The 56,399-nt window shown below is 66.2% G+C and carries 57 protein-coding genes (1 of these 57 cut by a window edge); 39 read left to right on the forward strand and 18 right to left on the reverse strand.

The features are described from left to right. The 15 genes from QQK63_RS04435 to eutC all read left to right on the forward strand — a co-directional run. Positions 1–283, forward strand: the final stretch of a protein-coding gene (locus QQK63_RS04435; RefSeq protein WP_277827147.1) for a branched-chain amino acid ABC transporter permease. Its footprint begins 641 nt before the window's first position; 283 of the gene's 924 nt are visible here — the last part of the coding sequence; its start codon lies off the left edge, out of view; the stop codon is at positions 281–283. Further along, positions 280–1,263 (forward strand): branched-chain amino acid ABC transporter permease, encoded by a 984-nt coding sequence (locus tag QQK63_RS04440; RefSeq protein ID WP_277827145.1) that lies wholly within the window; start codon positions 280–282, stop codon positions 1,261–1,263. Before QQK63_RS04435 ends, QQK63_RS04440 begins: the two co-directional genes overlap by 4 nt. Next, entirely contained in the window at positions 1,256–2,005 is a 750-nt protein-coding gene (locus QQK63_RS04445) for an ABC transporter ATP-binding protein (RefSeq protein WP_277827143.1), read from the forward strand. The genes QQK63_RS04440 and QQK63_RS04445 overlap by 8 nt, the downstream gene beginning before the upstream one ends. Then, positions 2,002–2,688 carry an ABC transporter ATP-binding protein gene (locus QQK63_RS04450; protein WP_277827141.1) on the forward strand — a complete coding sequence of 229 codons (687 nt, stop codon included), beginning with the start codon at positions 2,002–2,004 and terminating at the stop codon, positions 2,686–2,688. Before QQK63_RS04445 ends, QQK63_RS04450 begins: the two co-directional genes overlap by 4 nt. Positions 2,689–2,848: 160 nt before the next feature. After that, positions 2,849–3,583, forward strand: coding sequence for a FadR/GntR family transcriptional regulator (locus QQK63_RS04455; protein WP_277827139.1), 735 nt, complete (start codon positions 2,849–2,851; stop codon positions 3,581–3,583). Continuing rightward, complete coding sequence (locus QQK63_RS04460; RefSeq protein WP_277827137.1) at positions 3,580–4,584, forward strand: ABC transporter ATP-binding protein; 1,005 nt, start codon at positions 3,580–3,582, stop codon at positions 4,582–4,584. Before QQK63_RS04455 ends, QQK63_RS04460 begins: the two co-directional genes overlap by 4 nt. Then, positions 4,581–5,660 (forward strand): ABC transporter ATP-binding protein, encoded by a 1,080-nt coding sequence (locus QQK63_RS04465; protein ID WP_277827135.1) that lies wholly within the window; start codon positions 4,581–4,583, stop codon positions 5,658–5,660. Before QQK63_RS04460 ends, QQK63_RS04465 begins: the two co-directional genes overlap by 4 nt. Before the next feature lie 37 nt (positions 5,661–5,697). After that, positions 5,698–7,209 (forward strand): ABC transporter substrate-binding protein, encoded by a 1,512-nt coding sequence (locus QQK63_RS04470; RefSeq protein WP_277827133.1) that lies wholly within the window; start codon positions 5,698–5,700, stop codon positions 7,207–7,209. Positions 7,210–7,282: 73 nt separating this feature from the next. Next, a complete protein-coding gene (locus tag QQK63_RS04475) occupies positions 7,283–8,227 on the forward strand; it encodes an ABC transporter permease (protein ID WP_277827131.1) in 945 nt (314 codons plus the stop codon). Beyond that, entirely contained in the window at positions 8,224–9,102 is an 879-nt protein-coding gene (locus tag QQK63_RS04480; protein WP_277827129.1) for an ABC transporter permease, read from the forward strand. The genes QQK63_RS04475 and QQK63_RS04480 overlap by 4 nt, the downstream gene beginning before the upstream one ends. A gap of 49 nt (positions 9,103–9,151) precedes the next feature. Continuing rightward, positions 9,152–10,942: a gamma-glutamyltransferase family protein gene (locus tag QQK63_RS04485; protein ID WP_277827127.1), complete on the forward strand. Its 1,791-nt coding sequence runs from the start codon at positions 9,152–9,154 to the stop codon at positions 10,940–10,942. A gap of 12 nt (positions 10,943–10,954) precedes the next feature. Then, positions 10,955–11,710: a DUF1028 domain-containing protein gene (locus QQK63_RS04490; RefSeq protein WP_277827125.1), complete on the forward strand. Its 756-nt coding sequence runs from the start codon at positions 10,955–10,957 to the stop codon at positions 11,708–11,710. Positions 11,711–11,774: 64 nt separating this feature from the next. After that, complete coding sequence (locus QQK63_RS04495) at positions 11,775–13,046, forward strand: MFS transporter (RefSeq protein WP_277827123.1); 1,272 nt, start codon at positions 11,775–11,777, stop codon at positions 13,044–13,046. Positions 13,047–13,096: 50 nt separating this feature from the next. Next, positions 13,097–14,473 (forward strand): ethanolamine ammonia-lyase subunit EutB, encoded by a 1,377-nt coding sequence (locus QQK63_RS04500; RefSeq protein WP_277827121.1) that lies wholly within the window; start codon positions 13,097–13,099, stop codon positions 14,471–14,473. Then, positions 14,470–15,219 (forward strand): ethanolamine ammonia-lyase subunit EutC, encoded by a 750-nt coding sequence (eutC, locus tag QQK63_RS04505; RefSeq protein ID WP_277827119.1) that lies wholly within the window; start codon positions 14,470–14,472, stop codon positions 15,217–15,219. Before QQK63_RS04500 ends, eutC begins: the two co-directional genes overlap by 4 nt. A 7-nt stretch (positions 15,220–15,226) precedes the next feature. On the opposite strand, the gene QQK63_RS04510 is transcribed toward eutC, so the two are convergent. Further along, positions 15,227–15,976, reverse strand: coding sequence for a TSUP family transporter (locus tag QQK63_RS04510; RefSeq protein WP_277827117.1), 750 nt, complete (start codon positions 15,974–15,976; stop codon positions 15,227–15,229). 295 nt (positions 15,977–16,271) lie between these two features. Between QQK63_RS04510 and QQK63_RS04515 the strand changes: the two genes are divergently transcribed. The 5 genes from QQK63_RS04515 to QQK63_RS04540 are packed head-to-tail and all read left to right on the forward strand — an operon-like array spanning position 16,272 to position 21,184. After that, positions 16,272–17,081 (forward strand): glycosyltransferase family 32 protein, encoded by an 810-nt coding sequence (locus QQK63_RS04515; RefSeq protein WP_277827115.1) that lies wholly within the window; start codon positions 16,272–16,274, stop codon positions 17,079–17,081. Positions 17,082–17,109: 28 nt separating this feature from the next. Further along, positions 17,110–18,234, forward strand: a complete 1,125-nt coding sequence (locus QQK63_RS04520; protein WP_277827113.1) for a glycosyltransferase family 61 protein — start codon at positions 17,110–17,112, stop codon at positions 18,232–18,234. 10 nt (positions 18,235–18,244) lie between these two features. Next, complete coding sequence (locus QQK63_RS04530; RefSeq protein ID WP_336618804.1) at positions 18,245–19,105, forward strand: glycosyltransferase family protein; 861 nt, start codon at positions 18,245–18,247, stop codon at positions 19,103–19,105. Positions 19,106–19,107: 2 nt separating this feature from the next. Further along, positions 19,108–19,989 (forward strand): glycosyltransferase family 2 protein, encoded by an 882-nt coding sequence (locus tag QQK63_RS04535; RefSeq protein ID WP_277827109.1) that lies wholly within the window; start codon positions 19,108–19,110, stop codon positions 19,987–19,989. 4 nt (positions 19,990–19,993) lie between these two features. Beyond that, entirely contained in the window at positions 19,994–21,184 is a 1,191-nt protein-coding gene (locus QQK63_RS04540; RefSeq protein WP_277827106.1) for a glycosyltransferase family 2 protein, read from the forward strand. A gap of 15 nt (positions 21,185–21,199) precedes the next feature. On the opposite strand, the gene QQK63_RS04545 is transcribed toward QQK63_RS04540, so the two are convergent. Beyond that, positions 21,200–21,640 carry a DUF1178 family protein gene (locus QQK63_RS04545; RefSeq protein WP_277827104.1) on the reverse strand — a complete coding sequence of 147 codons (441 nt, stop codon included), beginning with the start codon at positions 21,638–21,640 and terminating at the stop codon, positions 21,200–21,202. Positions 21,641–21,682: 42 nt separating this feature from the next. After that, complete coding sequence (locus QQK63_RS04550) at positions 21,683–22,177, reverse strand: NUDIX hydrolase (protein ID WP_277827102.1); 495 nt, start codon at positions 22,175–22,177, stop codon at positions 21,683–21,685. 85 nt (positions 22,178–22,262) lie between these two features. Here QQK63_RS04550 and QQK63_RS04555 point away from each other — a divergent pair, with 85 nt between their 5' ends. From QQK63_RS04555 to QQK63_RS04580, 6 genes are all read left to right on the forward strand, one after another. Then, the gene (locus QQK63_RS04555; protein ID WP_277827100.1) at positions 22,263–22,799 is read left to right on the forward strand and encodes a glutathione peroxidase; all 537 of its coding nucleotides are present in this window, start codon (positions 22,263–22,265) and stop codon (positions 22,797–22,799) included. Next, positions 22,796–23,935, forward strand: coding sequence for an acetoin utilization protein AcuC (locus QQK63_RS04560; protein WP_277827098.1), 1,140 nt, complete (start codon positions 22,796–22,798; stop codon positions 23,933–23,935). Before QQK63_RS04555 ends, QQK63_RS04560 begins: the two co-directional genes overlap by 4 nt. An 84-nt stretch (positions 23,936–24,019) precedes the next feature. After that, positions 24,020–24,205 (forward strand): hemin uptake protein HemP, encoded by a 186-nt coding sequence (gene hemP / locus QQK63_RS04565; RefSeq protein WP_277827096.1) that lies wholly within the window; start codon positions 24,020–24,022, stop codon positions 24,203–24,205. Positions 24,206–24,291: 86 nt separating this feature from the next. Then, the gene (locus QQK63_RS04570) at positions 24,292–24,786 is read left to right on the forward strand and encodes a BLUF domain-containing protein (protein ID WP_277827095.1); all 495 of its coding nucleotides are present in this window, start codon (positions 24,292–24,294) and stop codon (positions 24,784–24,786) included. A gap of 116 nt (positions 24,787–24,902) precedes the next feature. Beyond that, positions 24,903–25,724: a GAF domain-containing protein gene (locus tag QQK63_RS04575; RefSeq protein ID WP_277827093.1), complete on the forward strand. Its 822-nt coding sequence runs from the start codon at positions 24,903–24,905 to the stop codon at positions 25,722–25,724. Between the two features lie 14 nt (positions 25,725–25,738). Continuing rightward, positions 25,739–26,053: a hypothetical protein gene (locus QQK63_RS04580; protein WP_277827091.1), complete on the forward strand. Its 315-nt coding sequence runs from the start codon at positions 25,739–25,741 to the stop codon at positions 26,051–26,053. Between the two features lie 99 nt (positions 26,054–26,152). Here the strand turns inward: QQK63_RS04580 and QQK63_RS04585 are convergent, their stop codons facing one another. Beyond that, a complete protein-coding gene (locus QQK63_RS04585; protein ID WP_277827089.1) occupies positions 26,153–27,661 on the reverse strand; it encodes an NAD(P)(+) transhydrogenase (Re/Si-specific) subunit beta in 1,509 nt (502 codons plus the stop codon). Between the two features lie 19 nt (positions 27,662–27,680). After that, complete coding sequence (locus QQK63_RS04590; protein ID WP_277827812.1) at positions 27,681–29,255, reverse strand: Re/Si-specific NAD(P)(+) transhydrogenase subunit alpha; 1,575 nt, start codon at positions 29,253–29,255, stop codon at positions 27,681–27,683. 225 nt (positions 29,256–29,480) lie between these two features. On the opposite strand from QQK63_RS04590, the gene QQK63_RS04595 reads away from it, so the two are divergent. Together QQK63_RS04595 and QQK63_RS04600 are read left to right on the forward strand one after the other, a co-directional pair. Then, positions 29,481–30,242 (forward strand): SDR family NAD(P)-dependent oxidoreductase, encoded by a 762-nt coding sequence (locus tag QQK63_RS04595; protein WP_277827087.1) that lies wholly within the window; start codon positions 29,481–29,483, stop codon positions 30,240–30,242. 189 nt (positions 30,243–30,431) lie between these two features. After that, a complete protein-coding gene (locus QQK63_RS04600; RefSeq protein ID WP_277827085.1) occupies positions 30,432–31,715 on the forward strand; it encodes a DUF3422 family protein in 1,284 nt (427 codons plus the stop codon). An 86-nt stretch (positions 31,716–31,801) separates the two neighbouring features. On the opposite strand, the gene QQK63_RS04605 is transcribed toward QQK63_RS04600, so the two are convergent. Next, a complete protein-coding gene (locus tag QQK63_RS04605) occupies positions 31,802–33,427 on the reverse strand; it encodes an AMP-binding protein (RefSeq protein WP_277827083.1) in 1,626 nt (541 codons plus the stop codon). Beyond that, positions 33,420–33,815 carry a hypothetical protein gene (locus QQK63_RS04610; protein ID WP_277827081.1) on the reverse strand — a complete coding sequence of 132 codons (396 nt, stop codon included), beginning with the start codon at positions 33,813–33,815 and terminating at the stop codon, positions 33,420–33,422. The genes QQK63_RS04605 and QQK63_RS04610 overlap by 8 nt, the downstream gene beginning before the upstream one ends. A gap of 98 nt (positions 33,816–33,913) precedes the next feature. On the opposite strand from QQK63_RS04610, the gene moaA reads away from it, so the two are divergent. Then, complete coding sequence (moaA, locus tag QQK63_RS04615) at positions 33,914–34,918, forward strand: GTP 3',8-cyclase MoaA (protein WP_277827079.1); 1,005 nt, start codon at positions 33,914–33,916, stop codon at positions 34,916–34,918. A 5-nt stretch (positions 34,919–34,923) separates the two neighbouring features. Then, complete coding sequence (locus QQK63_RS04620; protein WP_277827077.1) at positions 34,924–35,379, forward strand: hypothetical protein; 456 nt, start codon at positions 34,924–34,926, stop codon at positions 35,377–35,379. Between the two features lie 24 nt (positions 35,380–35,403). Here the strand turns inward: QQK63_RS04620 and QQK63_RS04625 are convergent, their stop codons facing one another. The 5 genes from QQK63_RS04625 to argE form a co-directional block, all read right to left on the reverse strand. Next, positions 35,404–36,657, reverse strand: coding sequence for an META domain-containing protein (locus QQK63_RS04625; RefSeq protein WP_277827075.1), 1,254 nt, complete (start codon positions 36,655–36,657; stop codon positions 35,404–35,406). 103 nt (positions 36,658–36,760) lie between these two features. Next, entirely contained in the window at positions 36,761–37,924 is a 1,164-nt protein-coding gene (locus QQK63_RS04630; protein ID WP_277827073.1) for a M20 aminoacylase family protein, read from the reverse strand. A 20-nt stretch (positions 37,925–37,944) separates the two neighbouring features. Beyond that, positions 37,945–39,108, reverse strand: coding sequence for a M20 aminoacylase family protein (locus QQK63_RS04635; RefSeq protein ID WP_277827071.1), 1,164 nt, complete (start codon positions 39,106–39,108; stop codon positions 37,945–37,947). Positions 39,109–39,118: 10 nt separating this feature from the next. Next, positions 39,119–40,291: a M20 aminoacylase family protein gene (locus QQK63_RS04640; protein WP_277827069.1), complete on the reverse strand. Its 1,173-nt coding sequence runs from the start codon at positions 40,289–40,291 to the stop codon at positions 39,119–39,121. A 4-nt stretch (positions 40,292–40,295) separates the two neighbouring features. Further along, on the reverse strand, positions 40,296–41,456 hold the full coding sequence (gene argE, locus QQK63_RS04645) for an acetylornithine deacetylase (protein WP_277827067.1): 1,161 nt from the start codon (positions 41,454–41,456) through the stop codon (positions 40,296–40,298). A gap of 225 nt (positions 41,457–41,681) precedes the next feature. Between argE and QQK63_RS04650 the strand changes: the two genes are divergently transcribed. The 8 genes from QQK63_RS04650 (at position 41,682) to QQK63_RS04685 (ending at position 50,699) form a co-directional block, all read left to right on the forward strand. After that, complete coding sequence (locus QQK63_RS04650) at positions 41,682–42,689, forward strand: ABC transporter ATP-binding protein (RefSeq protein ID WP_277827065.1); 1,008 nt, start codon at positions 41,682–41,684, stop codon at positions 42,687–42,689. Continuing rightward, a complete protein-coding gene (locus tag QQK63_RS04655) occupies positions 42,682–43,719 on the forward strand; it encodes an ABC transporter ATP-binding protein (protein ID WP_277827063.1) in 1,038 nt (345 codons plus the stop codon). Before QQK63_RS04650 ends, QQK63_RS04655 begins: the two co-directional genes overlap by 8 nt. A 28-nt stretch (positions 43,720–43,747) precedes the next feature. Then, entirely contained in the window at positions 43,748–45,448 is a 1,701-nt protein-coding gene (locus tag QQK63_RS04660) for a peptide ABC transporter substrate-binding protein (RefSeq protein ID WP_277827060.1), read from the forward strand. A 95-nt stretch (positions 45,449–45,543) separates the two neighbouring features. Next, complete coding sequence (locus tag QQK63_RS04665) at positions 45,544–46,551, forward strand: ABC transporter permease (RefSeq protein ID WP_277827058.1); 1,008 nt, start codon at positions 45,544–45,546, stop codon at positions 46,549–46,551. Continuing rightward, on the forward strand, positions 46,544–47,476 hold the full coding sequence (locus QQK63_RS04670; RefSeq protein WP_277827056.1) for an ABC transporter permease: 933 nt from the start codon (positions 46,544–46,546) through the stop codon (positions 47,474–47,476). Before QQK63_RS04665 ends, QQK63_RS04670 begins: the two co-directional genes overlap by 8 nt. Before the next feature lie 99 nt (positions 47,477–47,575). After that, entirely contained in the window at positions 47,576–47,902 is a 327-nt protein-coding gene (locus tag QQK63_RS04675) for a DMT family transporter (RefSeq protein ID WP_277827054.1), read from the forward strand. A gap of 79 nt (positions 47,903–47,981) precedes the next feature. Further along, positions 47,982–48,446, forward strand: a complete 465-nt coding sequence (locus tag QQK63_RS04680) for a (2Fe-2S)-binding protein (protein WP_277827052.1) — start codon at positions 47,982–47,984, stop codon at positions 48,444–48,446. A gap of 3 nt (positions 48,447–48,449) precedes the next feature. Beyond that, complete coding sequence (locus tag QQK63_RS04685; protein WP_277827049.1) at positions 48,450–50,699, forward strand: xanthine dehydrogenase family protein molybdopterin-binding subunit; 2,250 nt, start codon at positions 48,450–48,452, stop codon at positions 50,697–50,699. A gap of 56 nt (positions 50,700–50,755) precedes the next feature. On the opposite strand, the gene xseA is transcribed toward QQK63_RS04685, so the two are convergent. Both xseA and QQK63_RS04695 read right to left on the reverse strand, forming a co-directional pair. After that, positions 50,756–52,324 carry an exodeoxyribonuclease VII large subunit gene (gene xseA, locus QQK63_RS04690; RefSeq protein ID WP_277827047.1) on the reverse strand — a complete coding sequence of 523 codons (1,569 nt, stop codon included), beginning with the start codon at positions 52,322–52,324 and terminating at the stop codon, positions 50,756–50,758. A gap of 3 nt (positions 52,325–52,327) precedes the next feature. Next, entirely contained in the window at positions 52,328–52,630 is a 303-nt protein-coding gene (locus QQK63_RS04695) for a hypothetical protein (protein WP_277827045.1), read from the reverse strand. Here QQK63_RS04695 and purD point away from each other — a divergent pair. After that, on the forward strand, positions 52,623–53,885 hold the full coding sequence (gene purD / locus QQK63_RS04700) for a phosphoribosylamine--glycine ligase (RefSeq protein ID WP_277827043.1): 1,263 nt from the start codon (positions 52,623–52,625) through the stop codon (positions 53,883–53,885). The genes QQK63_RS04695 and purD overlap by 8 nt on opposite strands. Before the next feature lie 58 nt (positions 53,886–53,943). On the opposite strand, the gene QQK63_RS04705 is transcribed toward purD, so the two are convergent. The 4 genes from QQK63_RS04705 to fdxA all read right to left on the reverse strand — a co-directional run bounded on the left by QQK63_RS04705 (position 53,944) and on the right by fdxA (position 56,263). Continuing rightward, positions 53,944–54,630, reverse strand: coding sequence for a D-lyxose/D-mannose family sugar isomerase (locus QQK63_RS04705; RefSeq protein ID WP_277827041.1), 687 nt, complete (start codon positions 54,628–54,630; stop codon positions 53,944–53,946). Positions 54,631–54,744: 114 nt separating this feature from the next. Next, a complete protein-coding gene (locus tag QQK63_RS04710; RefSeq protein ID WP_277827039.1) occupies positions 54,745–55,014 on the reverse strand; it encodes a YMGG-like glycine zipper-containing protein in 270 nt (89 codons plus the stop codon). Between the two features lie 121 nt (positions 55,015–55,135). Next, positions 55,136–55,648: a CarD family transcriptional regulator gene (locus tag QQK63_RS04715; RefSeq protein WP_277827037.1), complete on the reverse strand. Its 513-nt coding sequence runs from the start codon at positions 55,646–55,648 to the stop codon at positions 55,136–55,138. A 279-nt stretch (positions 55,649–55,927) separates the two neighbouring features. Then, entirely contained in the window at positions 55,928–56,263 is a 336-nt protein-coding gene (gene fdxA, locus QQK63_RS04720; RefSeq protein ID WP_277827035.1) for a ferredoxin FdxA, read from the reverse strand. Positions 56,264–56,399 lie beyond the last annotated feature (136 nt).

Consider the following 56,399-nt stretch of genomic DNA (forward strand, 5'->3'; position numbering starts at 1 on the left):
GTCGGTTCAGGTCGGCATGGGAGAGCCCGTGCTGATCCTCGCCTTCGTCGTCATCGTCATAGGGGGCATCGGCTCGATCAAAGGGGCCTTCGTCGGCGCGCTGATCGTGGGGCTGACCGATACGCTGGGCGGCATCTTCCTGCCCGAACTGTTCAAGCTGGTGATGGAACCCGCAGCCGCCACGCAGGTCGGTGCCTCGCTCTCCTCCATGGCGATCTACCTGTTGATGGCGATCGTCCTGATCTGGAAGCCCACGGGCCTTTACGGGGCGCGCACCGCATGAGCCGGGAATGGATCGTCAACGCCGCCCTGATCGCGGGGCTGATCGCCGTGCCGCTCTGGGCGCATCTGTCGGGCGAACCCTTTACCATCACGCTGGCCACCCGCGCCGTGATCTTTGCACTTGCCGCCGTGGGTCTGAACCTCGCGCTCGGGCTGGGCGGCATGGTCAGTTTCGGGCATGCCGTCTTTTTCGGGCTGGGCGGCTATTCCATGGGCATCCTTGCCCATCACGCGCAGAATTTCCTGCCGCTTTATGACGGTTTGTTCCTGATCGAGGGCACGAAATCCATGCCCGTGATCTGGCTCGTGGCGATCCTCGTCTCGGCCCTTGCCGCGCTTTTGATCGGCCTCCTGTCGCTTCGGACCTCGGGCGTTTATTTCATCATGATCACCTTGGCCTTCGGGCAGATGTTCTACTATTTCGCCATCTCCTGGCGCGCCTATGGCGGTGAGGACGGTCTGTCGATCTGGGTGAGGAACGGGTTTCCGGGGCTGAACACGCTCGACCCGATCCAATTCTACTGCCTGTGTTTCGCGCTGTTGTGCGCGGCGCTCTGGCTGTCGGCCCGGATCGCGCGCTCGCCCTTCGGGCTGGTCCTGAACGCCGCGCGGCAGGTGCCCGCGCGGGTGGAAACCGTGGGGCTCGACGGGCAGCGGGCGAAACTCGTGGCCTTCGTCATCTCGGGCGCGATCACGGGATTGGCCGGCGCGCTCTTTGCCGATCTCAACCGCTTCGTCAGCCCAACGATGTTCAGCTGGCACATGTCGGGCGAGATCATGATCTTCATCATCCTCGGTGGCGTCGCACGGCTTTTCGGGCCAGTCGCGGGGGCGGTTCTGTTCGTCGCGATGGAACATGTGCTGGGCGATCTCTGGGATCATTGGCACATTCTTCTGGGGGGCCTCCTTCTGGTCATCGTCTTGTTCGGACGCGGCGGGGTGATCGGTCTTCTGGCCGGAAAGGCGCAGAGCCATGACTGATCCGGTTCTCGAGGTGCGCGGCTTGACCAAGCGTTTCGGGGCGCTGGTGGTGTCGGACGGCATCGACCTGACGCTGAAACGCGGCGAGATCCACGCCGTCATCGGCCCGAACGGGGCGGGCAAATCGACCCTCATCGCGCAGATCTGCGGCGGCCTTGCCCCCGATGCGGGCACCATCCGCCTCAAGGGCCGCGATGTGACCGCCCTGCCCACCCGTACCCGCGCGCGGATGGGGCTTGCGCGCACCTTCCAGATCTCGGCGCTGGCGATGGAGGATACGGCGCTTCAGAACGCGCTTCTGGGGGCGCTGGGCGCTGCGGGAACGCCGTGGCGGTTCTTCGGCCCCGCCCTATCGGACCCAGCCCTGCGCAAGGTGGCCGAAACCGCGCTCGACCGCGTAGGCCTGTCGGACAAGGCGGGGCATCGCACCGCGGAACTCTCCCACGGTGAACGCCGCCAGCTCGAAGTCGCGGTGGCCCTGACGCTACGGCCCGCCGCCTTCATCATGGACGAGCCCATGGCCGGTCTCGGGTCCGAGGGCGGCGCGCGGATGACCGCGCTTCTCGACAGGTTGCGGCACGAGGCCCCGATCCTTCTGGTGGAACACGACATGGACGCGGTCTTTGCGCTCGCCGACCGGATCAGCGTTCTGGCGGGCGGCCGCGTCATCGCCAGCGGCCCGCCTGACGCGATCCGCACAGATACCGCCGTACGCGAAGCCTATCTGGGGGACGAGGCATGAGCCTTCTGACGCTCGAACAGGTGACCGCCCGCTACGGCGCCGCGCAGGCGCTTTTCGGCGTAGACCTCAGCCTCGACGAGGGCGAGGTGCTGGCGCTCATGGGCCGCAATGGGATGGGCAAATCGACGACGGTCAAGACGATCTGCCGGATGCTGCCCGCCGAAGGGCGGCTGGTGTTTGACGGCCATGACCTAGCGCGACTGTCGAGCCATCAGGCGGCGCGTCTGGGCATCGGCCTTGTCCCCGAGGGGCGGCGCTGCTTCCGCGACCTGACCGTTGCGGAAAACCTGATCGTGGCGGCCCGTCCGGGGCATTGGGACATGGCGCGTATCGGCGCGCTGTTTCCCCGGCTCGCCGAACGGCAGGGGCAGCGCGCGGCGACGCTGTCGGGCGGCGAACAGCAGATGCTCGCCATCGGCCGCGCGCTCATGACCAATCCCCGTCTCCTGATCCTCGACGAGGCGACCGAGGGGCTCGCCCCCCTGATCCGGGCCGAGATCTGGGCCGTGATCGCCCGGCTCAAGGCCGAAACCGGGCTTGCCATCCTCGTCATCGACAAATCGCTCCGGGAATTGCGGCAGGTCGCCGACCGCGCCGCGATCCTTGCGCGCGGTCAGGTGGTCTGGACCGGGGCGATGGACGCCCTCGATCACGAGACTTCCTTGCGCCACGTCGGCGTCTGACAGGCCCGACGGCGCTCGCCTGCACATTTTTTCACCAAACGCCCAAGCCGCACACACGCAAGGCGCGAAGATGGCGGGAATCGCTTGACCGACCCCCAGCCCGAACCAATCGTGGAATGGTTCGCTCCTATGCGGCTTTGGTTCAACTCGAGGTGGAAAATTGCGCGACGAGCTTCCACGATCCGACCCGGCGGCCGACAACGCCTCGGTCGCGCGCAAGCATATCCGCGAGCTGATCCGCACCGGCGCGCTTGAGGCCGAGGGGAAGCTTCCGACCGAACGCGATCTTTGCGCCCGGTTCGGCATCAGCCGCCGCTCGGTCCGCCGCGCCCTCGACGCGCTCGAAGCCGAAGGGCTGGTCTGGCGGCGTCAGGGAAAAGGCACCTTCGCGGGCCAGCCACCCGATCCCAACGGGCACCTTGCGGCCCGGATCGCGCCCGATGCCGACCCCCTCAGCGTGATGGAGGCACGTCTGGCGCTGGAGCCGGAACTGGCGGCGCTGGCCGCCCGCCGCGCCACGGGCGAGGATGTGGCGCGGATGCGCGCGCTGGCCGAACGCGCGGGCCACGCCCGCGACGCGGATGCCGCCGAACTCTGGGATGGATCGCTCCACCGCATGATCGCGCGGATCGCAGGCAACCCGATCCTCAACACCGCCTTCACCCTCATCAACGAAGTGCGGCAGGAACAGCGCTGGCAACAGGAACGCCAACAGGCCCGCTCGCCCGAACGGGTGGCCGAATACGCGCGTCAGCACGACAGCATCATCGCCGCCATCGACGCCCGCGACGAAGAGGGCGCGCGCGCCGCGATGCGCGCCCACCTATCCGCGCTCAAGGCCAATCTGGAACGCCTGCGCGACCAAGACATGACAGACCGGGGGACGACGGAATGACCGACGCACCGCTTCTGGAACTGGAAAAGCTGACCATCGCGCTCAAGGGCGTGGATCAGCCCATCGTCGACGATGTGGGCTTCACTCTGTCGCGTGGTGAAACGCTCTGCATCGTGGGCGAAAGCGGCTGCGGCAAAAGCCTGACCTCGCTCGCGCTGATGGGCCTGTTGCAGACCCCGCCGCTCCGGGTGACCGGCGGCACGGCACATTTCGCGGGCGAGGATCTCTTGTCCATGGGCACCGCCCGCCTGCGCCAGATCCGCGGCGGCAAGATGGCGATGATTTTCCAGGAACCGATGACCTCGCTCAATCCCGGCCTCAGGATCGGCGAACAGATCGCGGAATCCGTGCGCCGCCACAAAGGCCTGTCACATCAGGATGCCCGCGCCCGCGCGCTGGAAATGTTGCGCCGCGTCCGCATCCCCGCCCCGGAAAAGCGGCTGGACGAATACCCCCACCAACTGTCGGGCGGGATGCGCCAGCGCGCCATGATCGCCATGGCGCTGGCCAATGACCCCGAGCTTCTGATCGCCGACGAACCCACCACCGCGCTCGACGTGACGATCCAGGCGCAGATCCTGCGACTGATGCGCAGCCTGCAACAGGAAACCGGTGCCGCCATGGTTCTCATCACCCATGACCTCGGCGTCGTGGCCGAAATGGCCGACAAGGTCGCGGTCATGTATGGCGGCCGCATCGTCGAGGCGGGCAGCGCCGAACAGGTTTTCACCGATCCCCAGCATCCCTACACGATCGGGCTCATGTCCTCGATGCCGTCGCTGGGCGCGCGCGCCGGTCGGCTCGTCACCGTGCCCGGCACCGTGCCGCAACCCGCCCAGATGCCGCCCGGCTGCCGCTTCGCCACCCGCTGCCCCTTTGCGACATCGGCCTGCACGCTGGTGCCCTCCCTGACCGATCTGGGCGGGGGCCACCGCGTCGCCTGCGCCCATGCGCCCCTCACCGCCCTCGAGACCCCGGCCCTGCGGAGCACCGGCACATGACAGCGATCCTCTCGACCCGAGACCTCCGCAAGGACTTCGTGACCGCCAAACCGCTCTTTGGCGAGGCGACGGTCGTGCGCGCCGTGGCGGGCGTCTCGCTCGACATCGCCGAGGGCGAGACCTTCGCCATCGTGGGCGAAAGCGGCTGCGGGAAATCCACGCTTGCCCGGCTTCTCCTGCGCCTGATCGACCCCACGGCAGGCGAGGTCTGGTACAAGGGCGAGGATCTGGCCAGCCTTCCGCCCGCCCGCCTCCGCGCCCTGCGCCGCGAGCTGCAATTCATCTTTCAGGACCCGTTTTCCTCCCTCAATCCGCAGATGACCGTCGGTGCCCTGATCGAAGAACCGCTGCGCACCCATGGCATCGGCACGCCGCCCGAGCGTCGGGCCAAGGTGGCCGATCTCTTGACCCGCGTGGGCCTGCGCCCCGAACATGCCGACCGCTACCCGCACGAGTTTTCCGGCGGCCAGCGTCAGCGGATCGGCATCGCCCGCGCGCTGGCCTCGGGGCCGTCCGTCCTGATCGGGGATGAACCCGTAAGCGCGCTCGATGTCTCGATCCAGGCGCAGGTGGTGAACCTGCTTGAGGATCTGAAACAAGATTTCGGCCTGACGCTTATCGTCATCGCCCATGACCTCGCCGTGATCCGGCACATGGCCGACCGTGTGGCCGTCATGTATCTGGGCGAGGTGGTGGAATGCGGGCCTGCCGCCGATCTCTACGCCAACCCGAAACACCCCTATACCGAGGCGCTTCTGGCCGCGATCCCGGTCGCCAGCTACGGCGCGCGCGCCGCCCGCACCATGGTCGAGGGCGATCCCCCGAACCCAATCTCGCCACCGCCGGGCTGCCGGTTCCACCCGCGCTGCCCCTATGCGACCGACCTGTGCCGCAGCGAACGGCCCGCGCTCACCGATCTGGGCGCGGGACGCAGCGTCGCCTGCCACCGCGCGGCGGACCTGTCGCTCGACGGTCTGGACGATGTGGCCCAATCCCGCACACCCGCCGCCCGCGACCGCTTCGCGCTCTACGCGCGGGCGATGGCGGACAAACCACACCAAAAAAGCCCGGAATAGGGCGATTTCACCCCTCAACAGACGGAGAAAAGAACTGATGGCACTCAAGAAAAACCTCGCGCTCGCGCTGGCCTTCGGGCTGGTGGCTGGCGCCGCTCAAGCGCAGGACCTGCGCATCGGGCTTCAGGACGACGCCGATGTGCTCGACCCTGATCAGGCGCGCACCTTCGTCGGCCGGATCGTGTTTGAATCGCTCTGCGACAAGCTGGTCGACATCACCCCCGATCTGGAAATCATCCCCCAACTCGCCACGGCCTGGGAATTTTCCGAGGACGGCATGACGCTGACCATGTCGCTGCGCGAAGGCGTGGTCTTCCATGACGGCACGCCCTTCAATGCCGAAGCGGCGATCTACAACCTCAACCGCAGCCGCACCCTGCCCGAAAGCCGCCGCGCCTCCGAGGTCAGCTCGATCTCGGACATCGAAGCGGTGGACGACAGCACGATCCGCATCACCCTGTCGGCCCCCGATGCGACGCTTCTGGCGCAGCTGTCGGACCGCGCGGGCATGATGATCTCGCCCGCCGCCGCCGAGGCCGCTGGCCTCGACTTCGGCCTGAACCCGGTCTGCTCCGGCCCCTACAGCTTCGTCGAGCGCATCCAGCAGGACCGTATCGTCCTGTCGCGTTTCGCCGATCACTGGAACGCCGATGCCTATGCCTTCGAGACCGTGACCTTCCTGCCGATCCCCGACACGACCGTGCGTCTGGCCAACCTGCGCGCGGGCGATCTGGACATGCTGGAACGTCTGGCCGCGACCGACCTCGCCTCGGCCTCTTCCGACGCGGCGCTGGAAACCGCACAGGCGACCTCGCTCGGCTATCAGGCAATCACGATCAACGTCGGCAACGGCGAGAACGCGAACGGCCCGCTGGGCACCGACGCCCGCGTGCGTCAGGCGCTGTCGCTGTCGATCGACCGTTCCGTGATCGCACAGGTGGTCTTCGAGGGCGCTGTCGCCCCCGGCAACCAGCCCTGGCCGCCGACCTCGCCCTGGTACAACGCCGATTTCCCGATCCAGGACCGTGACGTGGAGGCCGCCCGCGCCCTTCTGGCCGAAGCCGGCTATCCCGATGGCGTCGACATCAGCGTGCAGGTCGCCAACAACCCCGTGCAGCAGCAGGTCATGCAGGTGGTTCAGGCCATGGCCGCCGAGGCGGGTATCCGCATCTCGCTCGAGGCCAAGGAATTCGCCACGCTCCTCTCCGACCAGTCGGCAGGCGCCTATACCGCCAGCCAGGTCGGCTGGTCGGGCCGCGTCGATCCCGATGGCAACATCCACCAGTTCGTGACGACCGACGGCGGCATCAACGATGCGGGCTATTCCAACGCCGAGGTTGACGGCTTCCTGAACGGGGCGCGGGTCTCCAACGACGTGGCCGAACGGCGCGCGGCCTATAACGGGGCCTCGGCCATCCTGATGCAGGATCTGCCCATCGTCTACCTGTACCACCCGGTCTGGATCTGGGCGATGGAAGCCGGCATCGACGGCTTTGTGCCCTACCCCGACGGCATGATCCGCCTTGCCGGCGTGACCATGGCCGAGTGAGCCAAAGCTGAACCGGCGCGCGGGCGGCACCCCTGCCCGCGCGCCACCTCCCTCCAACCTGCGGAGACGCCCGATGCTCGCCTTTCTCGGACGACGCCTGCTGATCGCGATCCCGACGATCATCCTGATCTCGATCTTCGTCTTCACGCTTCAGAAACTGCTGCCGGGCGACCCCGTCTTGGTTCTGGCGGGCGAGGAACGCGACCCGGCGGTGCTGGAATACCTGCGCGAGCAATACCGGCTGAACGATCCGATCATCGTGCAGTATTTCCATTGGGTCGGTAACGCGCTGCAGGGCGATCTGGGCATTTCGCTGCGCACCCAGCAGCCGGTGCTGGAACTGATCGGACAAAAACTGCCCGTGACCATTCAACTGGCCGTCATGGCCCTGATCGTGGCCATCGCCATCGGCGTGCCCGCAGGCGTGCTGTCGGCCTACAAGAAAGGCACATGGATCGACTGGGTCGCCAATGTCGTGGCGCTGTCAGGGCTTTCGGTGCCGAACTTTTGGCTCGGGATCATGCTGATCTTGCTCATTTCGGTGAAACTTGGATGGCTGCCCGCCTCGGGCTACCAACCGTTTTCCGACGATCCGCTGGAATCCATCCGCACCATGCTGATGCCCGCCTTCGTGCTGGGCACGGGGCTGGCCGCCACGCTGATGCGCCATACGCGCTCGGCCATGCTGAGCGTCCTGAAATCCGACTATATCCGCACCGCGCGCGCCAAGGGTCTGGCCGAACGCGTCGTGCTCATCAAACACGCCCTGCGCAATGCGCTCGTGCCCATCGTCACCGTCACCACGCTCCTTTTCGGGGAATTGCTGGCGGGCGCGGTCCTGACCGAACAGATCTTCACCATCCCGGGTTTCGGCAAGCTGGTGGTCGATGCCGTCTTCAACCGCGATTACGCCGTGGTGCAGGGGATCGTTCTGTGCACCGGCGTCGCCTTCATCTTCATGAACATCCTTGCCGATGCGGCCTATCGCATCCTCAACCCGCGCATGAGGGACGAATGAGCAGTATCGCCACCAATCCCGCAGCACCCGAGACCCTGCCGCGCCGCCAAAGCCGCGTCTGGCGCAAGTTCCGCTCGAACAAGGCTGCCGTTCTGGGCGGCATCATTGTGGGCTTCTTCGTGATCGTGGCGCTCCTGGCCCCGTTCCTGCCGGTGCCGGGGCCCGCCGTCACCGATTGGGGCGCGGTGCGCCAAGGCCCGTCGGCGGCCCATCCTTTCGGCACCGACGAGATCGGGCGCGACGTGATGTCCCGGATGATCTGGGGCGCGCGCGCCTCGCTCACGGCGGGCGTCATCTCGGTCGCCATCGCGGTCCTGATCGGCGTGCCCCTCGGCGTGCTCTCGGGCTACCTGCGCGGCTGGACCGATGCCGCCATCTCCCGCGTGACCGAGGCGCTTTTGGCCGCGCCTTTCCTCATCCTCGCCATCGCGCTCGCGGCCTTTCTCGGGCCGTCGCTGACCAATGCGATGATCGCCATCGGCCTCTCCGCCGTGCCGATCTTCATCCGCCTTGCGCGCGGCCAGACCATGGCCGTCATGACCGAGGATTACGTCGAGAGCGCGCGCGCCGTGGGCCTGACCCATCTGGCGCTCATCACCCGCTACATCCTGCCCAACATCTTCCCCCCGATCCTCGTGCAATCGACGCTGACCATCGCCACCGCGATCATCGCCGAGGCGTCGCTCTCCTTCCTCGGCCTTGGTCAGCAGCCCCCCGCGCCCAGCTGGGGCTCGATGCTCAACGTGGCCAAGAATTTCCTCGAACAGGCGCCGTGGATGGCGCTCTACCCCGGTGCCGCGATCTTTCTCGTGGTGCTGGGCTTCAACCTGCTGGGCGACGGCTTGCGAGATGCGCTCGACCCGCGTGACCACTGATGCGCGCGTTCTGCGCGACCACTGATTTCAGAGAGAGACGGACAACATCATGACCTTCACCACCCGCCCCGAGATCACCGGTACCTTCGGTGTCGCCACCTCGACCCATTGGATCGCCTCGGCGGTCGGCATGAAAATCCTCGAACAGGGCGGCAATGCCTTCGATGCTGCCGCCGCCATGGGCTTTGTCCTCAACGTGGTGGAGCCGCATCTGAACGGCCCGCTTGGCGACATGCCCCTCATGATCCGCACCGCCGGGGCCCCGGCGCCGCGCATGATCTGCGGTCAGGGCACGACGCCCGCCGGCGCTACCATCGCACATTACAAATCCGAAGGGCTGACGCTGATCCCCGGTTCAGGGTTGCTCGCCACGGTGATCCCCGGCGCCTTCGGGGCCTTCATGCTGATGCTGCGCGACCATGGCAGCCTGCCGCTCCGCCACATCCTTGAGCCCGCGATCCACTACGCCCGCCACGGCCACCCGATGCTGCCGCGCGTGGCGAACACCATCGCGGGCCTTGCCGATTTCTTCCGCGACGAATGGCCGACGTCCTACGCAACATGGCTGCCGGGCGGCAACGCGCCTGCGGCAGGCGCGCTGTTCTGCAACCCCGATCTCGCCGACACATGGGAACGCCTCGTGACCGAGGCGGAAAAAGCCACCGGCCGCGAGGCGCAGATCGAGGCCGCGCGCCATGCCTTCTACGAAGGCTTCATCGCCGAAGCCATCGACAGCTACATGGCTGAGGCCTGCGTGATGGATGCCGCCGGCGGGCGGCGCAAAGGCGTCCTCAACGGGCAGGACATGGCGACATGGCACGCCAGCTACGAGGATCCGCTGTCCGTCGACTATCAGGGCTGGACCGTCTGGAAGGGCGGCATGTGGACCCAAGGCCCGACGCTCCTGCAATCCTTGCGGATGCTCGAAGGGATCGACGTCGGCGCGATGGACCTGCGCGGGGCCGATTTCGTCCATACCGTGACCGAGACGATGAAACTCGCCTTCGCCGACCGCGAGGCCTATTACGGCGATCCCGACCACACCGACCTGCCGGTGGATACGCTCCTGTCCCGCGACTATGCCGCCCAGCGCCGCGCGCTGATAGGGGATCGCGCCTCGCGTGACCAGCGGCCCGGCCAGATCGCGGGGTATGAGGCATGGGCGCGCGCCGCCGTGGAACGCGCGGGTCGCGACATGGCGACAGGGCCCGGCGTCGGAGGGGGCGAACCCACCATGGCGCATCTGACCGAACGGCGCGGCGATACCGTCCATCTCGATGTGATCGACCGCTGGGGCAATTCGGTCTCGGCCACGCCCTCGGGCGGCTGGCTGCAATCCTCGCCCGTGGTTCCGGGCCTCGGGATGCCGCTCAATTCCCGCGCCCAGATGTTCTGGCTCGACGAGGGCCTGCCCACCTCGCTGGCGCCCGGCCGCCGCCCGCGCACGACGCTCTCCCCCTCCATGGGCCAGGCGCCCGACGGCACGGAACTGGCCTTCGGCACACCCGGCGGCGACCAGCAAGATCAGTGGCAGCTGATCTTGTTCCTGCGCCTCGTCCACGGGCAGATGAACCTGCAAGAGGCGATCGACGCGCCCCTGTTCCACACCGGGCATTTCCAGTCGTCCTTCTACCCGCGCGGCACGCGGCCGGGTCACCTGATGGCCGAACCCGCCTTCGGCGAGGCCGTGCTTCAGGCGCTCCGCGACAAGGGCCACGAGGTCGAGGTCTCCGAACCTTGGGCGGTCGGGCGTCTCACCGCCGCCTCCCGCGATACCGGCGGCATGCTCAGGGCTGCGGCGACCCCGCGCCTGATGCAGGCCTATGCCATCGGACGCTGAGGGGGGGCAGAGATGACCTATTCCATCGTCGCGCGTGACCCCGAAACCGGCCATTACGGCGTGGCCGTTGCCAGCCGCTTCTTCGCCGTGGGCGCGCTGGTGCCCCATCTGCGGGGCGGCAAATGCGCGGTCGCCACGCAGGCTTTCGTCTCCCCCATCTGGGGGATGGAGGCCGCCGACCGCATGGCAAAGGGCGAGGCCGGGGCCGATGTGCTGGCCGACATGGTCGCGCGCGACGGCGGCCAGCATATCCGCCAGGTCCACATGATCGACAGCACCGGCCATATCGCAGCCCATACGGGCGCCAATTGCGTCGATTGGTGCGGCCATGTGGCGGGCGACGGCGTCTCTGTCGCGGGCAACATGCTGGCAGGCCCCGACGTGATCGCGCAGACGCTTGCCGCCTATCAGGCGCACATGCACCTGCCGCTCGCCCAGCGCCTGATGACCGCGATGGAGGCGGGCGAGGTCGCGGGCGGCGACAAGCGCGGCACGCAATCGGCCGCACTCGTGATCCACAGGACAGAGGATTATCCGTGGCTGTCGCTCCGTGCCGATGACCACATCGACCCCTTGGGCGAATTGCGCCGCCTCTACGACGTGGCCCACGAACGCTTTGTCCATGTCGCGGACGCCATGCCGACGCGCGACAATTTCTCGGGGACGACCGACCGCAGCGGCATCGACGCGGCCATCGCCGCCGAGGAGGCGAGACGCCGCGCCGCAGGTCGCGTCAGCCGCTCCTTCGCCACCGATCTGGGGGCCTGAGACCGGTACGGGTGGCACTCACCGGCCTTTGCCTTAGGTATCCTTGCCAAAAGGAAGCGCCGTCATGATCGCCACTCGTACCTTCGCCCGCCTGACCGGGACAGCCCCGGACGACCTGCCTGATGAGGAGGCAAGGAACGGCCTCATCCATGTGGCCTCCCTGACCCTGACCAAGACGGCCGATGCGCTGATCGACCCAAAGCTGGTTCTGTCGTGGCTTATGTCCGCCCTCGGCGCGCCGGGCGCGATGATCGGCGCGCTGGTGCCCCTGCGCGAGGCGGGCGCGCTCTTGCCGCAACTCGCACTGGCCCGCTACGTGGAGTCCAGCCCCCAACGCAAACGGATCTGGGCAACGGCGGCGGCCCTTCAGGGGCTTGCCGCGCTCGGCATCGCCCTTGCCGCCCTGACGCTCGACGGCGCCGTTGCGGGTGGCGCGATCCTCGCCTGCCTCGGACTGCTCGCCATGGCGCGGGCGGGCGCATCGGTCAGCCAGAAAGACGCGCTCGCGCGCACCATCGCCAAGGGTCGGCGCGGCACCGTCACGGGCATCGCTGGATCGGTCGCGGCAACAAGCGTGCTGGCCGTGGGCGCGCTTCTGGCCACGGGTCTTTTCGAGACGGCGATCACCCCCCTTGCCGTGCTGGTCGCTGTGGCGGGCGCGGCCTTTCTGGTCGCCGCCGCGATCTTTCTGCGGCTTCGCGAACCGTCCCGAACGCCCGAAGACGCGGACAGGGATGGCGGGCTCTCCGCCCTCGTCGAACCGATCCTCAGCGATGGCCAGTTGCGGCTTTTCGTGGCCTCGCGTGTCGCGCTGGCGGTCACGGCGCTGGCCCCGCCCTTCATCGTGCTCCTGTCGGCCAGCTCGGCACAGGCGTCGCTGGGCGACCTCGGGCCGCTTGTCATCGCCTCGACCTCGGCCTCCATCTCGGCGGCCTATGTCTGGGGACGGCTGTCGGACCGCTCCAGCCGCCAGACCCTGATGGCTGCGGGCGCACTGGCCGCGCTGGTCTTCGCGGCCATCGCCACCCTTGCCCTGAGCTTCGGCGGCCTTGGCGGCGCTTGGGGCGCGGCGGGGGCGATCTTTGCCGCGCAGATCGCCTACGAGGGCGTCCGCGCGGGCCGCAAGCTGCACCTCACCGACATGGCCGAGGATGCGTTCCGCGCCCGCTACACCGCGCTTTCGAACACGCTGGTCGGCGTGGCGCTCTTGGCGGGCGGTCTCTTCGGACTGGTGGCGGACCGGTTCGGCCCCGCCGTCGTGTTGCTGCTTTTCGCGGCAATCGCGGCCATCGGCGTTGCGCTGGCCCGTGGTCTGGACGAGGTTCAGACCGACTGACCACCGCTTGCCCCTTGCCCGCGACGCGGCAGAAGTGCTCAGCTTGCGCCATGGCCTATCACATCGACCTGAACGGCACGCGCTACAACTTCCCCTCGCTCAAGGGGCTGCTCGCCCGCGCCTCGCCCGAACGCAGCGGCGATGCGCTGGCCGGTCTCGCCGCCGACGGCCCGCTGGAACGGATCGCCGCGCAGCATTGCCTGGCCGATGTGCCCCTGTCCGATTTCCTCGCGGACGTGCTGGAGGTCGAGGGCGATGGCGTCACCGCCCTCATCATGGCGCAGCATGACACCCGGGCCTTTGCGCCAGTCGCCTCGCTCACCGTGGGGGGCTTTCGCGACTGGCTCCTCGATCCCGCCACGACGGGCCAAACGCTGGCCCGCCTCGCCCCCGGCCTGACGCCCGAAATGGTCGCCGCCGTCTCCAAGATCATGCGCGCCCAAGACCTGATCGCCGTCGCCGCCAAGGTCGAGGTCGTCACGCGCTTTCGCTCGACCATCGGCCTGCGCGGCCGCCTGTCGACCCGCAACCAGCCCAACCACCCGACCGACGACAGCCGGGGCATCGCGCTCTCGGCGCTCGACGGGCTTTTGATGGGCGCGGGTGACGCGGTGATCGGGGTGAACCCCGCCACCGACAGCCTGCCCGATTACATCCGCATCTGCGAGGTTCTGGACGCAATCCGCACCCAGCTTGAGATCCCCACGCAAACCTGTTGCCTCGGCCACGTCACAACCGCCCTCGCCGCGATGGAGGCCCGCGCGCCCGTCGACCTCGTCTTCCAATCCGTCGCCGGCTCGGACAAGGCCAACGCGGGCTTCGGCGTGACCCTCTCCCTGCTGGATGAAGCCGCCGAGGCCGTGGCGTCCCTGAACCGCGCGCCACCCGGCGCGAACCTGATGTATTTCGAAACCGGTCAGGGCGCGGCGCTGTCCGCCGATGCCCATCACGGCATGGACCAGCAGACGATGGAGGCGCGCGCCTATGCCGTGGCCCGCCGCTACCGCCCGCTTCTGGTCAACACGGTCGTGGGCTTCATCGGCCCGGAATACCTCGCCGATGGCAAGCAGATCACCCGCGCGGGGCTCGAGGATCACTTCTGCGGCAAGCTTCTGGGCCTGCCGATGGGCGTCGACGTCTGCTACACCAATCACGCTTGGGCCGATCAGGACGACATGGATATTCTCCTGACGGCGCTTGCCACGGCCGGCGTGAATTTTGTCATCACTGTGCCGGGCGGCGACGACATCATGCTCAATTACCAAAGCCTGTCCTTCCATGACGCGGCCTATATCCGCGACACGCTGGGACGGCCGCCCGCCCCCGAATTCGCCGAATGGATGGCCCGGCACGGGATCGGCACGCCAGACGCCGACCTGCCCCCGCTCGATGCCGCCCTGTCGCACCTGCGGCTGCCCGCAGCATGAGCCCGAAGCCCCCCAGCCCCCGCGACGAAATCCGCGCCCTGACCGAGGCGCGGCTGACCTTCGGCCCCCGCGGACGGGCCATTGCCACGCCCGAAGCGCTGGCCTTCGCGCTCGACCATGCCCGGGCGCGGGCGGCGGTCGCGGCGGAACTGGACCTGCCCGCCCTGGCCTCGGCCCTCGGCCGGCTCGGGATGGCCCATCGCACCGTGACCAGCGCGGCGGGTGACCGCGCGACCTTCATCCGCCGCCCCGACCTCGGCCGCCGCCTCCCCGAGACCGAGGCGGCGCAGCTTGCCGATGCCTATCCCTGCGACGTCGCTCTGGTGTTGGGTGACGGGCTTTCCGCCACAGCGGTGGCGCTGAACGGCGTGGCCTTCCTGTCCGCGCTCTTTGACCGGCTGACCGCGATGGGCCTGCGGCTTTCGCCCGTCATCCTCGCCCGGCAGGCGCGCGTTGCGCTGGGGGACGGGATCGCTCGCGCCATGGGGGCGCAAACCGTGGTGATGGCGCTTGGCGAACGGCCCGGCCTGTCAGCGGCCGACAGCCTTGGGGCCTATGTCATCCACCTGCCCCGCCCCGACACGCCCGACAGCGCGCGCAACTGCATCTCGAACATCCGCAACGCGGGCCTTCCCGTGGCCGAAGCCGCCGATCAGGCCGCGCGCCTGATTGCTGCGATGCGCGCCACGGGCCAAAGCGGCGTCGATCTCAGCCGCGCCATGGCGGCAGGCACGCTCCCCCGCTGACAGCCCCTCAACCGGTCAGCCCCTGCCAGATCAGCCGCAACGAGATCAGCACAAGGATCACATCCAGCGCCCGCTTGAACCCGTGATCGCTGATCCGGTTCAGCACGAACCGCCCCATCAGCGTCCCTGCCAGCCCCGCCGCGATCAGGGCCAAGATCACCATCGCCCAAGGCCCGAAGGCAAATCCCAAAAGCCCGAAGATCACCACCTTCAACCCGTGCTGCACCGTCATCAGCGTGGCATGGGTCGCCACATGGTCATGGCGCGGCAGGGACAGCGATTTGGTGTAATTCGCGACGAACAGCCCCGTCGCGCCAAAGAACATCGTCAGGAAACTCGACACGCCCCCCGTCAGCCACGGCCAGCGCGACAACCAGCGCGGCGGCTTGGCAAAGACCGAATAGATGACAAAGGCCCCGACCCCGATCTGGACGACATTGGGCGGCAATTCCACAACCACCGCGCCGCCGACACCTGCCCCCACCAGCGATCCGATCAAGAAACCGGGGATGACGGCCGCCCAGCTGATGTTGCGCCAAAGCATGATGGCCCGGCCCCCGTTCGACCCCAGCTGGACCACCCCGTGAACCGGGATCAGCGCCGCAGGTGGCACGAGACTTGCCATGATAGCCAGCAAGAGCCCGCCGCCGCCGATGCCCATCGCCACGGTGATCAGCGAGGCGATGAAGCTGAAGACCATGAGAACCCAGAATGACAGCTGCGACAGCCCTTCGGGCAGGACAAAAAGAAGATCCATCGCTCAGGGGTCTCCGGGGAATGGCGGCGCCGCATCGTTGGCTGCATACTGTTGTATACCGTTACGAAGTCAAGCCCCCGCCGCGCAGCCGCGACACCACCCCGCCCGACGCAACGGGCGCGCGACAGCCGCGCACGATCACCCCACGCCGGCATTGCACTTGGGCCACGTCTCTTTCGATGTTCCGCAAACTCCTTGCCTTGATTGGGGAAACGAGGGACAAGATATCAACCAAAGAGCGGGCCAACCCGCACCCTCCGGGCAGTAGTTCCGGGCAGTAAAAAAGGGACAATCCGTGCAACTCGACCGTCGCCCCGTCGCCTCCCTCTGGATCGGGGAAAAACTCCAATATCTCAATCAGCTGTGCCTCGTGTCGCATCTACGCCATGGGCATCCGGTCACGCTCTACTGCACCGATACCGTGCAAAATGTGCCCGAGGGCATCGTGGTGCGCCCCGCCTCTGAAATCATGGACATTCCCATGGATATCGTGGCCGAAACCTCCGCAAGCTTCCTGTCCAACGTCTTCCGCTACAAGATGATCCGCCAGACGGGCGCGATCTGGATCGATTGCGACGCCTTCTGCCACCGGCCCTTCCCCGACGATCAGGACTGGATCTTCGCAGGCCACGGCATGCGGGGTGCGCTCAATTGCGGCGTCGTGGGCCTGCCGCGCGACTGCGAACTGATGGACCGGCTGCTCGATTATTACGACAACCTGCCCGACGCTCCGCCGTGGTGGAACAAGCAACAGCGCAAGAAGCTGGAAAAGCAAAAGGACGCGCCCCACGCGGTCAAGATCTACCGCACCGAACGCACCGCCTTCGGCCCGCAGGCCTTCACGTGGTTCGCCCAGCAGACCGGCGATTTCGACCGCGCCATGACACCCGATGTCCTCTATCCGGTGCCCTTCCAGCTCAACGACATCTTCTACGACCCCCATGGCCGCGTCGAAGGCTGGTTCACCGACGCGACCCTGTCCGTCCATCTCTATACCAACGGCACCAAACCGTGGTGGCGGCGCAACGTGCCGCTCGAAAACTCCTATGCCTGGCGCATGTGCCAGGAGGTCGGCATCGATCCTGCACAGGCGTTGGAAGACTGACATCAAAGGCGCAAAGGAGGCAGTTTCCATGCCCACCCCCGAGCCGCATCTCGATTTCGATCCGGACCGACCGATCAACTGGACCCCCGTGGTCCATCGCGACGTTGTCATGGTGCCGTGGGGCGACAACCCGCCCGGCGGCGCCAAGCGCGCGGCGGGCCTGTTTGATGCGCAAAACCGCTTTCTTCCCGAAGGCCATTGCTGGCGTTACCCGTTCGATCCGATCACCGTGGAACCGGTCCCGCCCTTGGCCGAGGGGCGGATCGAACGGCTCGAAGGGCGCTGGATGTTCGGCGGCCTGTTCTACGGGCATTTCGGCCATTTCCTCGTGGAAACGACCTCCCGCCTCTGGGCGACGGGGATGTTGGACGATCTCGACGGGCTGGTCTTCTACCCCAAACGGCTCCTGACCCATGAACGGCGCATGTTTCGCGAAACCATGCCTTTCTTCGAACTGTGCGGCCTGACCACGCTGGAATTGCGCGTCCCGCAAAAACCCGTCGTGATCGACGAATTGCTGACCCCGCCCCCCGGCTTCGGCATGGGCGAGATGATGGCGGGCCGCCCCGACTACCGCGACTGGATGCGCGCGAACATGGGCCGCGCCATCGCCCCCAACGGACCCGAGGCGATCTATGTCTCGCGCTCGCGCCTGCCCTCCAAACGCGGCTCCATCCTGATGGAGGATCGTCTCGAAGCACTTCTCGAGGCCGAGGGCTACACGATCATCCACCCGCAGGAAGAAACGCTCGAACGCCAGATCGAGATCTGGAAAGCCGCCCGCCGCGTCATCGCGCTCGACGGATCAGCGCTGCATTTCGGGGCCATGCTGCTGGCCGAGGGCACAGAGGTCGCGATCCTCAACCGCGGTCCCTCCCAGAACATCGAGGATTACATCCTCCAGTTCCGCGCCTTCGCCGGCATCGACCCGCTCCGGATCGACGCGCTCACCGGCTACTTCCATCCCGCCGACCAGCGCGTCGTGAAACGCGAGGTCATGGCCACCCTCGATTTCGAGGCCGTCGGTGCCGCGCTGCGCCGGGGCGGCTTCATCCGCTCCGACGCCGCATGGCAGAACCCCACCCGGGACGAGATCCTTGCCGCCGCCGCCAAGGAGGCGCCGGATGGCACCCTCGACTGGACCGAGATCTGAGGACCCCGCCATGCCCAAGGACTTCGCCTGCGCACTCACCCATGTCCGGCACGAGGATGCCTTCCTCGAGAAATGGATCGCCCATTACGGCGCGATCGTCGGGCGCGAAAACCTCCATGTCGTGATCGACGGCGACGATTGGGAGCCAACGGTCGACCTCACCGGCATCCAGACCGAGGTGATGCTCGACGCGCCCCGCCGCCGCATCCAGAACGACCGCTTCATCGCCAAACAGATGTCGGGCCGCGCCAACACGCTGCGCAAACGCTACGAACATGTCATTCGCGGCGATTGCGACGAATACGTGGTGATCGACCCCGAGGCCGGTCTCGACTGGCCCGAGGCCTTGGCCGAACTGGGCGAAGACGGCTACATCTTCGCGCTCGGCGTCGACGTGGTGCAGGGGCCGGGCGAAACCACACCCGTCGACCCGGCCCTGCCGATCCTTGGCCAGCGGCGGCAGGGCTTTGTCGCGGATGTCTATTCCAAACCCTTCGTCATCTCCCGCTGGGCCAATTGGTCGGGCGGCGCGCACAGGCTCTTGAACCGCAACGTGCGGATGAGCGCGCATTTCACGCTCTTCCACATGGCGCTCTGCGACCAGACCATCGCCCGCGCCCGGATGGAGGCGCGCGGCGGCACCGCCCAGCACGCCAGCTTCGTCGACCACCAGACCCTCCGCCTCAACGCCATCGCCGAAGCCGCACCTGCCCCCCTCGACTATGCCGAGGCGCGGGCCATCGGGCTTGCGCAATTCCCCGTCGAAGCGGACGGCAGCCCCGCTACCCGCCCGCGCAAATCCACCGATCCCCGCGCGACCGACAAGGGCCTGCCGGTCATCATCCCCGACCGGTTCTTCGGGCTGGTCTGACCATGGGCCTGCCCCCCCTCACCGTCGCCACCATCGCGCGCGAGCCGCTGCCCGTGCTCGACCGCTTTTTGCGCTGGCATCTGGCGCAGGGGGCCGCGCGGATCATCCTCTTTCTCGACGATCCGGACGACCCCGCGCAGCACCGGCTGACCGGCGACCCGAGGGTCGAGATCCGCCTTTGCACCCCCGATTTCTGGGCAGGTCTGGGGCTGGAACCCGACGCCCGCTTCACCCGCCGCCAACGCGCGGTGATGGGCATGGCCTACCGCGACGTGGCCGAGGGCTGGGTGATGATCCTCGACGCGGATGAACTGATGTGGATGCCGGGCCGCACCCTGCCCGAGGCGCTGGCGACCCTACCCCCCGACGCCCTGTCGCTCCGCGTCGCGACCGCCGAACAGGTGACGCTGTCCGATGGGATGGAGGCCTTCCGCCTCCCCATCCCGCGCGCCACGGTGAACGAGATCTACGGCGCAGACGCCGATCTGTTCCGCCCCCGCTTCGGCCTTGTCGGCCATCCCGAGGGCAAATCGATCCACCGCGCGGCCCTTCCCGGCCTGCGCCTGAAACTGCACTGGGCCGAAACCGAAACCGGCGAAACCCTCCCCGGCCCACTCTGGGGCGCGGCGGACAATGCCTATCTCCTCCATTACTTCGCACCCGGCTACGCGCCTTGGCGCGCCAAGATGGATTGGCGCGCGGGCGCACATGGCTTCGCCGGACCGCTCAAGGACCGTCTTTCCGCCATCGCCGCCCTGCCCGACCCCGAACCGGGCTACCGCGCGCTTTATGACCGCATCCACCACCTGACCACGGCGGAAGCCGCGGCGCTCGATGCGGCGGGCGGGCTCTTGCGCGCCGCCCCGCCCCTGCCCCTCGCCTGAGCCGATGGCACAGACCCACGCCAGCATCCTTTCGATGATGAAGGACGAAGGCCCGCGCCTTCTGGAATGGCTCGCCTATCACCGGCTGATCGGCTTCGACGCGATCTGGATCTACACCAACGATTGCCGCGACGGCACCGACACGATGCTCGACCGCCTCGCGGCGATGGGGCTTTGCCGCCATTGCGCCAACGTGGTGCCATCCGGCAAGAAACCCCAACCCCATGCCCTGACGCTGGCCGAGAAAAACCACGCCCTTCTCGACACCGACTGGCTTTTGCCCATCGACGCCGACGAATTTCTGCACATCAAGACAGGCGACGGAACGCTTGCGGCCTTGCTTGCCGCCTGCCCCACCGGGACCGAAGGCATCGCAGCCAACTGGCGCATGATGGGGTCGAATGGGATCGCGGCATGGTCCCCCGACCCGATACTGCCCCGCTTCACCCGTGGCGCGCCCGAGGATTTTCGCCGCGGCTGGGGCGTCAAGACGCTCTTCAAACCCTATCCGCATCTCAAACTCGGCATCCACCGCCCCGGCGTGAAAGGGGCCGCGCATCACCCCGACCGGCTGGAAAGGCTGCGCACCCGGCACTGGGTCAACGGATCGGGGCTGCGCCTGCCGCCCAGCTTCATGGCCGATGGCTGGCGCGGATCGGCTGCAACCTACGGCTACGATCTGGCCGAGATTGCCCATTTCGCCGTCCAGAGCCGCGAGGCGTATCTCCTGCGCGGCGACCGGGGCAACGTGAACCTCAAACCGGACAAATACGACGCGACCTATTTCGCCGTCTTCGACCGGAACGAGGCGGCGCTGCCGGGCCTCTCCGCATGGTCGGACAGGATCGCGGCGCTCGTTGCCGATTGGCTGACCGACGCGACCTTGCGCCGCCTGCACGACCAGAGCCGCGATTGGCACCACATCCGCCTTGCCCAATTGCGCGCCACCCCCGGTCATGCCGGGCGGATGGCGGAACTCGCACGCGCCGCCGATACGCCCATCGCGGCACTTGATGGCATCCTTTTCGTCCAACCCCTCGCCCCGGAGGGCAAGGCGCTGGTGGGCAAGATGCGCGCGGCGGGCATTCCCGACGCCGACATCGCCCGCCAGATCGCCGCGCGCGTGGCCCAACTGGAGGTCGAGCGCGACGCGCGCGAGGTGGCCGAGCTTCGCGCCATGGGCCTCCGGTCCTAGGGCGGCTTGTCGGGCCTAGTTGGTCTTGTCGGGCGGCAGGATCGGCAGGGGGGCGATGGGGATACCCTCCTCGATCAGGGCGCGCGCCTCTTCGGGCTTGGCCTCGCCGTGGATGGGGCGCGCATCGGCCTCCCCCAGATGCATCGCCCGCGCCTCGGCGGCGAAACGCCCGCCCACATAGGTCGAGTTCTTCGCCAGATGCTCGCGCAAGGCGCGCAACATCTGCTCGGCGGGATGGGCGGGTTCCGACAGGGGCCGGGCGGGCGCCGGGGCCGCAGGTTCCGGCGCATCGGTCCCGGACACGCGCGGGGCCATCAGGGCCTTCGACACCTCGGTCCCGCCGCAGATCGCGCAAGACACCAGCCCCTTCTCGGCCAGCGCGTCATAGGCGGCAGCCGATTGGAACCAGCTTCCAAAGCTGTGGTCTTGCGAACATTTCAGCGTGTAGCGGATCATGATCTGTCAAAGCTATGCGGTTGCGAGCCGGGATCAAGCGCCTCAACGCAGCGCTTGCGGATCGAAGGTTTCGATCATCTGTTTCAACTCGGCCTCGTCCACCCTCTGCGCGGCCTTCTTGCGGCTCATCCACTTGACCTTGCGCTGGCCCGCCTCGGGAAAAACCTCATCCACCTGCGAGATTTCCATGGGAAAGACCAGGACCACGCAAGGGATCGACAATTCCTCGTCCAGCCACTTGGAGTAGGAATAAAGCCCCAGCACAGTGTCATGCACCCGGCCCCGCAACCCCGCCTCTTCCCAGGCTTCCTGCGCCGCCGCCTCCGACGGGCGCATCCCGTCCATCGGCCAGCCCTTCGGGATGATCCAGCGCCCGGAATCAAGCGAGGACATCAGCATCACCTCCACCCCGCCCTTCTTCTTTATCCTGTAGGGCAGCACGGCGAATTGCGTCCGCGTCTCGCGCTTGGCGGCGGACGGAATGCGCAACGGCGCTTGGATGGTGGGTTTGCGGACCATGGCGCAGGGGTATCGCATGGCCGCCGCCCCCTTGCCAAGCCCGGCTTGACGGCCACCGCCCCGGCCATACTTTCCAAGGCGACGCCCGACCGGAGAATGCCAGATGAACCGCCGCAGCCTGATCGCCACCCTTACCGCCCTCCCTGTCCTCGGGCTGGCCCGCGCGGGCGTGGCACAAGAAAGCTTTCGCTTCGACTCCATCGATGGCGGCACCTATGACATGGCCGAATGGCGCGGGCGGCCCGTTCTGGTGGTCAACACCGCCTCGCTCTGCGGCTACACCCCCCAATACGACGACCTTCAGGCCCTCCACGACGATTACGGCCCCCGCGGCCTTGTCGTTCTGGCCGTCCCCTCCGACGATTTCCGGCAGGAATTGTCCAGCGACGAGGCCGTGGCCGAGTTCTGCGAGGTGAACTTCAACCTCACCCTCCCCATGACCACGATCACCTCGGTGCGCGGGTCGGGGGCGCATCCCTTCTACCGCTGGCTGCGCGACACCTACGGCTTCGAACCGGGCTGGAATTTCAACAAGGTGCTGCTCGATGGCGAGGGGCAACTGGTCCAGACCTTCGGCTCGAACACCCGCCCCACCAGCCGCCGCATCCTTGGCGAGGTCGAGGCGCTGATCGGCGCGTGACCAGCCCGCTGTTCCTCGGCTCCGAGATCTATCGCTGCTCCAGCTACGGCGGCTGGCACCCGCTTCGCGTGCCGCGCGTCTCGACCGTGATGGATCTGGCCCGCGCCATGGGCTGGCTGCCCGCGGACCAATACCGCACCAGCCCCCGCGCCAAGCCGCGGGCGCTGACGATCTGGCACACACCCGAATATGTCGCGGCCCTCGAACGGGCCGAGGCGGAACAGGCCGTGACCGACCCGATCCGCGACCGCCACGGGATCGGCACCAACGCCAACCCGATCTACCCCGAAATGTTCCGCCGCCCCGCCACCGCTGCCGGTGCCTCGCTTCTGGCGGTTGAATTGCTGGCCCATGGCGGCACGATCTACCATCCCGGCGGCGGCACCCATCACGGCTTTCCCGACCGCGCGGGCGGCTTTTGCTACCTCAACGATCCCGTCCTCTCGATCCTGTCGCTGCGCCGCGCGGGCGCGGCCCGCATCGCCTATGTCGACATCGACGCCCATCACATGGACGGCGTCCAATACGGGCTGGCGGGCGATCCGCAAACCCTCCTGATCTCGGTCCACGAGGAACGCCGCTGGCCCTTCACCGGCCCGATCGAGGATGACGGGGGCGGCAATTGCCTGAACCTGCCCGTGCCGCGCGGGCTCAACGACACCGAAATGGCCGCGATCCGCGACCGGCTCATCCTGCCCGCGCTGGCCGCGTTCCAACCCGATGCCATCGTCTTGCAATGCGGCGCCGATGCCGTGACCGAAGATCCGCTGTCCCGCCTCACGCTCTCGAACAACGCCCATTGGGATATCGTCGCATCCCTCAAGGCGTTCGGCTGCCCGCGCCTCTTGGTTCTGGGGGGCGGCGGCTACAACCCGTGGTCCGTCGGACGCCTCTGGACCGGCGTCTGGGCCACGCTCAACGGCCACGAGATCCCCGACCGCCTGCCCGAGACAGCCGAACAGGTGCTGCGGTCCCTGCGCTGGGAAAACCCGCCCAAACTGGGCCGCAACCCGCCCGATCACTGGTTCACCACGCTCCGCGATGCCCCACGCCCCGGCCCCATCCGCCCCGAAATCGCGGCGCGGATCGATCACCTGACCCTGCGGCCTGCCGCGCGCGGACAGTTATCCGACTGAAAAACTCTGGAATTGACATACCCGATTCTTTTTGTCAGTTTCTCCGGGACACAGACGCGCAACAACAACCCCGGAGCCCGCGCCATGAGCTTTCACGGACACATCACCGACACCGCCGAGGCAAGCCGCACCGCGCCGCCCAACCGCACCCTGCCGGTCTACGATGCCCGCCGCCTGACCGACGGCGACGGCACCGCGATGATCGTGCTCGATGACAAGACCTACCAGCTGCGCATCACGCGTGCGGGCAAACTGATCCTGACCAAGTAAGGCTTGGCGGGACTGCTGCGCAGGGTGCGCCCTCGGGCGCATCCCGCAAAACTTCCCCCTGATATTCACGCGACAGTCGGGCGGCTTTGCGATACGATCGCCCCTGTCCCGCCCGATGCCCCGCCGATCCCCGGCGCCGCAGGACCGGACCCCACGCGGGAGCCACCTCCATTTCCGAACTCATCCAACTGATCTATTCCTCGCGCCCCTTTGGCTATGACGAAGCGACCCTGTCGGGCATCCTGCTCGATGCGCGGCAGGCCAATGCCCGCGACGGCATCACCGGCGCCCTGATCTGCCGACGCGACATCTACCTGCAATTCCTCGAAGGTCCGGCGCCCGAGGTCCGCGCCGCCTACGACCGCATCCGCCGGGATGACCGCCATATCGACCTGCGGCTCCACCAATCCGAGACCACCAGCCAACGCCTCTTCGGCGCTTGGGCCATGCTGCACGATCCCGCCCAAAGCCTGATGTGGTCGCCCGAGGATCTGTCGGACACCGCGCGCGAGCGGCTCCACCCCGCCGACCTGCGCCGCATCTTCGAAGGCCTCGCCAGCACGACCCAGACGTCAGGCTAGCCCCCCGGCGGACACGCACCGCATGCCTGGTGGCACACACAGAGAAAAACCCGATCATCCGGGCTAAACGGGATCCGTTTCCCTCCGTTGTGTGGCAAACACAACAGGAGACCCTCATGAACCGCCCGGAATTCCTCCCAGCCCGGCTCCCATCAAACGAGACAGTCCGGCTCGCCGCCGTCAAGCGCACCGGATTGATGGGCAGCGAAGCCCTATCGCGCTTCGACATCTACACCAAACTTTTCCGCCATATCGCAGGCGTGCCGGTGTCCTATACCGGCCTTCTGGACGAGGCGCGGCAGTACTTCCTGTCCGAGAACTTCACCGGCTGCCTGCTTGGCGCAACCGAAGTCGCCCGGCAAGAAACCATCTGCCAGCACGCCTTGCTCGATACCCGGCCCGTCATCGTGCCCGACATGCGCATTCACCCGACCTTCGCGGGCCATCCGCTGGTCCACGACGATCCGCCGTGGGTCTTCTGGGCGGGCTTTCCGCTGGTGACGCAGGAAGGCTACGTTTTGGGCACGATCTGCGCGGTGGACCACGTGCCACGCACGCTTACGCAAGAACAGGTGGACCTGCTGACCGGCGTGGCGGCGGACCTGACCCTGTCGATCCAGTTGCAGACAGACCAACAGGAACGCATCGCGGCAGCTTGCGGAGCGGTGCTGACCTCCCTTCAGGATGCGGGCATCGAGCAGCTGTCCACGGCCCGCGCCTTCCTGAACCTTTGCCGGAGCCTGCCCGTTACACCAGAACAGCGCGCGCACCTTGTCTCCTCGGGCCTCGCCGTCGAGATCGATGGCAGCCTGTCCCTGACCGAAGCCGGCAATACTCTCAAGACGGGCAACGGGCTCGGGCCGGCTGAATACAAGACAAGAACGTCTCCTCTCAAGGACATGCAACTCATCGATGCGATGTTCGATCTGATCTCCTAGGTGAAAGACCAGCCATGTATTCCAAGATTTATTCTCTCTCCTTCCAATCCCTCGAAGCCGCCAAGATCGCGGTCGGTCATCTGTCGACGGAAGTCGGCGGTGCCATCGCGTCCGCCAATATCGCCAGCCTCAACATCCTCCTGCACAAGGAGGGCAAGGTGACCATGGTGGTGCGCTTCGACTCGCTCGAAGATCTGAACCAGTTCTCCAAGGATCAGACGCCGCTCCTTGCCGGGCTTCAGGATGTGTTCAAGCTGCGCGAGATCAGCCAGAACACCGCCGTCTCGGTCTATGTCTTCAACCGCGAAGCGGTCTCGACCGCGGCCTGAGCATGCGCGCAACGCGATGCCACGGACCAGCATCGCGGCCTTTGAACCGAAAAAGGCCCCCGGAACACACTGGGGGCCTTTTGCAATTCTCCGACGCGCTCAGCTGATCTTGGGCAGCAGCTCGTCCAGCGACTTCTTCGCATCGCCGTAGAACATCCGGGTGTTCTCCTTGAAGAACAGCGGGTTCTCGATCCCCGAATAGCCCGTCCCCTGCCCACGCTTGGACACGAAAACCTGCTTGGCCTTCCAGACTTCCAGAACCGGCATCCCCGCGATGGGGCTGTTCGGGTCGTCCTGCGCCGCCGGGTTCACGATGTCGTTCGAGCCGATGACGATGACCACATCCGTATCGGGGAAGTCCTCGTTGATCTCGTCCATCTCCATCACGATGTCATACGGAACCTTCGCCTCGGCCAGAAGCACGTTCATATGGCCCGGCAGACGCCCCGCGACGGGATGGATGGCGAAACGCACCTCCTTGCCGGCCGCGCGCAGCTTGCGGGTCAACTCGCTGACCGATTGCTGGGCCTGGGCCACCGCCATGCCGTAACCCGGCACGATGATGATGCTGTCGGCCTCGTTCAACGCGCTTGCGACACCATCGCTGTCGATGGCGATCTGCTCGCCCTCGATCGCCTGCTGCTCGCCCGTCGCGCCGCCGAACCCGCCAAGGATCACCGAAACGAAGCTGCGGTTCATCGCCTTGCACATGATGTAGGACAAGATCGCCCCCGATGAGCCGACCAACGCGCCCACCACGATCAACAGGTCATTGCCGAGGCTGAAGCCGATGGCCGCTGCCGCCCAGCCCGAATAGCTGTTCAGCATCGAGACCACGACCGGCATGTCCGCGCCGCCGATCCCCATGATCAGGTGATAGCCGATGAAGAAGCCCAAAAGCGCCAACAGAACCAGCGCCCAGGTGCCCGACCCGCCCATGTACATCGCCAGCAATACCAGCGACCCCGCCGCGGCGGCTGCGTTCAGCATGTGACCGCCGGGCAGCTGCTTGGCCGAAGTGTCGATCTTGAACGGCAACAGGCTCGATGCGCCCGACAGCTTCCCATAGGCCACGACCGACCCGGTGAAGGTCACGGCACCGATCCAGATGCCCAGCACCAGCTCGACCCGCAGGATGCCGATCTCGACGCCGGTCTTCTTGCCGATCAATTCCCCGAAATTCGACAGCGTGCCGAGCAGCGCATAGGCCGCAGGCGACAGCGGCCCCTCGGGCTGCGGGAACGGCAGACCCGCCTGTGCGAAGACAGAGGCGACATTGCCGATTTCCACATGGGCGTTGATGCCGACGAACACCGCGGCCAGACCGACCAGCGAATGCATGATCGCCACAAGTTCCGGCATCTGCGTCATCTGCACCTTGGTCGCCAGTTGGTAGCCCACGGCTGCCCCGCCCGCGATCAGGATCAACGACATGACCCAAAGGCCCGATCCCGGCCCGATCAACGTGGCCACGACCGCGATCGCCATACCGGCGATCCCGTACCAGACCGCGCGCTTGGCGCTTTCCTGCCCCGACAAACCGCCCAGCGACAGGATGAAAAGAACGCCCGCGACCGCATAGGCCGCAATGGTGAATCCGAAATCCATCTCTTCTACCCCTGCCCGCTCAAGATTTCTGGAACATGGCGAGCATGCGCCGTGTCACGAGGAATCCGCCGAAGATGTTGACGGCGGCCATGAAGATGCCCAGCGCCGCCAGAACCGTGATCAGGATCGAGGACGATCCGATCTGCATCAACGCACCCAGAATGATGATCGACGAGATCGCATTCGTCACCGCCATCAGCGGCGTGTGCAGCGAATGGGCCACGTTCCAGATCACCTGGAACCCGATGAAGACCGACAGCACGAAGACGATGAAATGCTGCATGAAGGTCGCGGGCGCGATCAGGCCCACCCCCAACAGCAAGGCACCGCCCACGGCCAGAAGCGTCACCTGGTTCTTGGTCTGCGCCTTGAAGGCCGCGATTTCATTCGCGCGCTTCTCCTCGGGCGTCAGCTCCTTGGGCTTCTCGCGCTTCTGCGCCGCGATGGCCGCGACCTTGGGCGGCGGCGGCGGATAGGTGATCTCGCCCGAGAAGACGGCGGTCGCCCCGCGGATCACGTCATCCTCCATGTTGTGCACGACCGTGCCGTCCTTGCCGGGCGTCAGGTCGGTCATCATGTGGCGGATGTTGGTGGAATAGAGCGTCGAGGATTGCGCCGCCATCCGGCTGGGGAAGTCGGTGTAGCCGACGATGATCACCCCGTTGTCGGTGACGATGCGCTCGTCCTTCTGCGTCAGTTCACAATTCCCGCCGCGCTCTGCGGCCAGATCGATGATGACCGAACCGGGCTTCATCGCCTCCACCATGTCCTTGGTCCACAAAACCGGCGCGGGCCGGCCCGGGATCAGGGCGGTGGTGATGACGATATCCATGTCCGGCGCGATCTCGCGGAACTTGGCCAGCTGCTTGGCCTGGAACTCCGGGCTTTGCGGGGGCGCATAGCCGCCCGTCGCCGCGCCATCGGGCAATTCGTCGTCCGAAAACTCGAGGAACACGAATTCCGCGCCCATCGATTCGATCTGCTCGGCCACTTCGGGCCGCACGTCGAAGGCATAGGTGATCGCGCCCAGCGAGGTCGCCGTGCCGATGGCGGCAAGACCCGCAACACCCGCACCCACGACCAGCACCTTGGCCGGGGGAACCTTGCCCGCCGCCGTCACCTGGCCGGTGAAGAAGCGGCCGAAATTGTTGCCCGCCTCGATCACCGCGCGATAGCCCGCGATATTGGCCATCGACGACAGCGCGTCCATCTTCTGCGCGCGCGAAATGCGCGGCACCATGTCCATGGCGATGATGTTGGTCCCGGCGGATTTCGCCGCTTCCATCAGCTTTTCGTTCTGTCCCGGATAGAAGAACGAGATCACAAGCTGGCCTTCGCGGAACTTCTTGGCCTCCGCCGTGGTCGGCGGGCGCACCTTGGCGACGATGTCGGCCTCTTTCCACAGCGCGGCGGCGGTCTTGACCACCGTGACGCCCGCGGCCTCGTAGGCGGCATCGGTAAAGCCCGCGGCCCCACCGGCACCGGCCTCGATCACGCAGTCATAGCCGAGTTTCTGAAGCTGGAGCGCGCTGTCGGGGGTCATCGCCACCCGTGCTTCGCCCGGCTCGATCTCCTTCGGAGCCCCTATCTTCACAGTCATCCCCTCTTTGCCGTGACGGACTAGTCGAAAGCCCCATAGCAACACAGGGCGCGGTCCACAACTGGGCAAGGCGCGACAGTATATTGCGCATACAATGGCATACAAATTGCGAAGATTTCAGGGGCCCCTCCGCGTGACGGACAGGGCCGCAAAGCGCGCGCTTGCAGCCCGTCCCCGTCGCGTTAGGCTGGATCCAGTCAGACGGGGGAGGATACGGGGATGGATCACGCGGGACGCCATGCGCTGGTGACGGGCGGCGGCACGGGCATCGGGCTCGACATCGCGCGGGCTCTGGCCGCAGCCGGGGCCGAGGTGACGATCACGGGCCGCGATCTCGACCGGCTGAAGGCCGTCGCCGCCGGAACCCCCCGCCTGCACCCCCTCGCCATGGACGTGGCCGATGAACCCTCGGTGCGCGACGGCATCGCGGCAGCCGCAGGCGCACGCGGCCCCATAGCCATCTGCATCGCCAATGCCGGCATCGCCGAAGGCGCACCCTTCCACCGCGAAACGCTGGATCAATGGCGCCGGGTCATGGCGACCAATCTCGACGGCGTTTTCCTGACCTTTCAGGGCGCGCTGGCCACCTTGGGCCGCGAGGATTGGGGCCGGATGATCGTCATCTCCTCCATCGCGGGCCTGCGCGGCCTGAAAGGGGCCAGCGCCTATACCGCCTCCAAACACGGCGTCATCGGCCTGATCCGGGCGCTCAGCGAGGAAAACATGGGCTCGCGCATCACCTTCAACGCGCTCTGCCCCGGCTATGTCGACACCGCCATCGTCAGCCGCAACGCGACCGAGATCGCCGCCCGCCAAGGCATGACCGAGGCCGAGGCCCGCGCCTACATGGCTCGCGGCAACCGCCACAAGACCCTGTTGCAGACCGACGAGGTGACAGGTGCCGCGATGTGGCTCTGCTCGGAGGCCGCGCGCAGCGTGAACGGGCAGACGATCCAGATCGCGGGCGGACAGGTGGCATAACGGCAACGCCCCGGCCGCGCGACCACGCTGCGTTGCGGCGGAAAATCCAGCTTTGTCCGTCGCTTGTCCTGCACGCGCCCGGCCCGTATGCGATTGCATTCCGGCAAACCACGAATTTTATTGTGTTTTTCCCGTTTACTTGGCCAAGGTTTCTTATATCTGGCATGGTGTTCTCCAGAGGGCCGCACCATGCCGATCGAAGACCACCCGCTGCGCTACCGCCTCGCCAACGAATTGCACGCGCGCCCCTTTCCGAATGTGGCCGCGCCCGCGCAGGCGATATTCCTCGCGGTCAAGCAACCGAAAGATGCCGCCAAGCGCGACCGCGGCCTCGACCGCGCGCATCTTCTGGCGCTGCTCGACCGGTTCGGCGCCGATCACCCCGCGCCCGATGCCACGCATTTCTTCGGAGATCTGGGCAAATTCCGCCTCAAGTGGGAACAGCACACCGAATTCGTGACCTATACCGCCTTCCTGCCCGCAGGTGACGCCCGACCATTCGACCCCTCGGCTTGGGAAGTGTTTCCCGAGGAATGGCTGGCCAAGGCGCCGGGCGTGCGGATCACCTCGGCCCAGATCCGGATTGAGACCTCGCAGGGCGATGATCCCGCACTGGCCGAGAAACTGGCCGAATGGATGGTCCCCGAAAGCCTCGCCGTCAGCAATGTGCTGGACGAAACCGCCGTGATCGCGGGCGATTTCCGCATCGACAGCAACGGCCACATGCGTTTTGCGGTGTTTTGCAAGGAAGGCACCGACAGCCGCCGGGTCGGGCGCATCGTGCAACGCATCTGCGAGATCGAGACCTACAAATCCATGTCGATGCTCGGCCTGCCCATGGCGCGCGACATCTCCACCCGCATGGGCGAAATGGACGAAAGCCTTGCCGAACTGGTCAATGCGATGACCGGCCATCTCGCCAAACCCGACGAGACCTTGGGCCAGCTTCTGGCGATCTCGGCGGAACTGGAGAAATTGCAGACACAAAGCGCCTTTCGCTTCGGCGCGACCGGGGCCTACGAGGCGCTGGTGAACCAGCGGATCGAGGTCCTGCGCGAGGTGCGCTTCATGGGCCGTCAGACATTCGCCGAATTCATGATGCGCCGCTACGATCCCGCGATGCGCACGATCAAGGCGACCGAACGCCGGCTCCTGTCGATGTCGGAACGCGCGATCCGGGCGGGTGACCTGCTCCGGACACAGGTGGATGTGAACCGCTCCGCGCAGAACCAGGATCTTCTGGCCAGCATGGACCGCCGCGCCGACATGCAGCTACGCCTGCAAAAGACGGTCGAAGGGCTGTCGGTCGTGGCGATCAGCTATTACGCGGTGAGCCTTGTGGTCTATCTCATCAGCCCGCTCGCCGAACCCCTGGGCACGTCGAAGACCGTCCTGACAGCCGCCGCCGTCGTGCCGGTCGTGCTGGCGGTCTGGGCCATGGTCCGCTCGATCCGGCGATCGATGGAAAAGTAAGGCCTTCGCCCGCTAAGCGGTCGACTGGTGCGAGGGGGCTCTGCCCCCTCGCGCTCCCCCGGGATATTTATGAAACAGAGAAGAGATCAGGGCCGGTGTCTGAGCGCCCGGCGCAGGATCTTGCCGGTCGCGGTCATCGGCAGGCTGTCCGCGCGGATGATCTTGCGCGGCACGCAATGGGCCGAGACGCGGCTACGCACGATGTCCTTGAGCGCGTCTTCCACGCCTGTCCAATCCGCCCCCTCGCGCAACACGACATGGGCGACCACGATCTCGGTCCGCACAGGGTCGGGTTCGCCCACCACGGCGGCCATGACCACGTCGGGATGGGTGGCCAGCGCCTGCTCGATCTCGACCGGGCCGATCCTGTAGCCCGCCGAGGTGATCACGTCATCGTCGCGCGCATGAAAGGTGATCTGCCCTGACGCGTCCCGCGTGGCCAGATCGCCGGTGTAGAGCCAGCCATCGACGATCTTTTTCGCCGTCGCCTCGGGCTTGTTCCAGTAGCGCAGCATCATCACCGGATCAGGTGCGCGCACGCAGACCTCTCCGGTCTCGCCGGTGCCGACCTCGCCCTTGGCGTCGCGCAAGCTCACGTCATGACCCGGCACGGGCAGGCCCATCGCGCCGGGGACGCGCGGCATCGGACCGGTGCAGGCGGCCAGCACCAGATTGGCCTCGGTCTGGCCGTAGAATTCGTTGATCGGGCAGCCCAGCCGCGCCTGCCCCCAATCGAGCAGATCCGCGCCCAGCGCCTCACCGCCCGAGCCCACGGCGCGCAGGCGCAAACCCTCGGGCGGGGCGACCTGCCGCATCAGCCGCAGCGCGGTCGGCGGGATGAAAGCCGCGCTGACCCGCTCTGCCGCCATCAGGGCAAATCCCGCCTCGGGATCGAACTTGGCGAAGCGATGCGCGACAAGCGGCACGCCGTAGAACAGGCAGGGCAGCGCCATATCCATCAGCCCCCCGATCCAGGCCCAATCGGCGGGCGTCCATCCCACGTCTCCGTCTTGGGGAAACCCGCCATAGGCCAGTTCGAGGCAGGGCAGATGCCCATAAAGGAACCGATGCGCATGCAGCACGCCCTTGGGATCGCCCGTCGTGCCCGAAGTGTAGATCATCACCGCCGGATCCTCGGCGAGGGTGTCGACGGGGGTGAACCCGGCGCTGGGTGTCGCGGCCAGATCGTCGAAGCCCAGCACCGGCGCGCGCGCGGGCCCGGTCGAAACGATCACCCGCAAATCCGGCAGATCGGGGGCGAGCGCCATCACCCGGTCCAGCGTCGCCCCATCCGTCACGATGGCACAGGCCCCCGCATCGCCCAGCCGGTAGCGCAGCGCATCCGCCCCAAAAAGCGTGAAGAGCGGCAGGCCGATCGCGCCCAGCTTCATCGCCGCCAGATGCGTGACGAGGGCCGCCGGATGCTGCGGCAACAAGACCGCCACCCGGTCGCCCCGCCCCACGCCCCGCGCGGCCAGCGCCACCGCCAGACCGTCGGAGGCCGCTTTCAGCCGCCCGTAGCTCCAGAGATCGCGCCTGCCATCGGCATGGACATGGATCACCGCCACCCGGTCGGGATCGGCCATGGCCCAGCTGTCGCAGCACAGATGCGCGATGTTCATCCGCGCGGGCAGGTTCCAGCGGAACCCCGCGCGCATCCCGTCCCAATCGGCGATCTGTCCCAACAGACGCCGAGACGGGCTGTCAGGCATCGCTGATGACGGTGACGGTGGGCAGCGCGGTCAGGGGAATGCCCAGTTCCTGAAACGCCTGCAGCGACATGCGCGAGCCCGAGTTGCGCGCACCGCCCGAGGGCCGCAGCGTCAGCAGCAATTGCAGCCCGTTTTCCGAGATCACCCGCCCCGGCTGTTCGCTGGTCACCAGCGGCGTCTCGATCCACAGGCCGGGCGTGGCCGCATCGCCAAGGCTTGCGACGGTAAAGCCCATGAACCGCCCATCGCCCGTGGGCGGGGCAACGCCGGTTCCGCCTTCGACGGTGGCAGAGGGTTCGACGGCGGTGATCTGGGGCGACACGTCATCGGGGACGGTCGCGCAGGCACCGAGGGACAACAGGCAGACAAGGGCAATCACATGTTTCATGCCGCGCAACCTAGGGCCATTCCACGCCCGCTTCAACTGTACGTCGCGGCGATCCCTTGCCTGTGCCTCCGACCCCTCGTAATCTGCGCGACATGGATATGAAAACGCCCCTCATCGACCCGTTCCAGCGCGCGATCAGCTACCTGCGCGTCTCGGTCACCGACCGCTGCGATTTCCGCTGCGTCTATTGCATGGCCGAGAACATGACCTTCCTGCCCAAGAAGGAATTGCTGACACTCGAGGAACTGGATCGCCTGTGTTCCGCCTTCGTGCGGATGGGCGTTCAGAAACTGCGCATCACCGGCGGTGAGCCGCTGGTGCGTCGTGACATCATGACCTTCTTCCGCGCCATGACCCGGCATCTGGACAGTGGCGCGCTCAAGGAACTGACGCTCACGACCAACGGCAGCCAGTTGGCGCGTTTCGCGACCGATCTCTACGACGCGGGCGTCAGGCGGGTGAATGTCTCGCTCGACACGCTCGATGACGCGAAATTCGCGGCCATCACGCGCTGGGGCCGCCTGCCCCAGGTGCTCGAAGGGATCGAGGCCGCACAACGCGCCGGCCTCAAGGTCAAGATCAACGCCGTCGCGCTGAAGAATTTCAACGAGGACGAGCTCTTCACCCTGCAAGACTGGTGTGCCGACCGGTCCATGGATCTCACCTTCATCGAGGTGATGCCGATGGGCGATCTGGGCAACGAGAACCGGCTCGACCAGTATTGGTCGCTCAAGGATCTGCGCGCGCGTCTGGCCGAACGGTTCACCCTCACCGATCTGGCCGAGCGCACGGGCGGCCCCGCCCGCTATGTCCGGCTCGAGGAAACGGGCCAGAAGATCGGCTTCATCACGCCGCTCACCCATAATTTCTGCGAAAGCTGCAACCGTGTCCGGCTGACCTGCACGGGCGAGCTTTACATGTGCCTCGGGCAGGAAGACATGGCCGACCTGCGCGCGCCACTGCGCGCCAGCGCCGATGATGCCGTGCTCGAGGATGCGATCCGCGCCGCCATCGCGCGCAAGCCCAAGGGGCATGATTTCGACTATTCCCGTCAGAACGTGGCCGGTCAGGTCACCCGCCACATGAGCCATACGGGCGGCTGACCGGATTGGGCCAAGGCCGCCTCCGGTCCGCCCTCTCCCTTGCCTTGGCGGGTGCCCTGTCGCTGTTCGCGGCACTTCTGGCCCATGAAATCCTCAGCTTCGGCGATGCGGGCCACGCGATCATCGGGCGCGCCACATGCCCCGACTGGCCCTGCCCGACCCTCTCGCTCATCATCGTGGGGCTGATGTTCAAGGGCATCGGCGCAGGCCTTGCCTTCGGCGCATTGGGCGCGATGATGCCCGATCCGCCCGCCCGGCTTTGGGGGGCGGGGCTCCTCTGGGCGGTGCAATACCTTTGGGGCCTTGTCGGCATCGCCTCGGGCTACCGCGATCAATTCGGCCCGGATTGGCGCTGGTGGGAACCCTTTGCCGAATTGCTTTGGCACCCGGTGCTGACACTTGGGCTGCTGGGGGCGGGTCTTGTGCTGTTCCTTGGCCTCGACCGCCTGTCGCGCCGTTAAGGCGCGCTCTCCAAAATCGCGCCGCTAAGGCGCGCTTCCCTCCGCCGCCGCCCGCGCCGTGAGGATCGGCCGCTCCGTCGCCAAAAGCACCAAGGCCCCCGTGGCATCGACGTCGAACCCTGTCACCCGCGCCAGCGCCGCGAAAAACCGCTGCTCCTGCGCCATGATCGGCTCGGAACAGGCCATCATCGTTGCCCCCGCCTGCCCGATCGTCACCCCCTCGCCGGTCCATGCATAGGTCGAAAACCACTGATTGCACCCGCCAGACCCGGCAACCCGGCCATCGGGGGCGAATACCATGGTCAGGCGACTTTCCGCGATGGGGGCGGTTCCCGCGATATCTTCCACCACCCATGTCCGCCCGGTCAGCAGATCGATGGACGCGCCGCCACACCCTGTCAGCGTCTCACCGCCAAGGCTCACCTTGACCGTTTCGGGATAGGGCATCCCGCTCATGCTGTCCCGGCAGATCGCGGGGCGGCGCTCCATCACGGCGCGCCCCGCCCCGGTGGCGTCCGCCGCCATGACCCGCAATGTACCCGCGCCCGTCAGGACGCGCTCGGTCACGCGCAGGGACGCATCCGCCATCCCCATACGGCGAAGGATCATGACCCCTTCCGACACATCCATCGACCAGAACGGTTCATTCCCCTGCGCGCGATAGGGCCCTTCCACGGGCGGCAGGGCCGCGCGGCATTCGGGCAAGTCGACGCCAGACAGCGCCACCAGCGCAACATCACCCCGGTCCCAGAAAAACGTCTCCGCCTCTCCCGGCCTCTCGTACCTTGCGCCAGAGGCGGCGGGGACAGGCTCCATCACCAACCACGCACCGCGCCGCGTATCCAGCACCACCGCACCCTCCGCCGCGCCCACGCGGATCACGCGGTCGCCGCAGCGATAGCTGGCCGGAAAGTCCATGGGCCCCTGACGCGCCAGCACCAATTCGCCCAGATCTCCCGTCGATCCATCGACTGCGACAGCCGCGCCCAGCCATGTCGGAACAGCGCCCAGCATCAGGCCCGCGCGCAGGCTGCCCGCCGCGTCGTCCGGCACCTCCAGTTCGAAGGGCAGCGGCACCTGCCGCCCCTCGGCCGGCAGACGCACCTCGGCCAGCAGGCTTCCGTCGGCACCGACCAGTTCCACCAGCAGCACTGCATCGGGCGGCAGGGCCATCCTGTCGCGATAGATCACGCTGCCCGTCACGGCCCGGTCCGCCTGCGCGGCACCGGCGCAGACCGTCAGACAAAGAAGGGCAAGGGTAAAGGCAGCACGGATCATGGCCAGTCTCCGAAACGGGGGCAGCGCCAGTTTAGGCCCTGCCGTCCGTTCCGGGAACAGGTTTCCCTTTTGCCCGCGATGGCCGCGCGAAAGACCGCTCGCCTCAGGCGGCGGGCAGGCGGCGCTCCACGATCTCGGCCCACCAGCTGCAACCAGCAGGGATCGCCTCGTCGTTGAAATTGTATTTGGGGTGATGGACATTGGCCGTGTCGCCGTTGCCCACAAGGATATAGGCCCCCGGCCGCGCGTTGGACATGAAGGCGAAATCCTCGCCCCCCATGACCAGCGGCGCCTCGGCGCAATCGCCCGCGACGGCGCGCGCCACATCGGCGGCAAACTCCGTCTGGGCATCGGCATTGATCATCACCGGATAGCCGCGCCGGTAATCGACCCGCGCCGCCCCGCCGAATGTCGCCGCCGTCCCCTCGGCGATCGCCTTCAGCCGCTCTTCGGCCATGTCCTGAATGCCGGGGTCCAGCGTGCGCACCGTCCCCTTCAGATGCACGGTCTCGGGGATGACATTATACGCCTTCGACCCCGTCTCGAAGCTCGTGACCGACACGACCACCTGTTTCACCGGATCGGCATTGCGGCTGGCAATCGTCTGCAAGGCCAGCACGATATGCGACGCGATCACCGTCGTATCGAGCGTATCATGGGGTTTCGCCGCATGGCCGCCGCGCCCGGTAACGTAGATGTCGAACTGGTCGGCCGCCGCAAAGAACGGGCCCGAGCGGATCGCGAATTGCCCGGTCGGCACACCCGGCCAATTATGCATCCCGTAGACCTCTTCGATGTTCCAGCGCTCCATCATGCCGTCATCGACCATCTCGCGGCCCCCGCCGCCGCCCTCCTCGGCGGGCTGAAAGATCACCGCGACCGTGCCGTCGAAATTCCGCGTCTCGGCCAGATATTTCGCCGCGCCCAGAAGCATCGCTGTATGACCGTCATGCCCGCAGGCATGCATCGCGCCGGGTGTCTTGGAGGCGTAGTCCAGCCCCGTCTCCTCGTGGATCGGCAGCGCGTCCATGTCGGCACGCAACCCGATGGTGCGCCCCGACTTGTCCGATTTGCCCTTGATGATCCCGACGACGCCCGTGCGCCCCAGCCCCGTCACCACCTCGTCACAGCCGAACTCGCGCAGCTTCTCGGCCACCATCGCGCTGGTGCGATGCGTCTCGAACAGGATTTCCGGGTTCTCGTGCAGATCGCGCCGCCACGCGGTGATCTCGGGCAGGAGTTCTGCAAAACGGTTCTTGACGGGCATCTTTCTCTCCTTCTCGGGGGTCAGGCGGTCGGCAATCGTCGCTCGACCAGTTCGGCGAAGAAACTGCATCCAAAGGGGATGGCCTCGTCGTCGAACACGTATTTCGGATGATGGCACATGGCGCTGTCGCCATTGCCCATGAAGACATAGGCGCCGGGCACCTTCTCCAGCATATAGCTGAAATCCTCCGACGGCATGATCGGATCGGCATCGTCGATCACGCCCCGTCCCACCGCGCGGGCAGCGTCGCTGGCGCGAACGGCACCCTCGGCATCGTTCACCGTCACCGGATAGCCGGGGTGCCAGATCACCTCCGCGCTTGCGCCAAAGGCCGCGGCCGTATGCACCGCCACTTCGCGCACCCGCGCCTCGGCGATAATGCGGTATTCGGGGTCGAGCGTGCGCACCGTCCCCTCCATCCGCGCCACGTCGGGGATGATGTTCGACGCCCCGCTGTCCGTGCCAAAGGTGCCCACCGTCAGAACCACGCGCTTGAGCGGGTCCACGTTGCGCGACACGATGGAATGCAGCGCGATCAGGATATGGGCCGCGACCAGCGTGGTGTCGATGGCGCGATGCGGTTCCGCCGCATGGCCGCCCTTGCCCTTCACGATGATCTCGAATTCGTCCGAACTTGCCTGCAAAGGCCCGGGTCTTGTCGCGAAAATCCCCACGGGGATGCCCGGCGCATTGTGGATGCCGTAGATCTCATCGACCGGGAAACGCTCGAACAGCCCGTCCTCGATCATCGCCTTGGCCCCCGCGCCCCCTTCCTCGGCAGGCTGGAAGATCACTACGACCGTGCCGTCGAAATTCCGCGTCTCGGCAAGGTATTTCGCCGCCCCCAAAAGCATCGCCGTATGCCCGTCATGCCCGCAAGCATGCATCTTGCCCGGCACTTTCGAGGCATAGGGCAATCCCGTCGCCTCTTCGATCGGCAGCGCATCCATGTCGGCACGCAAACCGATCGCGCGGCCCGACGCGCCCTTCCCCCGGATCACGCCCACGACACCCGTGCGCCCCACGCCCGTTACCACCTCGTCGACGCCGAACTCCCGCAGGCGCTCCGCGACAAAGGCGGCCGTCTCATGCACCTCGTAGAGGAGTTCCGGGTTCTCGTGCAGGTGATGCCGCCAGCCCGCGATCTCGGGCAGCATCTCGGCGAAACGGTTCTTGATCGGCATCGATGTTCCCTCAGGCCACCGGCATGCGGCGTTCGATCAACTCGGCGAAAAACGAACAGCCATAGGGGATCGCATCGTCGTTGAAATCATATTCCGGGTGATGGACCTTTTTCGTATCCCCGTTCCCGATATGGACAAAGGCGCCGGGGCGGGCCTGCAACATGTAGCTGAAATCCTCCGCCCCCATGCGCGGCGGGCGGCCCCAGCGAACCATCCCCTGCCCCGCCACCGCCTCGCAGACCTCGGCCGCCAGACGTGCGTTGTCCTCGTGGTTCACCGTCACCGGATAGCCGCGTTCATAGGTCACTTCGGCGCTGCAGCCATAGGCCTCCGCCGTGGCCGTCACGATGGCCTTGATCCGCGCCTCGGCCAGATCGCGCACGCCCTCATCCAGCGTCCGCACCGTTCCGGCAAGCATCACGCTGTCATCCACCACGTTGGTCGCGGCCGATTCCGTCTGCATCACGCAGATCGACACCACAACCGATTTCAGCGGATCGACCGACCGGCTCGCCACCGTCTGAAGCGCCATGACCGTGGCGCAGGCCGCAGGCACCGGGTCGATCACGTTATGGGGCTGGGCCGCGTGACCGCCGCGCCCCCGCACAACCACGCGCAATTCATCCGCCGCCGCCATGATCGGCCCCGGCGCCACACCGAATTCGCCCACGGGCAGGCCCGGCTCGTTGTGCATCCCGTACACTTCGCGGACGCCCCAACGCTCCATCACCCCGTCCTCGATCATGGCAAGCGCGCCTGCGCCCCCTTCTTCGGCCGGTTGAAAGAGCAAGACCACCGTCCCGTCGAAATTCCGCGTCTCGGCCAGATACTTGGCCGCGCCCAAGAGCATCGCCGTATGCCCGTCATGCCCGCAGGCATGCATCTTTCCCACCGTTTTCGAGGCATGGGGCAGCCCGGTTTTCTCCGACATCGGCAGCGCATCCATGTCGGCGCGCAGCCCGATACAGGCCCCCTTGGTATCGCTGCGCCCCCGGATCACCCCGACCACGCCCGACCGACCGATACCGGGCACCACCTCGTCGCAGCCGAACTCCCGCAGCTTGTCGGCCACCAGCGCGGATGTGCGCGGCAGATCGTAGAGGATCTCGGGGTTCTCGTGCAGGTCGCGCCGCCACGCGGTGATCTCGTCATGCAGATCGGCCAGACGGTTCTTCACGGGCATGTCGTCATCCTTCGTTCAACACGCCAAGCAGCTTTTCCATGAAGGCATGGCCCTTGGTCAGTTGCTCGACATAAATGTATTCATTGGGTTGATGGGCCTGCGCGATATTGCCGGGCCCACAAACGATGGCGGAATAGCCCGCATCCTGAAACTGCCCGGCCTCGGTCCCGTAGCTCACCACGCCCGTGCCGTTCTCGCCGGTCAGGCGACGGATCAACGTTTCTGCCGCGCCATCCTCCTCGGCGCGCAGGCCCGGAATGTCCCAACGTGGCACGACGGTGATGCCCGCCTCCGGCCGCACCGCCTTCATCCCCGCCTCGATCCGCGCGATCTCCGCAAGGATCCGCTCGGCCCAGTGCGCGTTGGGCTCTGCCGGAACCGTCCGCGCCGACAGCACGAATGTGCAATCCTTGGCCGTGATGTTATGCGCCGTGCCGCCTTGGATCATGCCCACATGCAGCGTCGTGTAGGGCGGGTCGTAATCGTTCGCCGGATCGGCCTTTTCCGCGTTCTCCTCGTTCACCCGGTTCGCCCAATCGATCAGCCGGGCGGCCTCCATCACCGCCGACACGCCTTTATAGGCGATCGAGGAATGCACCTCGAACCCGTGGAAATGCAGATCGAACCCCACGCCCCCCTTGTGGCCGTTCACGATGCCCCATTCGGTCGGCTCCCCGATGATGGCCAGCGCCGCCTTGGGCATGTGCGCCTGCATCGCTTCGATCATCGGCGGCGCGCCGGTGCAGCCGATCTCCTCGTCACGGCTCAGGCACAGTTGTAGCGGCCGCTTCACGCCGCGCCTGTGTGCCTCGACCGTGGCCCAGATCGCCAGCGCGTCGAATCCTTTCATGTCGCAGGTGCCGCGCCCGAACAGCTTGCCGTCCTTTTCAACCACGCTGAACGGGTCGGTGTTCCAGGCCTGTCCATCGACCGGCACGACATCGGTATGCCCCGACAAGATCACGCCGCCCGCGACCTTCGGGCCGACATGGGCATAAAGGCTTGCCTTGGTGCCGGTCGGGTCAAGATCGCGGTGGCAGGCGATGCCGTGACCGGCAAGATACTCCTCCACCCAATCGACCAGCGGCAAATTGCTGTCGCGGCTGACAGTGGGAAAGGACACGAGCCTGTCGAGCAGGGCCCGGGGACTCAGGACATCGGTCATGGAACGCTCCGGGGAAAGTTGTGGCCCGACCCTGTGCCAGCCGTGCCGGGCCGTCAAGCCCGCGCCGGAATTCCTGCACAACCATTAGGCACCTGCCGAAAGCGGATGCAACTTCCGGCGATTGCGTCTTGCGGGGGGACATTTTCATGTTAGCGTCATCATCGATTGCAGCCACCCAAGCATCGACAAGAGGTGGCGCACCAACAGGTAGGGGAGCATCTGACGATGCCCGACGGGGCCACGCCCTTTGTCCTTGACGTCAAGGACCTCAAGACCGTTTTCCGCACAAGGCGGGGCGAGGTTCATGCCGTCAATGACGTGAGCTTCACGCTGAAATCCGGTGAACTCCTTGGCGTCGTGGGCGAATCCGGCTCCGGCAAATCGGTGACCATGATGTCGCTGATCCGCCTGCTGCCCATGCCCCCCGCCGAGATCCGGGGCGGCAGCGTCATGTTCGAAGGGCAGGACCTCGCCCGCGTGTCCGAGGATACGATGCGCGCCATTCGCGGCGCCCGGATCGGCATGGTCTTCCAAGACCCGATGACCAGCCTCAACCCGGTCTTCACCGTCGGCTACCAGATCATCGAGCCGCTGCGCACCCACATGGGCCTGAACAAGGCGCAAGCCGCCAACCGCGCGGTCGAACTGCTCGAACTGGTGGGCATCCCCGATGCCCGCCGCCGCCTCGACGATTACCCCCACCAGTTTTCCGGCGGGATGCGCCAGCGCGTGATGATCGCCATCGCGCTTGCCTGCGACCCCAAGGTGCTGATCGCCGATGAACCCACCACCGCGCTCGACGTGACGATCCAGGCCCAGATCCTCGAACTGATCAAGGATCTGCGCCAGAAACTCGGCATGGCCATCGTCTGGATCACCCATGACCTCGGCGTGATCGCGGGCATCGCCGACCGCGTCATGGTCATGTACGGCGGGCAGGTCGTGGAACAGGCCCCGGTGCGCGAATTGTTCGCCAACCCGCAGCACCCCTACACGCGGATGCTGCTGGAAACCGTCCCCAATATCCGGGGCGACCGGCAGGAAAAGCTCCGCGTGATCCAGGGCCAGCCGCCGATCCTGTCCAAGGCCCCCGAAAGCTGCCCCTTCCGTGACCGCTGCCCGCAGGCCTTCGACCGCTGCGCGTCGGAAAACCCCGTTCGCTTCGATGTCGGCCCGGCCCATGACGCGGCCTGTTTTTGGGATTTCAAGACGGGGGCACCGCGCCATGCGTGACACGGGAACCCCGAAAAAGCTGGTCGAGGTCAAGAACCTCAAGATGCATTTCCCGATCCGCTCGGGCCTCCTGCGCCGCGTCACCGGCGCGGTGAAAGCCGTCGATGACGTCAGCTTCGACATTTTCGAGGGCGAGACGCTGGGCCTCGTGGGCGAATCCGGTTGCGGCAAATCCACCTGCGGCCGCGCCGTCCTGCGCCTTTACGAACCCACCAGCGGCTCGATCATCATCGACGGCGAGGAAATCGCCCACGCCCCCTTCGACAAGCTGCGCCGCCTGCGCCCCAAGATGCAGATGGTGTTCCAGGACCCCCAAGCCTCGCTCAACCCCCGCATGACGGTCGCGGGCATCATCGGCGAACCGCTGATGGAACATGGCAAGATGTCGGCCAAGGACCGGCTCGACCGCATCTACGAACTGATGGATGCCGTTGGCCTCAACCGCGATTTCGCCAACCGCTACCCGCATGAATTTTCCGGCGGTCAGCGCCAGCGCATCGGCATCGCCCGCGCGCTTGCGCTCAACCCCAAATTCATCGTCTGCGACGAACCCATCGCCGCGCTCGACGTGTCGATCCAGGCTCAGGTCGTCAATCTTCTGGAAGAACTCCAGGACCGCCTCGGCCTCACCTATCTCTTCATCTCCCACGACCTCTCGATGGTGCGCCACATCGCCGACCGCGTGGTGGTGATGTATCTGGGCAAGGTGGCCGAGATCGGGCCGCGCGACGGTCTCTACGACGATCCGCTCCACCCCTATACCAAGGCGCTCCTGTCGGCCGTGCCCGAACCCGATCCGGTGGCCCATGACAGCGCCAACCGCACCATCTTGCAAGGCGACGTGCCCAGCCCCGCGAACCCGCCCAAGGGCTGCAATTTCTCGACCCGCTGCCCCGTGGCGATGGACATCTGCCGCCGCCTCGACCCCGAGGTGGCCGAGGTCAAGCCGGGCCGCTTCGTCGCCTGCCACCTCTATAACGAGACAACAAGCCAGACCGCGGGCAACGCGGCACAAACCGTTGGGGCATGAGCATCCAACAAGGAGAGAGAGACAGAAAATGACACGTACTTCCCTGCTGCTCGGCGCGACCGCGCTCGTGCTTGCCCCCGCGGCAGCACTGGCCGAACGCGGCTCGTCGGGCCATCTCAACATCATCTACTGGCAAGCGCCCTCGACGCTGAACCCGTATCTCTCGGGCGGCACCAAGGAGATCGAATCCTCCTCGCTGATCCTCGAATCGCTCGCGCGCTTCAATCAGGACGGCACCATCGTGCCATGGCTCGCCGAAAGCGTGCCGACGGTTGAAAACGGCGGCGTGTCCGAGGATCTGACCTCGATCACCTGGACCATCGCCGAAGGCATCACCTGGTCGGATGGCTCCGCGCTCACGCCCGCCGATTTCATCTTCACCTGGGAATACTGCACCCATCCCGAAGGCGGATGCGCGCAATCCTCCTATTTCGACGGCGTGACGGCGATCGAGGCGGTCGATGACCGGACCCTGCGCATCTCCTTCGCAGACGCTACCCCCTTCCCGTACACCGCCTTCGTCGGTTCGGAATCCCCCGTGATCCAGGCCGCGCAATTCGCCGAATGCCTCGGCGCCCGCGCGCCCGAATGCACCGATGCGAATTTCGGCCCGATCGGCACCGGCCCCTTCGTGGTCGATGAATTCCGTCCCAACGACGTGATCGAACTGTCGGCGAACCCGAACTTCCGCTTCCCCGACCGTCCGTATTTCGGCACCGTCACCTTCAAGGGCGGCGGCGATGCGACGGCAGCGGCGCGCTCGGTCTGCGAAACCGGCGAATTCGACTACGCCTGGAACCTGCAGATGGACCCCAGCATTCTCGCCGGCATGGAGGCACAGGGCCGCTGCGTGGTCGAAGTCGCCTTCGGCACCTCGGTCGAACGGATCCACCTCAACCAGACCAACCCCGACCCGGCACTGGGCGATACCCGCTCCACCGCCGAAGGCGGCGCGCATCCCTTCCTGACCGATCCGGTCATCGGCCAGGCGATGTCCATGGCCATCGACCGCGCGCTGATCGTGGAAATCGGCTACGGTGCCGGTGGTCAGCCCACCTGCAACGTGCTGCCCGCACCCGCGCTCTATGCCTCGACGGCCAATGACGGATGCCTCGTGCAGGACATCGCAGGCGCCAATGCGCTTCTCGATGCAGCCGGCCACATGGACACCGATGGCGACGGCATCCGGGAATACAACGGCATCCCGATGCGCGTGCTCTACCAGACCTCGACCAACGCCGTCCGTCAGGACACGCAGGCGCTGATCAAGCAGTGGTGGGCGGAAATCGGCATCGACACCGAACTGCGCAACATCGACGCCTCGGTCTTCTTCGGCGGCGATCCGGCTTCTCCGGACACGTTCCAGAAGTTCTATGCCGACGTGGAGATGTACACCAACAACTTCGCCGGTGTGGACCCGCAGGCCTACATGGCTGACTGGGCTTGCGACAGCTGGCCCCGTCCGCAGACCCAGTGGCAGGGCACCAACATCCAGCGCTTCTGCGATCCGGCCTATGACGCCCTGATCGCCGAAATGGCCACCACCGCCGACCTCGAGGAACGCGGCCGCCTTGCGCGCGAGATGAACGACATGCTTGTCCGCTACTCGATCATCCCGCTCGTCCACCGTGGCGGCGTGTCGGCCCGTGCCGCCACCCTCGAAGGCCACCTGATGTCCGACTGGGACAGCGAGCTGTGGAACATCATGGACTGGCGTCGCGCCGAGTGATCGCCTGATCTGACACCGGCCCGCGCCGCCCTTCGTGGCGCGGGCCATTTCATGACAAACCCTGACCCGAAACCCATGACCCGAGGCGTTGGCCCATGCTGACCTACACGATCCGACGGCTGATCCTTGCGATCCCGACGCTTCTGTTCATCAGTTTCATCATCTTTCTGATCGTCAAACTGTCGCCCTCCGATCCGACGGCGGGCCTGCCCCTGACCATCCCGCCCGAAGTGCGCGAACAGATCCGCGAAAGCCTCGGCGTGAACGACCCGGTCATGGTCCAGTATGTCAAATGGCTCAAGCTCATGGTCTGGGACGAGCCGCTCCACCTGATCGAGAATGCCACCGGCTGGCAGATCGCACCCGACGGGCCGCGCATCATCTCGTATCAGACCCGCAGCCCGGTGATGGAACTGATCGTGCAGCGCATGCCCCAGACGCTCTGGGTCGTGGGCACCTCCTATATCGTCGGCATCCTGATCGCCCTGCCGCTGGGCATCATCTCGGCCTACCGCCAATACTCGGTCTTCGATCAGGTCGGCACCTTCATCTCGATGGTCGGCTTCTCGGTCCCCACCTTCTTCACCGGCGTCCTCTTCATCGTGATCTTCGCGGTGAACCTCGGCTGGTTCCCGTCGGTCTATGACACCACGCATGTCGTCACCGATTGGGACAGTTTCGTGGTGCAACTCAAACAGATCATCATGCCCGTGATGGTGCTGGGCCTGTTCAACGCCAGCCAGATCAGCCGCTACCTGCGCGCCTCCATGCTCGACAACCTCAATCAGGATTACGTCCGCACCGCGCGCGCCAAGGGCCTCAATGAAAAGGTCGTGGTGCTGGTCCATGTCCTCAAGAATTCGATGATCCCGGTCGTCACCGTCATCGCGCTGAACGTGCCTGCTGTCTTCGGCGGCGCGATCATCACCGAACAGGTGTTCAAGGTGAACGGCATCGGCCAGCTTCTGATCATCGCGATCCAGGGCGGCGACGTGCCCGTGGTGCAGACCGTCTCCTTCATCTTCGCCGTGCTGATCGTTTTGTTCAGCCTCATCGCCGATTTGCTCTATGGCGTGCTCGACCCGAGGATCCGCTATGACTGACACCACAGGCCCCAAGCCGAAGGCGATGGAATTCGAAGCCTACCGCGCTCCCCGCAACCAGTGGTGGGATGTCTGGGACCAGTTCAAGACGCACAAGGGCGCGCTCTTCGGCCTTGGCTTTTTCATCTTCGCGCTTCTCTTTGTCTTCATCGGTCCGCAGATCTGGAGGATTGATCCGCAATTCATCGACATCCGCGCCCGCAATTCGGGGCCCAGCCTCGCCCACCCCATGGGCGCCGACCAGCTTGGCCGCGACACGATGGCCCGCATGATGGCGGGCGGCCAGACCTCCATCGCCGTCGGTCTGACCGCCATGGCGCTGGCGCTCTTCCTCGGCTCGCTGATCGGTGTGCTTGCGGGTTATTTCAAGAAGCTCGACGGCCTCCTGATGCGGACGACCGACCTGTTTCTCGCCATGCCGCTTCTGCCGCTCCTGCTCGTCACCATCATGCTCTTCCGCGACCCCCTGCGCGCCAGCTTCGGCCCCGAGGGCGGGATCTTCATCCTGATCGTGGTGATGATCGGCGTGACCTCGTGGATGCAGACGGCCCGCGTCGTCCGCGCCGAGGTTCTGGCACTCAAGGAACGCGAATTCGTCCTCGCCGCCCGCTCCATCGGCACGCCCAGCCACCGGATGATCACCCGCCACCTCCTGCCCAATGTCATGTCGCCGATCATGGTCTCCGCGACGCTCGGCATCGCCAACGCGATCATCACCGAATCTGCGCTCTCCTTCCTCGGCCTTGGCTTCCCCTCCGACTTCCCGACCTGGGGACGGCTCCTGTTCGATGCGACCGATTGGCTGACCCAGCATCCCGAGCGCGTGATCTGGCCGGGCATGGCGATCTCGCTGACGGTGCTCTCGGTCAATTACATCGGCGACGGTCTGCGCGACGCGCTCGACCCGCGCATCCGGGGGCGGTAAGGAAACGGTAACCTTCGGGGAACCGAAGCGAAAAACGGCAAGGTTTCGTTAAGAAACTGCGCTGTTTTTCCACCCTTTCTTAACGATGAAGGCCCGCTCATGCCCTGGATCTACCTCATCCTCGCCATCGCGGGCGAAGTCGTCGGCACCACCGCGCTCAAGGCCTCCGACGGCTTCACGCGGCTGGGTCCCAGTCTCCTTGTGATCCTCGGCTATGGGTTCGCCTTCTACCTTCTGGCGCAGGTTCTGCGCACCATCCCGCTCGGCATCACCTATGCGATCTGGTCCGGCGTGGGCGTCGCCGCCGTCACGCTCATCGGCTGGGTCGTCTACGGCCAAAGGCTTGATCTGCCAGCCATTCTTGGCATTGGCCTGATCGTCGCGGGCGTTCTTGTCCTCAATATCTGGTCCGGTGCCACCCATTGACGTGGCGTCCGCCGCCCTTGCCCGTTGACGCAAGGATACGCACCTCTACCCTGTGACGCGTAACCCGGGTGGAGGAACCATGGCCATCTCCCTGACCGTGAACGGCACCGTCCACGAAGTGCAACTCCCTGATAACGTTCCGCTTTTGTGGGTGTTGCGTGACGAACTTGGACTGACCGGCACCAAATACGGCTGCGGCGTCGCCGCCTGTGGGGCCTGCACCGTCCAGATCGACGGACAGGCCGTCCGCTCCTGCCAGATCGCGCTCGCCGATGTCTGGGGCCCGGTCACGACGATCGAGGGGCTAGGCACGCCCGACGCGCTGCACTCCTTGCAACAGGCCTGGATCGACCACCAGGTCGCGCAATGCGGCTATTGCCAGTCGGGCCAGATCGTCCAAGCCGCTGATCTTCTTTCCAGAAATCCAAACCCCACCGATGCCGACATCGACGATGCCATGGCCGGAAACCTCTGCCGCTGTGGGACCTATCCCCGCATCCGCGCCGCGATCCACGCGGCCGCCACCACCCTGCGGGAGGGCTGAGGGATGCCGAATTGGGGCAAGATCGCGCGCCGCAGCTTCCTGATCGGATCGGCCGCCGTCGCAGGCGGCGTCGCCTTCGGCGTTTGGCAATACCGCCGCGACCTGCCGAACCCGCTGGACCCCGGCGAGGGCGAGGTGACGCTCAACCCCTGGATCATCATCGACGGACAGGGCGTGACCCTGATCGCCGCCCGCGCCGAGATGGGCCAAGGCGTCTACACGACCCTGCCCGCGCTCGTCGCCGAGGAACTGGACGTGGCCTGGGACCAGATCCGCGTGATCCACGGCCCGGCGGCAAAAGCCTATTATAATGCGGGACTTATGAGCCACGCGCTCCCCTCCACCGATTATGACCGCACCGCCTGGCAAGAGATGATGATCGAGGCGATGTCGATCATCCCCAAGACCATCGGCCTGCAGGTCACGGGCGGTTCTACCTCCACGCTCGACGCCTATGACAAGCTGCGCCAAGCCGGCGCGACCGCGCGCGAGGTGCTCAAACAAGCCGCCGCCACACGCCTCGGGGTCGGGATCGATACGCTCACCACCCGCGATGGCCGCGTGATCGCGCAAGACGGCACCGAATTGTCCTACCAAGACCTTGCCACCGATGCCGCCGCGATCGACCCGCCGCGCCGGGTGGACCTGCGTCCCGCGTCCGAGTGGAAATATCTTGGCCGGTCCATGCCGCGTCTCGACATGGTGGAAAAGGTCACAGGCACGGCGCGCTTCGGGATCGACGTGCGTCTGCCCGGGATGCGTTTCGTCACCGTCCGGATGAACCCGCGCCTTGGCGGGCCGATGCTGTCCTTCGACGCGACCGAGGCGCTGGCGATGCCGGGGGTCGAGCGTGTGATCGATCTTGGAACCGGAATTGCTGTCGTCGCCTCAAACACTTGGCTCGCCATGCAAGCTGCCGAAGCGGTGCGGATCGACTGGGGCGCAGCCCCCTATCCCGCATCCTCCGACGCGCTGATGGACGTGATCCGCGCGGCGCTGGACGATCCGCCCAATTCCACGCTTCGCGATGTGGGCGACGTGGACGCCGCCGCCGACAATCCGTCCGACCGCGTGATCGATGCGGAATACACTGTGCCGTGGCTGGCGCATGCCACGATGGAACCGATGAATGCGACCGCCCATTTCACCGGTGACAGGCTGGACATCTGGACCGGCAGCCAAGCCCCCGGTTTCGCGGAACGCGCCGCAGCAGAGGCCTTGGGCCTCGATCCCGAACAGGTCACCTGCCATGTCACCTATATGGGCGGCGGCTTCGGCCGACGCGGGGAATACGATTTCGCAGTTCTCGCAGCCCGTGTCGCCCAAGCCATGGAAGGCACGCCGGTGCAGGTCACGTGGTCCCGCGAAGAGGACATGCGCCACGATTTCTACCGCCCCGCCGCGATGGCCCGGATGCGCGGCGTGATCCGCAACGGCTTTGCCCATGCGCTTGACGGCCGCGTCGCGGCCCCCTCTGTCACCCGGCAATCCATGGCACGCCTGACCGGCAGCGCCCCGCCCGGCCCCGACAAGGGTCATGTGGAAGGGATCTTCAACCAACCCTATGCCATCCCGAATTACCGCGTCTCGGGGCATCTGGCCGACCTTGCCGTGCCGGTCGGCTTCTGGAGGTCGGTCGGCAATTCCTTCAACGGCTTCTTCATGGAGAGCTTCGTTGATGAAATGGCCCACGCTGCAGGTCGCGACCCGCTGGCCTTCCGCCTCGACCTGGCCGAGCGGGAACATGGCCCAAGCGCGGGGGTTTTGCGCGCGGTGGCGGAAATGTCGGCATGGACTGCGCCGCGCCCACCGGGCACGGCCAAGGGTGTCGCGATGACGCATTCCTTCCACACGCCCGTGGCCGTGGTGGTCGAAGTCGCGGACAGGGGCGGCGACATCGCGCTGACGCGGGCGTGGATCGCTTGCGACGTCGGCACGGCGCTCGACCCCGCGATCATCGAGGCGCAGATGGTGGGCGGCCTTGTCTACGGGTTGTCAGCGGCGATGATGGAGGAGATTTCCTTTGCGGACGGCGAAGTCCAGCAATGGAACTACACCGATTACGATGCGCTCAGGATCAGCCAGATGCCGGAGGTATCGGTGCGTATCCTGGAAACGTCGGGCCATATCGGCGGGGTCGGTGAACCCGCGACCCCACCCGCTGCGCCGGCGCTGGCCAATGCGATCTACGTTCTGAGGGGCGAGCGGATCCGCGACTTGCCGCTGAACCGCCGGGTGCGGTTCGTGATGTGATGTTTGGGGGCTCTGCCCCCAAGCCCCCGGAGTATTTGGCAAGCAAAGACGGAAGATCAAAAGAGGCTGCCTTGTCCGGGTTTGTCGGGCGGGGGTTTCTTGGTGGCTGGTTTGGGCGTCGCGCCGAGAGGCGTGACAGCAAGTTTGCCATCGGCGAATTCGATCTCGAGCGCGGGTTCGGTTTCAGCACCTGATTTGCGGGTGACAAGCGCCTCGCCCGCGCGCACGACCGCGTAGCCGCGCGCGAGCGTCGCGGTGTAGCCCAGCGTCTGGTGAAGACGGTCAAGCGCGGCAAGCCTTTCGCGCCTTTGGGCAAGGCCGGTTTCCGCAACGCGGGCAAAGCGCGCCGACAGATCGTCGAGCCGTGTCCGCGCCTCGGTCAGGCGGCGGGCGTGGCGCGCAGGGTCAAGGCGCCGGTCCAGCGCGGCCAGATCGCGGCGCCCCTGCCGGATCAGACTTTGCAGGGTGGCGGGGCTGAGCCGGGCGGCTGTCTGCCCAAGCGTCAGCCGCTTGCGCGCCACGGCGCGATCCAGCGCCGGGTTCAGCCGCGCGCCCGCCGTATCGAGCCGCCCACGCGCCAATGTCGCGCGGTGGCGCAGCGCCGGCGCAAGACCGGCTGCAGCGAGGTCGAGCCTTTGGCGGGCCGCATCGAGCAGACTGTCGGGCCGGGGCAGCGCGCGCGACAGATCGGCCAAACGCTGCCCCCGACGCGCCAAGGCCTGTGTCATGCCACGGGTCAGGATGCCGTCTTGCTGGCGCAGCCAGTTCAGGAGGTCCATCCGAACAGGCACGGCGCGTTCCGCCGCTGCCGTGGGCGTGGGCGCGCGCCAATCGGCGGCGAAATCGATCAGGGTCGTATCCGTCTCGTGTCCGACGGCAGAAATCAGGGGTATCGCGCTTTCCGCGGCGGCGCGGACCACGATTTCTTCGTTGAAGCCCCAGAGGTCCTCAAGGCTGCCGCCCCCGCGCGCAACGATCAGGAGGTCGGGCCGGGGAACAGGGCCGCCCGTGGGCAGCGCGTTGAAGCCCCGGATCGCACGGGCCACTTCGGGCGCGCAATTCGCGCCCTGAACCGCGACGGGCCAGATCAGCACGGATCGCGGAAAGCGGTCTCGCAGGCGGTGCAGGATATCACGGATCACGGCCCCCGAGGGCGAAGTGACGACGCCGATCACTTCGGGCAGGAACGGCAGCGCCTGCTTGCGCGCCTCGTCGAATAGACCTTCGGCGGCCAGCGTCGCGCGGCGCTTTTCCAGCATCGCCATCAGCGCGCCAGCCCCCGCCGGGCGCAGATCCTCGATCACCAGCTGATATTTCGACTGACCGGGAAAGGTGGTGAGGCGACCTGTGGCGATGACTTCCATGCCCTCTTCGGGGGGATGGGCGAGGCGGGCGGCGGTGCCCTTCCAGATCACGGAGGCAAGGACGCTGCGGTCATCCTTGAGGTCGAGATAGACGTGGCCGGAGCGCGGCAGGGACAACCGCCCGATCTCGCCCCGCACGCGGACATGGGAAAAGCCGCTTTCGATAGCGCGTTTCACGGCACCCGAGATTTCCGAAACGGTGAATTCCGGAGCATTGCCGGGATTCGGGTCCGGTGTGCCCTCCTCGATCAGGTCATCCATGCTTCAGCGATCCCCGTCCTTGCGGCTTTCGCGCCAGAGATCCCATCCAGCGGCCAGCACGATCACCCCGAGCACGAGATAGACGAGAGGGGGCGCATCGACCCGGCCCATCGCGCCGAGGACCCCGATGAGGGCCGCACAGACAAGCACGATGCCGAGAAGCGCGGCAGATATCTTGACCGATCCGGCCTCGGACAGGGCCATACCGCGCGCGCGACCGGAAATCCGTCTTTGCCATGTTGTGCCCGCCCCTGCCCGTTTGTAATGCACCACAAGACTAGCAAGGGGGATTGCAAAGGTGAACATCCTGATACTGGGCGGCGGCGGGCGCGAACATGCGCTGGCATGGGCCGTGTTGCAAAACCCCAAATGCGACCGGCTGATCGTGGCGCCGGGCAATGCCGGCATCGCGATGATCGCCGATTGCGCCGATCTGGACGTGACCGATCCCGAGGCGGTGGTTGCTTTCGCGGTCGAGGAATCCATCGATTTTGTCATCATCGGGCCAGAGGCGCCATTGGCGGCGGGCGTTTCCGATGCCTTGGCAGGGGCAGGCATCCTTGCCTTCGGGCCTTCCGCGGCGGCGGCAAAGCTGGAGGCGTCCAAAGGTTTTACCAAGGAAATCTGCGACGCATGCGCGGCCCCAACCGCGGGCTGGGCGCGCTTTGCCGATGCGGCAGCGGCGCGCGACTACGTCAGCGCACAGGGCGCACCCATCGTGGTCAAGGCCGATGGTCTGGCCGCGGGCAAGGGCGTGGTCGTGGCCGAGACGATCGAGGAAGCCCATGCCGCCATCGACGATATGTTCGGCGGGGCCTTCGGCGCGGCGGGGGCCGAGGTGGTGATCGAGGAATTCATGACGGGCGAGGAAGCGTCTTTCTTTGTCCTGTCGGATGGCGAAACCGTGCTGCCCATCGGCACGGCGCAGGATCACAAGCGCATCGGCGAGGGGGATACCGGCCCCAATACGGGGGGCATGGGAGCCTATTCGCCCGCCCCCGTCCTGACCGATGCCGTGGCCGAGGCGGCGCTGGAGCGGATCGTGAAACCGACCGTCGCGGAAATGGCCAAGCGCGGCACGCCCTTTCAGGGCGTGCTGTATGCCGGGTTGATGATCAAGGAGGGCCAGCCCCGGCTGGTCGAATACAACGTCCGCTTCGGTGACCCGGAATGCCAGGCGCTGATGATGCGTCTGGGGGGACAGGCGCTTGACCTGATGCTGGCCTGCGCGGAGGGACGACTGGCCGAGATGGAGGTCAGCTGGGCCGAGGACCATGCGATGACCGTCGTGATGGCGGCCAAGGGCTATCCGGGCAGCTACGCCAAGGGCAGCGTGATCGACGGGCTCGACGGCATGCCGGAAGATTCGCACCACATGGTGTTTCACGCGGGCACGGCACGGGCCGAGGGCAAGTGGCGCGCCAACGGGGGCCGCGTCCTGAACGTGACCGCACGGGGCGCAAGTTTGCAGGAAGCCCGCGACCGGGCCTATGGCATGGTGGATGCGATCGACTGGCCCGATGGCGTGTTCCGGCGGGATATCGGCTGGCGGGCGTTGTGAGCGGTGACGCAACCAACGGGTAGGGTGCGCCTTCAGGCGGACCGCCAGACCAATCCGGTCACGCCAACCAGCGTCCGTAATCCGAAACCAGAAGATGCGTCGGCGCGACGTCTTCCTCGACCTCGGCGAAGCGGCCGATAGGTTCGCGGAACCAATTGTCGGTCTCGTCATCGTTGACGGTCGACACCTCGCCGATCAGCACATCGCCGCCTTCACCCCAGAACGCGTGCCAATCGCCCGGCATCAAGGTCACGCTTTCACCCGGGGCCAGCATCAGAACCTCGCCCGGCGCATAGTCGCGCGCGATCCCGTCACATATCACCTGCCCTCCGGCCGCTCCGTCGAAGGACCCATCAGGAGCCGATCCGTACAATTCGATCGCCAGCGTGGCACCCCCACGGTTGATGATATCCTCGGCCTTGAGGTAATGACGATGCATCGGCGACAGCTGATCCTGTTTTGAAATCAACAGCTTCTCGGCGTAGCACATGCCGCCGCCCCGCTGCAGATCCGCGAGCCGCCCATTGCGCAGGGTGAACAGGAACAGGCCCATCTCGGCATAACGCCCCTGTCCGTAATCGGTGATGTCCCAGCCCATCCGCCCCTCGATCACGGCGCGGGCGCGGTCGGCATTCGCGCGCATCTCGTCGGGAGACCACGCGGCAAAAGGCGGCAGAACAAAGCCGAAGGAGCGGATGAACGCATCCGCCTCTGCCATTATGTCGTTGATCTGGGATCGTTTCACTGCCTGCCCTCCCGCCGGGTTACGGGCGGCAGTTGCGCCCAAAGCGATGCGGTCTTCAAGGGGCAAGCGGGGGATTGTGCGGGCCGGACATCGAACCGGCCCGCAGCATGCGTATCAGCAGCGCGCGACGTAATAGCCGCCACGACCATCGGCATAGGCGCATTCGCGCGTCGCCTGGTTCTGAGCCACGACGGCACCGGCCGCCGCACCGCCCAGAACGGCAACAGCCGTCCATTCCGGGTTGGCATCAACGAGTTCCGACAGGGCGAAACCGCCTGCCGCACCAAAGGCTGCGCCAAGCGCGGTCTGGCCTTGGGGGGTGGGCTGACAAGCCGCCAAGGCAAGGCCGGCGGCAAACAGGGTGGCGGACAACTGGAGTTTCATGATCTTTCCTCACACTTCGGCCTAAAACAGGCCCCACAGGGTCAAGGTCCCAAAGGGCATTATAACACAAGGGCCGCCGCACCACAGGTGCGACGGCCCAAGGTAAGGAATTCAAGCGGTTTTACGCCGCGCGCGCCGTAAGAACAGCATCCACCTGCTTTTGCGCGCCGGCCTCGTCCATGCCTTTGACGGCGGCCAGTTCACGCGTCAGACGCTCCAGCGCGGCTTCGTAAAGCTGGCGCTCGGAATAGGATTGCTCGCGCTGGTCGTCGCCACGATGCAGGTCGCGCACGACCTCTGCGATGGAGATCAGGTCGCCGGAATTGATCTTCTGTTCATATTCCTGCGCCCGGCGCGACCACATCGCACGTTTCACGCGCGCCTTTCCCTTGAGCGTATCCATCGCCTTGGACACGACATCGGGGGAGGACAAGGAACGCATGCCGACCTCGACCGCCTTGGCGGTGGGGACGCGCAGCGTCATCTTGTCCTTTTCAAAAGAAACCACGAACAGTTCGAGCTTGAGGCCAGCGATCTCCTGCTCCTCGATCGACATGATCTTGCCGACGCCATGGGCGGGGTACACAACATAATCGTTGGGGCTGAACTCTTGCGACTTCCGGGTCTTCGTCATTCGTGGTTCCTTTCCATTTCCCGGGCGTCACGCGACAAAAAACCCTCCGGAAAACCGGGGTTTTCCGTAAGCGTTCATATGTGGCGATGAAGACCGGGCAGGCTGGCAGACCTGCGTGTGCGTTACGGACAGACGTTCTACCGAGTAATATAGCACAAGATTGCGCCCATTTCCAGATTTCGCCACGGCACCCTCCCAGCCCCTGCTTTTACAGGGGATTCGAGGAGGTAAATCGCGCCTTTCAGCCCCTTGGGTGGCGTATAGGCGCGAATCGGGTGGTCAACCGCCCTCGCCCGGGGTTTCCGAGAAAAGGTCCATCTTGCCCGGCTTGCCGTCCATCTCCTCCGCTTCGGGGAGGGGATCCTTGCGGGTGATGATGACAGGCCAGGCCTCGGAATACTTGCGGTTGAACTCGACCCATTTTTCCATGTCCGGCTCGGTGTCGGGCCGGATCGCATCGGCAGGGCATTCCGGTTCGCAGACGCCGCAATCGATGCATTCGTCGGGATGGATGACCAGCATGTTCTCACCCTCGTAGAAACAATCCACGGGGCAGACCTCCACGCAATCGGTGTATTTGCAGGCGATGCAATTTTCCGTCACGACATAGGTCATCTGTCATCCTCGGCTGGTCGGTCGTGCTGTCTGCTACGCCACGCCCCGGGTCATTGCAAGACCGGGCGGGCGGGTCGTTATCCGCTCAGACTGTAAACCTGGGTTTACAGGTTTCAAGGCCTTTCGCAACGCCGAT

The sequence above is a fragment of the Roseicyclus marinus genome (genome assembly GCF_030163795.1).
GTDB lineage: Bacteria > Pseudomonadota > Alphaproteobacteria > Rhodobacterales > Rhodobacteraceae > Roseicyclus > Roseicyclus marinus.

Excerpts from the sequence above, each read along its gene's own strand:
- QQK63_RS04440 (WP_277827145.1), top strand. The coding sequence starts at position 280 with ATGAGCCGGGAATGGATCGTCAACGCCGCCCTGATCGCGGGGCTGATC.
- QQK63_RS04445 (WP_277827143.1), top strand. The coding sequence starts at position 1,256 with ATGACTGATCCGGTTCTCGAGGTGCGCGGCTTGACCAAGCGTTTCGGG.
- QQK63_RS04450 (WP_277827141.1), top strand. The coding sequence starts at position 2,002 with ATGAGCCTTCTGACGCTCGAACAGGTGACCGCCCGCTACGGCGCCGCG.
- QQK63_RS04460 (WP_277827137.1), top strand. The coding sequence starts at position 3,580 with ATGACCGACGCACCGCTTCTGGAACTGGAAAAGCTGACCATCGCGCTC.
- QQK63_RS04465 (WP_277827135.1), top strand. The coding sequence starts at position 4,581 with ATGACAGCGATCCTCTCGACCCGAGACCTCCGCAAGGACTTCGTGACC.
- QQK63_RS04470 (WP_277827133.1), top strand. The coding sequence starts at position 5,698 with ATGGCACTCAAGAAAAACCTCGCGCTCGCGCTGGCCTTCGGGCTGGTG.
- QQK63_RS04475 (WP_277827131.1), top strand. The coding sequence starts at position 7,283 with ATGCTCGCCTTTCTCGGACGACGCCTGCTGATCGCGATCCCGACGATC.
- QQK63_RS04480 (WP_277827129.1), top strand. The coding sequence starts at position 8,224 with ATGAGCAGTATCGCCACCAATCCCGCAGCACCCGAGACCCTGCCGCGC.
- QQK63_RS04485 (WP_277827127.1), top strand. The coding sequence starts at position 9,152 with ATGACCTTCACCACCCGCCCCGAGATCACCGGTACCTTCGGTGTCGCC.
- QQK63_RS04490 (WP_277827125.1), top strand. The coding sequence starts at position 10,955 with ATGACCTATTCCATCGTCGCGCGTGACCCCGAAACCGGCCATTACGGC.
- QQK63_RS04495 (WP_277827123.1), top strand. The coding sequence starts at position 11,775 with ATGATCGCCACTCGTACCTTCGCCCGCCTGACCGGGACAGCCCCGGAC.
- QQK63_RS04500 (WP_277827121.1), top strand. The coding sequence starts at position 13,097 with ATGGCCTATCACATCGACCTGAACGGCACGCGCTACAACTTCCCCTCG.
- eutC (WP_277827119.1), top strand. The coding sequence starts at position 14,470 with ATGAGCCCGAAGCCCCCCAGCCCCCGCGACGAAATCCGCGCCCTGACC.
- QQK63_RS04510 (WP_277827117.1), bottom strand. The coding sequence starts at position 15,976 with ATGGATCTTCTTTTTGTCCTGCCCGAAGGGCTGTCGCAGCTGTCATTC.
- QQK63_RS04520 (WP_277827113.1), top strand. The coding sequence starts at position 17,110 with ATGCCCACCCCCGAGCCGCATCTCGATTTCGATCCGGACCGACCGATC.
- QQK63_RS04530 (WP_336618804.1), top strand. The coding sequence starts at position 18,245 with ATGCCCAAGGACTTCGCCTGCGCACTCACCCATGTCCGGCACGAGGAT.
- QQK63_RS04535 (WP_277827109.1), top strand. The coding sequence starts at position 19,108 with ATGGGCCTGCCCCCCCTCACCGTCGCCACCATCGCGCGCGAGCCGCTG.
- QQK63_RS04540 (WP_277827106.1), top strand. The coding sequence starts at position 19,994 with ATGGCACAGACCCACGCCAGCATCCTTTCGATGATGAAGGACGAAGGC.
- QQK63_RS04545 (WP_277827104.1), bottom strand. The coding sequence starts at position 21,640 with ATGATCCGCTACACGCTGAAATGTTCGCAAGACCACAGCTTTGGAAGC.
- QQK63_RS04550 (WP_277827102.1), bottom strand. The coding sequence starts at position 22,177 with ATGCGATACCCCTGCGCCATGGTCCGCAAACCCACCATCCAAGCGCCG.
- QQK63_RS04555 (WP_277827100.1), top strand. The coding sequence starts at position 22,263 with ATGAACCGCCGCAGCCTGATCGCCACCCTTACCGCCCTCCCTGTCCTC.
- hemP (WP_277827096.1), top strand. The coding sequence starts at position 24,020 with ATGAGCTTTCACGGACACATCACCGACACCGCCGAGGCAAGCCGCACC.
- QQK63_RS04575 (WP_277827093.1), top strand. The coding sequence starts at position 24,903 with ATGAACCGCCCGGAATTCCTCCCAGCCCGGCTCCCATCAAACGAGACA.
- QQK63_RS04580 (WP_277827091.1), top strand. The coding sequence starts at position 25,739 with ATGTATTCCAAGATTTATTCTCTCTCCTTCCAATCCCTCGAAGCCGCC.
- QQK63_RS04585 (WP_277827089.1), bottom strand. The coding sequence starts at position 27,661 with ATGGATTTCGGATTCACCATTGCGGCCTATGCGGTCGCGGGCGTTCTT.
- QQK63_RS04595 (WP_277827087.1), top strand. The coding sequence starts at position 29,481 with ATGGATCACGCGGGACGCCATGCGCTGGTGACGGGCGGCGGCACGGGC.
- QQK63_RS04600 (WP_277827085.1), top strand. The coding sequence starts at position 30,432 with ATGCCGATCGAAGACCACCCGCTGCGCTACCGCCTCGCCAACGAATTG.
- QQK63_RS04605 (WP_277827083.1), bottom strand. The coding sequence starts at position 33,427 with ATGCCTGACAGCCCGTCTCGGCGTCTGTTGGGACAGATCGCCGATTGG.
- QQK63_RS04610 (WP_277827081.1), bottom strand. The coding sequence starts at position 33,815 with ATGAAACATGTGATTGCCCTTGTCTGCCTGTTGTCCCTCGGTGCCTGC.
- moaA (WP_277827079.1), top strand. The coding sequence starts at position 33,914 with ATGAAAACGCCCCTCATCGACCCGTTCCAGCGCGCGATCAGCTACCTG.
- QQK63_RS04625 (WP_277827075.1), bottom strand. The coding sequence starts at position 36,657 with ATGATCCGTGCTGCCTTTACCCTTGCCCTTCTTTGTCTGACGGTCTGC.
- QQK63_RS04630 (WP_277827073.1), bottom strand. The coding sequence starts at position 37,924 with ATGCCCGTCAAGAACCGTTTTGCAGAACTCCTGCCCGAGATCACCGCG.
- QQK63_RS04635 (WP_277827071.1), bottom strand. The coding sequence starts at position 39,108 with ATGCCGATCAAGAACCGTTTCGCCGAGATGCTGCCCGAGATCGCGGGC.
- QQK63_RS04640 (WP_277827069.1), bottom strand. The coding sequence starts at position 40,291 with ATGCCCGTGAAGAACCGTCTGGCCGATCTGCATGACGAGATCACCGCG.
- argE (WP_277827067.1), bottom strand. The coding sequence starts at position 41,456 with ATGACCGATGTCCTGAGTCCCCGGGCCCTGCTCGACAGGCTCGTGTCC.
- QQK63_RS04650 (WP_277827065.1), top strand. The coding sequence starts at position 41,682 with ATGCCCGACGGGGCCACGCCCTTTGTCCTTGACGTCAAGGACCTCAAG.
- QQK63_RS04655 (WP_277827063.1), top strand. The coding sequence starts at position 42,682 with ATGCGTGACACGGGAACCCCGAAAAAGCTGGTCGAGGTCAAGAACCTC.
- QQK63_RS04660 (WP_277827060.1), top strand. The coding sequence starts at position 43,748 with ATGACACGTACTTCCCTGCTGCTCGGCGCGACCGCGCTCGTGCTTGCC.
- QQK63_RS04665 (WP_277827058.1), top strand. The coding sequence starts at position 45,544 with ATGCTGACCTACACGATCCGACGGCTGATCCTTGCGATCCCGACGCTT.
- QQK63_RS04670 (WP_277827056.1), top strand. The coding sequence starts at position 46,544 with ATGACTGACACCACAGGCCCCAAGCCGAAGGCGATGGAATTCGAAGCC.
- QQK63_RS04675 (WP_277827054.1), top strand. The coding sequence starts at position 47,576 with ATGCCCTGGATCTACCTCATCCTCGCCATCGCGGGCGAAGTCGTCGGC.
- QQK63_RS04680 (WP_277827052.1), top strand. The coding sequence starts at position 47,982 with ATGGCCATCTCCCTGACCGTGAACGGCACCGTCCACGAAGTGCAACTC.
- QQK63_RS04685 (WP_277827049.1), top strand. The coding sequence starts at position 48,450 with ATGCCGAATTGGGGCAAGATCGCGCGCCGCAGCTTCCTGATCGGATCG.
- xseA (WP_277827047.1), bottom strand. The coding sequence starts at position 52,324 with ATGGATGACCTGATCGAGGAGGGCACACCGGACCCGAATCCCGGCAAT.
- QQK63_RS04695 (WP_277827045.1), bottom strand. The coding sequence starts at position 52,630 with ATGTTCACCTTTGCAATCCCCCTTGCTAGTCTTGTGGTGCATTACAAA.
- QQK63_RS04710 (WP_277827039.1), bottom strand. The coding sequence starts at position 55,014 with ATGAAACTCCAGTTGTCCGCCACCCTGTTTGCCGCCGGCCTTGCCTTG.
- QQK63_RS04715 (WP_277827037.1), bottom strand. The coding sequence starts at position 55,648 with ATGACGAAGACCCGGAAGTCGCAAGAGTTCAGCCCCAACGATTATGTT.
- fdxA (WP_277827035.1), bottom strand. The coding sequence starts at position 56,263 with ATGACCTATGTCGTGACGGAAAATTGCATCGCCTGCAAATACACCGAT.